General features: G+C 68.3%; 49 protein-coding genes. 24 read left to right on the top strand and 25 right to left on the bottom strand.

Going from position 1 to position 57,671, the window contains the following annotated elements:
* Positions 1–73: 73 nt before the first annotated feature.
* The 3 genes from IT306_16855 to IT306_16845 form a co-directional block, all read right to left on the bottom strand.
* Complete coding sequence (locus tag IT306_16855) at positions 74–517, bottom strand: DoxX family protein (GenBank protein ID MCC7370098.1); 444 nt, start codon at positions 515–517, stop codon at positions 74–76.
* A 254-nt stretch (positions 518–771) separates the two neighbouring features.
* Positions 772–1,926, bottom strand: a complete 1,155-nt coding sequence (locus tag IT306_16850; GenBank protein MCC7370097.1) for a glycosyltransferase — start codon at positions 1,924–1,926, stop codon at positions 772–774.
* A gap of 154 nt (positions 1,927–2,080) precedes the next feature.
* A complete protein-coding gene (locus IT306_16845; protein MCC7370096.1) occupies positions 2,081–2,647 on the bottom strand; it encodes a hypothetical protein in 567 nt (188 codons plus the stop codon).
* Positions 2,648–2,907: 260 nt separating this feature from the next.
* On the opposite strand from IT306_16845, the gene IT306_16840 reads away from it, so the two are divergent.
* The 3 genes from IT306_16840 (at position 2,908) to IT306_16830 (ending at position 5,666) form a co-directional block, all read left to right on the top strand.
* Positions 2,908–3,609 carry a response regulator transcription factor gene (locus tag IT306_16840; protein ID MCC7370095.1) on the top strand — a complete coding sequence of 234 codons (702 nt, stop codon included), beginning with the start codon at positions 2,908–2,910 and terminating at the stop codon, positions 3,607–3,609.
* Entirely contained in the window at positions 3,606–5,297 is a 1,692-nt protein-coding gene (locus tag IT306_16835) for a HAMP domain-containing histidine kinase (protein MCC7370094.1), read from the top strand. The genes IT306_16840 and IT306_16835 overlap by 4 nt, the downstream gene beginning before the upstream one ends.
* A 168-nt stretch (positions 5,298–5,465) precedes the next feature.
* A complete protein-coding gene (locus tag IT306_16830) occupies positions 5,466–5,666 on the top strand; it encodes a hypothetical protein (GenBank protein ID MCC7370093.1) in 201 nt (66 codons plus the stop codon).
* Positions 5,667–5,683: 17 nt separating this feature from the next.
* On the opposite strand, the gene IT306_16825 is transcribed toward IT306_16830, so the two are convergent.
* From IT306_16825 to IT306_16810, 4 genes are all read right to left on the bottom strand, one after another.
* Complete coding sequence (locus IT306_16825; protein ID MCC7370092.1) at positions 5,684–7,375, bottom strand: peptide ABC transporter substrate-binding protein; 1,692 nt, start codon at positions 7,373–7,375, stop codon at positions 5,684–5,686.
* A 70-nt stretch (positions 7,376–7,445) separates the two neighbouring features.
* Positions 7,446–7,670, bottom strand: a complete 225-nt coding sequence (gene secG, locus IT306_16820) for a preprotein translocase subunit SecG (GenBank protein ID MCC7370091.1) — start codon at positions 7,668–7,670, stop codon at positions 7,446–7,448.
* 96 nt (positions 7,671–7,766) lie between these two features.
* Complete coding sequence (locus IT306_16815) at positions 7,767–9,086, bottom strand: YvcK family protein (protein ID MCC7370090.1); 1,320 nt, start codon at positions 9,084–9,086, stop codon at positions 7,767–7,769.
* 40 nt (positions 9,087–9,126) lie between these two features.
* Complete coding sequence (locus IT306_16810; protein ID MCC7370089.1) at positions 9,127–9,501, bottom strand: phage holin family protein; 375 nt, start codon at positions 9,499–9,501, stop codon at positions 9,127–9,129.
* Between the two features lie 655 nt (positions 9,502–10,156).
* Here IT306_16810 and rpsB point away from each other — a divergent pair.
* From rpsB to IT306_16770, 8 genes are all read left to right on the top strand, one after another.
* Positions 10,157–11,074, top strand: a complete 918-nt coding sequence (rpsB, locus tag IT306_16805; GenBank protein MCC7370088.1) for a 30S ribosomal protein S2 — start codon at positions 10,157–10,159, stop codon at positions 11,072–11,074.
* 161 nt (positions 11,075–11,235) lie between these two features.
* A complete protein-coding gene (gene tsf, locus IT306_16800) occupies positions 11,236–11,736 on the top strand; it encodes a translation elongation factor Ts (protein ID MCC7370087.1) in 501 nt (166 codons plus the stop codon).
* Between the two features lie 30 nt (positions 11,737–11,766).
* Positions 11,767–12,516 carry a UMP kinase gene (locus IT306_16795; GenBank protein ID MCC7370086.1) on the top strand — a complete coding sequence of 250 codons (750 nt, stop codon included), beginning with the start codon at positions 11,767–11,769 and terminating at the stop codon, positions 12,514–12,516.
* 56 nt (positions 12,517–12,572) lie between these two features.
* Complete coding sequence (frr, locus tag IT306_16790) at positions 12,573–13,094, top strand: ribosome recycling factor (GenBank protein MCC7370085.1); 522 nt, start codon at positions 12,573–12,575, stop codon at positions 13,092–13,094.
* A complete protein-coding gene (locus IT306_16785; protein ID MCC7370084.1) occupies positions 13,094–13,858 on the top strand; it encodes an isoprenyl transferase in 765 nt (254 codons plus the stop codon). Before frr ends, IT306_16785 begins: the two co-directional genes overlap by 1 nt.
* Positions 13,859–13,930: 72 nt before the next feature.
* Positions 13,931–14,755 (top strand): phosphatidate cytidylyltransferase, encoded by an 825-nt coding sequence (locus tag IT306_16780; GenBank protein ID MCC7370083.1) that lies wholly within the window; start codon positions 13,931–13,933, stop codon positions 14,753–14,755.
* Positions 14,752–15,912 (top strand): 1-deoxy-D-xylulose-5-phosphate reductoisomerase, encoded by a 1,161-nt coding sequence (locus IT306_16775; protein MCC7370082.1) that lies wholly within the window; start codon positions 14,752–14,754, stop codon positions 15,910–15,912. The genes IT306_16780 and IT306_16775 overlap by 4 nt, the downstream gene beginning before the upstream one ends.
* 192 nt (positions 15,913–16,104) lie before the next feature.
* A complete protein-coding gene (locus IT306_16770; protein MCC7370081.1) occupies positions 16,105–17,172 on the top strand; it encodes a site-2 protease family protein in 1,068 nt (355 codons plus the stop codon).
* Between the two features lie 22 nt (positions 17,173–17,194).
* On the opposite strand, the gene IT306_16765 is transcribed toward IT306_16770, so the two are convergent.
* The 4 genes from IT306_16765 to IT306_16750 form a co-directional block, all read right to left on the bottom strand.
* Positions 17,195–18,172: an ABC transporter permease gene (locus tag IT306_16765; GenBank protein ID MCC7370080.1), complete on the bottom strand. Its 978-nt coding sequence runs from the start codon at positions 18,170–18,172 to the stop codon at positions 17,195–17,197.
* 94 nt (positions 18,173–18,266) lie between these two features.
* Complete coding sequence (locus tag IT306_16760) at positions 18,267–19,193, bottom strand: ABC transporter permease (protein ID MCC7370079.1); 927 nt, start codon at positions 19,191–19,193, stop codon at positions 18,267–18,269.
* Between the two features lie 22 nt (positions 19,194–19,215).
* Complete coding sequence (locus IT306_16755) at positions 19,216–20,910, bottom strand: hypothetical protein (GenBank protein ID MCC7370078.1); 1,695 nt, start codon at positions 20,908–20,910, stop codon at positions 19,216–19,218.
* Between the two features lie 176 nt (positions 20,911–21,086).
* Complete coding sequence (locus tag IT306_16750) at positions 21,087–22,547, bottom strand: MgtC/SapB family protein (GenBank protein ID MCC7370077.1); 1,461 nt, start codon at positions 22,545–22,547, stop codon at positions 21,087–21,089.
* Between the two features lie 195 nt (positions 22,548–22,742).
* Here IT306_16750 and nusA point away from each other — a divergent pair, with 195 nt between their 5' ends.
* The 6 genes from nusA (at position 22,743) to IT306_16720 (ending at position 28,616) form a co-directional block, all read left to right on the top strand.
* Positions 22,743–23,927, top strand: a complete 1,185-nt coding sequence (nusA, locus tag IT306_16745; GenBank protein MCC7370076.1) for a transcription termination/antitermination protein NusA — start codon at positions 22,743–22,745, stop codon at positions 23,925–23,927.
* A 12-nt stretch (positions 23,928–23,939) separates the two neighbouring features.
* On the top strand, positions 23,940–24,248 hold the full coding sequence (locus IT306_16740; GenBank protein MCC7370075.1) for a YlxR family protein: 309 nt from the start codon (positions 23,940–23,942) through the stop codon (positions 24,246–24,248).
* The gene (gene infB, locus IT306_16735) at positions 24,249–26,165 is read left to right on the top strand and encodes a translation initiation factor IF-2 (GenBank protein MCC7370074.1); all 1,917 of its coding nucleotides are present in this window, start codon (positions 24,249–24,251) and stop codon (positions 26,163–26,165) included.
* Positions 26,166–26,279: 114 nt separating this feature from the next.
* Positions 26,280–26,690 (top strand): 30S ribosome-binding factor RbfA, encoded by a 411-nt coding sequence (gene rbfA, locus IT306_16730; protein ID MCC7370073.1) that lies wholly within the window; start codon positions 26,280–26,282, stop codon positions 26,688–26,690.
* A gap of 34 nt (positions 26,691–26,724) precedes the next feature.
* Complete coding sequence (truB, locus tag IT306_16725; GenBank protein MCC7370072.1) at positions 26,725–27,687, top strand: tRNA pseudouridine(55) synthase TruB; 963 nt, start codon at positions 26,725–26,727, stop codon at positions 27,685–27,687.
* Positions 27,684–28,616: a bifunctional riboflavin kinase/FAD synthetase gene (locus tag IT306_16720; GenBank protein ID MCC7370071.1), complete on the top strand. Its 933-nt coding sequence runs from the start codon at positions 27,684–27,686 to the stop codon at positions 28,614–28,616. The genes truB and IT306_16720 overlap by 4 nt, the downstream gene beginning before the upstream one ends.
* 13 nt (positions 28,617–28,629) lie before the next feature.
* Here the strand turns inward: IT306_16720 and IT306_16715 are convergent, their stop codons facing one another.
* Positions 28,630–29,223: a Uma2 family endonuclease gene (locus IT306_16715; GenBank protein ID MCC7370070.1), complete on the bottom strand. Its 594-nt coding sequence runs from the start codon at positions 29,221–29,223 to the stop codon at positions 28,630–28,632.
* Between the two features lie 273 nt (positions 29,224–29,496).
* On the opposite strand from IT306_16715, the gene IT306_16710 reads away from it, so the two are divergent.
* Positions 29,497–30,360: a hypothetical protein gene (locus IT306_16710; GenBank protein MCC7370069.1), complete on the top strand. Its 864-nt coding sequence runs from the start codon at positions 29,497–29,499 to the stop codon at positions 30,358–30,360.
* Positions 30,361–30,408: 48 nt separating this feature from the next.
* Positions 30,409–32,403 (top strand): DNA topoisomerase (ATP-hydrolyzing) subunit B, encoded by a 1,995-nt coding sequence (gene gyrB, locus IT306_16705; protein MCC7370068.1) that lies wholly within the window; start codon positions 30,409–30,411, stop codon positions 32,401–32,403.
* Between the two features lie 177 nt (positions 32,404–32,580).
* On the opposite strand, the gene IT306_16700 is transcribed toward gyrB, so the two are convergent.
* From IT306_16700 to IT306_16660, 9 genes are all read right to left on the bottom strand, one after another.
* A complete protein-coding gene (locus IT306_16700; protein ID MCC7370067.1) occupies positions 32,581–35,358 on the bottom strand; it encodes an IS66 family transposase in 2,778 nt (925 codons plus the stop codon).
* Between the two features lie 14 nt (positions 35,359–35,372).
* A complete protein-coding gene (locus tag IT306_16695; GenBank protein MCC7370066.1) occupies positions 35,373–37,649 on the bottom strand; it encodes a TniQ family protein in 2,277 nt (758 codons plus the stop codon).
* Positions 37,650–37,652: 3 nt separating this feature from the next.
* Positions 37,653–38,708, bottom strand: coding sequence for a TniB family NTP-binding protein (locus IT306_16690; protein MCC7370065.1), 1,056 nt, complete (start codon positions 38,706–38,708; stop codon positions 37,653–37,655).
* Complete coding sequence (locus tag IT306_16685; protein MCC7370064.1) at positions 38,705–40,792, bottom strand: transposase; 2,088 nt, start codon at positions 40,790–40,792, stop codon at positions 38,705–38,707. The genes IT306_16690 and IT306_16685 overlap by 4 nt, the downstream gene beginning before the upstream one ends.
* A 9-nt stretch (positions 40,793–40,801) precedes the next feature.
* Positions 40,802–41,458: a TnsA endonuclease N-terminal domain-containing protein gene (locus tag IT306_16680; protein ID MCC7370063.1), complete on the bottom strand. Its 657-nt coding sequence runs from the start codon at positions 41,456–41,458 to the stop codon at positions 40,802–40,804.
* Between the two features lie 490 nt (positions 41,459–41,948).
* The gene (locus IT306_16675; protein ID MCC7370062.1) at positions 41,949–42,602 is read right to left on the bottom strand and encodes a DUF3105 domain-containing protein; all 654 of its coding nucleotides are present in this window, start codon (positions 42,600–42,602) and stop codon (positions 41,949–41,951) included.
* Positions 42,599–43,144, bottom strand: coding sequence for a BON domain-containing protein (locus IT306_16670; protein MCC7370061.1), 546 nt, complete (start codon positions 43,142–43,144; stop codon positions 42,599–42,601). Before IT306_16670 ends, IT306_16675 begins: the two co-directional genes overlap by 4 nt.
* Before the next feature lie 146 nt (positions 43,145–43,290).
* Positions 43,291–43,611, bottom strand: a complete 321-nt coding sequence (locus IT306_16665) for a helix-turn-helix transcriptional regulator (protein MCC7370060.1) — start codon at positions 43,609–43,611, stop codon at positions 43,291–43,293.
* 33 nt (positions 43,612–43,644) lie between these two features.
* Positions 43,645–44,625 (bottom strand): J domain-containing protein, encoded by a 981-nt coding sequence (locus IT306_16660; GenBank protein ID MCC7370059.1) that lies wholly within the window; start codon positions 44,623–44,625, stop codon positions 43,645–43,647.
* Between the two features lie 446 nt (positions 44,626–45,071).
* Between IT306_16660 and IT306_16655 the strand changes: the two genes are divergently transcribed.
* Positions 45,072–46,145, top strand: coding sequence for a hypothetical protein (locus tag IT306_16655; protein MCC7370058.1), 1,074 nt, complete (start codon positions 45,072–45,074; stop codon positions 46,143–46,145).
* 89 nt (positions 46,146–46,234) lie between these two features.
* Here the strand turns inward: IT306_16655 and IT306_16650 are convergent, their stop codons facing one another.
* Complete coding sequence (locus IT306_16650) at positions 46,235–47,779, bottom strand: glycosyltransferase family 39 protein (protein MCC7370057.1); 1,545 nt, start codon at positions 47,777–47,779, stop codon at positions 46,235–46,237.
* Between the two features lie 156 nt (positions 47,780–47,935).
* Between IT306_16650 and tatA the strand changes: the two genes are divergently transcribed.
* Positions 47,936–48,385 carry a twin-arginine translocase TatA/TatE family subunit gene (tatA, locus tag IT306_16645; protein MCC7370056.1) on the top strand — a complete coding sequence of 150 codons (450 nt, stop codon included), beginning with the start codon at positions 47,936–47,938 and terminating at the stop codon, positions 48,383–48,385.
* Between the two features lie 85 nt (positions 48,386–48,470).
* On the opposite strand, the gene IT306_16640 is transcribed toward tatA, so the two are convergent.
* A complete protein-coding gene (locus tag IT306_16640) occupies positions 48,471–49,688 on the bottom strand; it encodes an aminotransferase class V-fold PLP-dependent enzyme (GenBank protein MCC7370055.1) in 1,218 nt (405 codons plus the stop codon).
* Positions 49,689–50,105: 417 nt separating this feature from the next.
* Here IT306_16640 and IT306_16635 point away from each other — a divergent pair, with 417 nt between their 5' ends.
* The 3 genes from IT306_16635 to IT306_16625 all read left to right on the top strand — a co-directional run bounded on the left by IT306_16635 (position 50,106) and on the right by IT306_16625 (position 55,295).
* Complete coding sequence (locus tag IT306_16635; protein MCC7370054.1) at positions 50,106–52,160, top strand: hypothetical protein; 2,055 nt, start codon at positions 50,106–50,108, stop codon at positions 52,158–52,160.
* Positions 52,160–53,863, top strand: a complete 1,704-nt coding sequence (locus tag IT306_16630; GenBank protein MCC7370053.1) for a glycosyltransferase family 39 protein — start codon at positions 52,160–52,162, stop codon at positions 53,861–53,863. The genes IT306_16635 and IT306_16630 overlap by 1 nt, the downstream gene beginning before the upstream one ends.
* A gap of 85 nt (positions 53,864–53,948) precedes the next feature.
* Positions 53,949–55,295: a DUF2029 domain-containing protein gene (locus IT306_16625; protein ID MCC7370052.1), complete on the top strand. Its 1,347-nt coding sequence runs from the start codon at positions 53,949–53,951 to the stop codon at positions 55,293–55,295.
* A gap of 141 nt (positions 55,296–55,436) precedes the next feature.
* Here the strand turns inward: IT306_16625 and IT306_16620 are convergent, their stop codons facing one another.
* Entirely contained in the window at positions 55,437–55,814 is a 378-nt protein-coding gene (locus IT306_16620) for a hypothetical protein (protein MCC7370051.1), read from the bottom strand.
* Positions 55,815–55,917: 103 nt separating this feature from the next.
* The gene (locus tag IT306_16615; protein MCC7370050.1) at positions 55,918–57,243 is read right to left on the bottom strand and encodes an AGE family epimerase/isomerase; all 1,326 of its coding nucleotides are present in this window, start codon (positions 57,241–57,243) and stop codon (positions 55,918–55,920) included.
* Between the last annotated feature and the right edge of the window lie 428 nt (positions 57,244–57,671).

The following is a 57,671-nucleotide window of genomic DNA, read 5'->3' as shown; positions in this document are numbered from 1 at the left end:
TCTGCACGTCGCCGGCGGCCCCTGGCCCGGTCGATCCAGTCGCCGGTCCGGGCCGGCGCTCACGTCTTCTGCATCAGGCGAACGAGCGCACGCGCGGCTGTCCGCCGCTCTCGCGGCTCGCGAGCCACCGGTCAACCGATGGCAGGCCGGCGCCGGTCAGGAAGAACAGCGCGCCAGCCGCCGCCATGATGAAGTCGAGCCGGGCCGCGCCCCACCCCATCTGCGATGGCAAGCTGACCGCCAGCCCGGCCACCAGGAACTGCACCACCATCAGCGGCCCGACGATCCGCGTGAACGCGCCGGCGATCAGCAGCAGCCCGCCGACCGTCTCGAAGCCGATGACCAGCGGAGCCATCACGCCGGCCATCGGGATGCCGACGTTGGAGAAGAAACCGGCGATGCCGGCCACACCCGGACCCATCAGCTTCGAGTAGCCAGCCAGGAACAGCACGACGCCGACCATGATTCGGAGAACGGCGATGCCGTATCCAGGGTTCAACCGCTCAAGTCTCTGCACGAATCGTCTCCGCGCCCAGAGGTTCTCCAGCCAGGACCGTTGCGCCCGCGCAGGCGCGCCGGCACGTCATCGGTGTTGCCGCCGCGCTCGGCAGCCAGACCATCGCCGGTGGGCGCCCCGTAGGGTCGGCACTGTCCTGACTGCGCGGTCTCGACCGGGGTTCATCAGTGACTACGCACGGCCGGCCCGCACCGGATCTATTTGAACACTCAACTATAACGGTGAACTCGTGGCTTGGGACAGCACCAGGTTGGCTAGCTCGCGGGCAGCGCGGCGACGCCTCGGCAGCGGATCCGCTCGACGATCGCCTCGGCCGTTGCCAGTGCCGCGTCCGGCGTTGAGAGCCGCTGGCCGTTCTCCACGAGCGCGGCCAACCGATCTTGGCGCCAGCGCAGCTCCGTCGCGATCGTCGCGAGGTGGCTCGGCGACGACGCCAGCTCGGCCGCCCCGGCCTCGACGATGTAGCGTGCGTTGCCCTCTTCCTGGCCGGGCAGCGGATCGAAGCCGATGATGGGCAGGCCGGCGCTGAAGCCCTCCGCCAGGGTGACGCCGCCGGTCTTCGTGACCAGCAGGTCGGACGCGACCATCAAGTCGGCGATGTGCTCCACGAACCCGAGCGGCCGGATCCGGTTGGCGCCGCTCATCCGCTGGACCCGCCGAAACAGCCGCTGATTGCGGCCACACACGACCAGGATCTCGGCGTCGAGGGGGGTCCGCGCCAGCGCGTCGAGGTGGGCGTAGGCGGCCGGCGAGCCTTCCGCTCCGACCATCATCAGGATCAGGAAGCGGTCGCGCGGCAGGTCGAGCCGCGCCCGCGCCTGCTGCTTCGCCTGCGATCCGATATCCAACTGGGAGAACGGCTCGCGGACCAGGAACCCGTTGACATCCACCCACTCCGGCCGAATGCCGACCGACGCCAGGGTCTGGGCGGCGTTGTCTGTCGGCACGGTGTACTGCACTGGAAACGTCGAGGCCCAGCCGAGGTGGACGTCCGCCCAATCGGTGATCACGACCTCGATGTTCGCCGGCACGCCGCTGCGCATCACCGAGCGAGCCACGAAACCCGTCGTACCGGGGAGCACCGTCACGACGGCGTCTGGCCGCCGCTCCGAGATCACCTCTTTGAAGGCCGGCCCGCCCAGCACGTCGCCGATCCAGTTCAGGCGCGGCCCCGAGGGCGGCCGGTTGGTCACGTCGAAAATCGCCCGCCAGAGGCTGGGCGAGCGGCGCGTGATGGTGGCGTATGCCCACGGAAACCAGGACAGCGGAAACCGGCCGTACTGGACGTAGAGGTCATCGACCCAGACCTCGGCCTCGCCGTCAGTCACGGTCAGGAGTGCCTGTCGCAGCGCTTCGGCCACACTCTGGTGGCCGCCGCCGACCCGGGATGACGCGATCTGTATCCGCACCTCGCCATTGTACGGGGGATCATGACCAAAACCACCCGCTCCGGGGCGGCCGCTCACACCGGCGGGTGCATCCTGCATCCCCGGGATGCAGGCGACAGCCCCATCTCAATCGAGATGGGGCTGCGTGCCTTCGATCTGGCCCGTGCGGCGAGGCCTACCGCCCGCTGAACGGCCCGCCACCGCCGAACGGTCCCCGGAACGGACCACCGCCGGCCGGCGGCCCGAAGCCGTCGGTCCCGCCGCTCATCACGAAGCGCGCCAGCGTCTCGCCGTTCGTGGTGACGACCACCACGAGGTCGCCCTGCTTGAGGGTCGTCGCGGCCGGGCGATTCCCAGGCGTCGTGGTGTCGGGCTTGCCACGGATGACCGTCTTGTCATCCAGCGTGAACGTCTTGTTGCTGCCGTCGTTGCCGGCGATGGTCAGGCTCGTGCCGCTCACCGAGGTCACCGCCCCTGGCGTGGCGTTGATGGCGACCGGCTTGTTGTCCTTGTCGCGCAGGTTGATCTGTGCGCCGCTGAAGTGCTTGAAGCGCTCGGCCGGCGTCAGTTGCTCCAGCCCCTGAAACTCGGGCGGGATGGCGTGCGGCCCGAACGGGCCACCAAACGGCCCGAAGCCGTTGGCGAACGCCGTGCTGACCGCGAACGCGCCCACGGCTCCGAGTCCCAGCACCAGTGCCAGCGATGTGCCGAGGACTGCGAGCGCGAAGCGAAACCGAGTCATGATGCGTCCCCTTTCGTGGCAGGCGGCGATGGGGCTTGCCGCCTGTTCCTCTCAAGCGTAGGCCCCGCCGGTCACACCCTCATGGCCGTCCGGTCACGAAACGGTGAACGCTGGCGGCCTCCGCTCGTCGCCCGGGTGCGCAGTCCGCCGTTCACAGATTCGTGACCGGTTGGCGACCGATCAGGCACCGCACGGCGCTACCATCCATCATGAGACCACCACATCGCGCGCATATCGTGCGCGCGGCCAGTGAGGCGACCGTGGCAACCATCGTCGTGGCTGAGGACGAACGCGATCTGAACGCCCTGGTTCGCCGCCACCTGGAGGACGAGGGGCACCGGGTGGTCCAGGTGTACGACGGCGCGGATGCTGTCGCCGCCGTCCAGCGCGAACGACCTGACCTGCTCATCCTCGACTGGATGATGCCGAAGATGGACGGCCTGGAGGTCTGCCGGCGGGTCCGGCGCGACTCCATCGTCCCAATCCTGATGCTGACGGCGCGCTCAGAGGAGATCGACCGGGTGCTCGGGCTGGAGGTCGGCGCGGACGACTACCTGACCAAGCCGTTCGGCGTCCGCGAGCTGCTGGCCCGGGTCAAGGCGATGCTCCGGCGGGTTGAGTTGTTCCGCGAGGCCGCCACCGACGAGGCCCCGCCGATTCTCCGGGCCGGGGCACTGACCGTCGATCTGGGCCAGCACACCGTGACGGTGGATGGCGCGCCAGTAGATCTGACGCCGAAGGAGTTCGATCTGCTGGCTCTGCTGGTCAAGAACCCTGGCCGCGCGTTCGCCCGCGACTACCTGCTGGAACGGGTCTGGGGCTACGAGTACGGCGGCTTCGACCGTACGGTAGACACGCACGTGCTGCGGCTCCGGAAGAAGCTGGGGACGTGCGGCGACCAGATCGAGACGGTCTGGGGCGTCGGCTACCGGCTGGCCAGCCTCCCACACAGCGCGCCATGAGACGCCGCCTGCGCCGGCTGCGCTGGCAACTGACGCTCTCGCACCTCGTCGCCATCGTGGTGACGCTGGTCAGCATGATCGCGGCCATCTTCATCTTCGCCGGCTCGTGGATCGCTGTGCAGACGAGCCCGAACCGCGAGCCGGCGAACGATGCCCGCATCGTGGCGCGCTCCATCGGCGCCCTGGCCGAGTCGCCGACCGACCGCGACACGCTGAACCTGATCCTGCGGTCGCTGGTGCGGGGCACGCTCCGCCCGCAGATCGGACCGGGGCCGTTCGCACCGGAGCCGGCCTCGCGTATGGAGGGTATCGGGCCATCGTTGCGCGGCCTCAGCTACATCGCGGTGGTGGGGCCGAACGGCGAGGTGCTGGCCAGCTCAGACGGGGCCGGCGCGGCGTTTTCGCCGCCCGAGCGCTCCGAGTGGGACGCGCTCGTCAGGGCGGCTCGCTCCGGCGAGCGCAACACGGCCGATCTCACCCGCCGCCGAAGCGGTCCGGGGCCGGTCGCGCTCGGGGCGTATCCGGTTGTCGGGCTGATGGACGGCCCACCCTGGATGGCGAATGCGAACGCACCGTTGTCAACCGTGGTGATCGTGGCCAAGCGCGAGCTGACCGAGGCCACACCCGTCCGGGCGATGTTGCGCGGCATTCTGCTGTTCGGCGCAGCGACGCTGGCGATGCTCAGCTCGTCATTCCTGTTCGCGCTGGCATCGGCTGCCCTAGTCGGGTACGTGCTGGCCCGGACACTGGTGCGGCGGCTGGAACAGGTCGGGACGGCTGCCGAGTCGCTGGCGGCCGGCGCACTCGACACGCGCGTTGCCGAAGGCCCCGACGACGAGGTCGGACAGCTCGCCCGCCGTTTCAACGTGATGGCTGAGCGGCTGACCTCCACCGTCGCGCAGTTGGACTCGCGCACCCGCGAGGCTGAATCCGCGCTGGCGGCCAAGCGCGAGCTGGTCGCCAACGTCTCCCACGAGCTGCGGACGCCGCTGGCCTCGATCAGCGGCCACGCCGAGTCCCTGCTGATGCTCGGCGAGACGGCCACCTCTGCGCGGCGGGCCGAGTCGCTGACGGTGCTGCACCGCGAGGCGCAGCAGCTCAGCCGGCTGGTGGACGACCTGTTCCTGCTCTCGACTACCGAGTCTGGCGGGCTGCGCCTGGCGCTCCGCAGCATCGATCTGGGGGGCGTACTGGAGGAGGTCACGGCGACCTTCCGCCCGCTTGCCCGCCGTGAGGGGCATATCACCGTCCTCCTGGATGCTCCCGAGTCGCTGCCGGCCGTCCGCGCCGACCGCGAGCGGGTGATTCAGGTGCTCGGCAACCTCGTCCGCAACGCCCTGCGCCACACGCCAGAGGGCGGAATCGTCTCGTTGCAGGCAGCCGTCGTCGGAGACGCCGTTCAGGTGACCGTCGCCGACACCGGCGCAGGCATCCCGGCCGAGGAGCTGGACCGCATCTTCGAGCGTTTCGTGCGCGGCGACGACGCCCGTGACCGCGCCAGCGGCGGGGCCGGACTCGGACTCGCTATCGTGCGCGAGCTGGTCGAGGCGATGGCGGGCCAGGTCGCCGCCGAGAGCGTTGTCGGTGAGGGCAGTCGCTTCAGTTTCACGCTGCCCCGCTCGGCTGCGCCGCCCGATGTGCCGCCCGACGCGCAGCGAAACTCTGACGCCGGCCTCACGCACGCCTGACGCTGACCTGACCCAGCGCCATCACGACAACGGATTCGTCCCCGTTCTGACTGTTAGATCAGGAAAATCCGCCGATAGTAAGACTAACCGCAGGGATGCGGCGGACATCACGGAAGCTCTCGTAGGGAGGTGATCCCGCGGTCGAGGGCCAGCTAAAGGGAGGTAGCCATGAAGGCAGTCGGACGGTACGATTCAGCTCTACAAATGTTTGTCGAAGATACTCGTGAGCCGGACATGAATCGGCTGACGTTCCTTCGCTGGCTGATCGAGAACGACCGCCTGGAGCACGGTGTTGTTGGTCCCGCGAGCGGCGAGCTGGTCGTCGCGATGGCCAAGGCCGAGCTTGCAGAACTCCCGCTGGCGAGCTGACCGTCGATCGCCCTGAATCACCAACCCAGCATTCGCGAGGCCCGCGCCGTGACCACGGCGCGGGCCTCTTGCCATGCTGTCGGCGTGGCAACCCGACGCCAGTCGCCAACCCCGCGCAGCCTCGACGACGAATCGGGCAGCGGATCGGCGGCGACGCCCCAGACATCGCGCGCCACGGCGAACGTGAAGACCGGGTGGTACAGCGTCAAGGCCGGCTGCGCCTCGGCCCAGCGTGCCTGGAAGTGTAGGTAGGCGTTTCGGCGCAGCTCCCGGTCTGGCTCCTGCCGCCCGACCTCCAGCCACTTGTCGACGTCGGGATCGTTGAACCCGACGTAGTTGCCGCCAGACACGCCGATCTGGCTCGAATGCCACTGCGGGTAGACATCGGGGTCGCTGCCCATGTTCCACTGGCCGACGAGCGCCACCTCGAAGCGGCGTGGCTCCAGAAAATCGTCTACCAGCTCGTCGGGCGGCAACGGCCGCACCGCCAGCCGCACCCCGATGGTCGCCACCTGGGCGGCCAGTACGCGGGCCACCGCCAGCCGTTCAGGGGTGTCGGCCGTGAGCATGGTCAGCTGCAAGGGGACGCCGCCTCGCAGACGGATGCCATCCGGGCCGGGTTGCCAGCCGGCTTCGGTGAGCAGGGCGGCTGCCCCGGCCGGATCGTAGCTGGCGGCGGCTGGTGCACGCGCGTAGGCCCACGACTGCACCGGCAACGGCCCGTTGGCCGGCTCCCCCTGGCCGTCGAGCGCATCGCGGATGAGCGCCTCGCGGTCGAGCGCCAGCGCGAGCGCCCGCCGGACGGCTGTCTCCTTGAGGATAGCCTGATCGACGTTGAACAGGACAGTGGCCGTCTTGGCGCGCTCGGGAAAGGCGTAGAGCACCTGTCCCGGCCAGGCGGCGACTGCGCGGGCCTCATCAGGGCGCAGGCCGGCCAGCCCCTCGATCTCGCCGCTCAGCAACGCCTGGACGGCGGCCGGGCGCTCCGGATAGATCCGCAGCTCGATCTGCCCGAGGGTGGGCGCGGGGCCATGATAGTGTGCGTTCCGCACCAGCACCAGCCGGTCAGGGTCGAACGAGGCCACCCGATACGGGCCGCTCCCGACCGGCCGGCGATTGAACGGATCGAGCGGCAGGGTCGCAGCCGTCACGCCCTCAAAGGCGTGGCGTGGGAGCAATCCCAGCGTCAGGTGCTCCGGAAACGAGGCCAGCGGCGTGGGCAGGCGGAAGCGCACCGTACGTGGATCGACCACCTCAAGCCCGATCCCTCGCCACAACTCGGCAAGCTCCTGGCTGCCCTGGTGGTCGGGCGCTTGCACCAGCCGCACCGTGAACTGCACGTCGGCGGCGGTCAGCGGCTCGCCGTCATCCCAGAGCAGGCCATCACGCAGCCGCACGAGGTACGCCCGCCCGTCGTCCTCGACGTCCAGCCGCTCGGCAAGATCGAGCGTCACGTTGCCCACGGCATCCGTGCGCGTCAACGACGAGAAGACCAGGGGCAGCACATCCTGGCCGGCCAGCGAGTACGGCGCCAGGATCGGGTTGAGCAGCGGCGCCTCGCCGGCCACGCCCTCAACGTAGCGATCGGGCGCGACGGCTGGCGGCACCAGGATCAGCAGTCCGACCACGAAGAGGATCGGCAGCAGCACCAGCGCCGCGCCGACGCCGCCCACGATCCACGGCCACCGCCGGGGTCGCCGGGGCCACATCGAGACGGCCTGCACACGCCGTGCAGACCGCCGTTGCGTCGCTCCCGCCCGGAAGTACCGGGACAGCACGCTAGAAGGTGCTAAGCGCGACGCTCAGGATCGAGACCAGGACAAACAGCACGGCCAGCCCAATCGTGACGTTGAACAGCGTCTTCTCAACGCCGCGCCGGGTGCGGTAGATCGACGAGTCCGAGCTGAAGGTTGCCGAAAAGCCCGAGCCGCGCGCCTGGAGCAGCAGCACGCAGATCAGGACGACCGAGACCAGGATCTGCACGATATAGAGATAGGTATTCATCAGGACGTCCCTCCCAGCAGGCGCGCGACAGTAGTATACGGGTGCGCCAGCGCGCGGCGGCCACGACAGACCGCGTCGGCCGTTGCGCCAACAGCGTCAGATGCTCGACGCCGCTGCCGCCGAGCGCACCGCCCCGTTGCTGCTGCCGTTCATCCGACGCCGCTCGTACACCTGCTCGACCGCCGCCGCCAATCGCTCCGGGCTGTGGCGCAGCGCGTTGTGCGGATCGACCACGTCGTGCAACGCCACGTCGATGCCCATCTCCTCGATCGCGTCGATGTCCGCCACGACGTGCTGCACGTTCCACTCGGGCTTGATCGCGCCGGCGTGGTTGCTGTTCGCCAGCACCACGTCTATCGGCGTCCCTCGAAGATGCTTGAGCAGCGCCCGGACATGATCGCTGGCCCGGAACTCGTCCGTCTCGCCCGGCTGCGTCGCGACGTTACAGACGTACACCCGCAGCGCTTCTGTCGAGGCGACGGCCTTGGCGATGCCGTCCACCAGCAGGTTCGGCAGGATGCTGGTGTAGAGGCTGCCCGGCCCGACGATCACGATATCGGCGTCCAGAATGGCGCGGACGGCGTCCGGGAAGGCGGCCGGCCGCTCCGGCTGGAGGTAGACCCGCTTGATCGGCAAGTTGGCCGCCGAGATGTTGGACTCGCCAAGCACGTGGGCATCGTCCGCCAGCTCCGCGCCGAGCACGACGTTCTCCAGCGTGGACGGGATAATCTGCCCACGGACCGCCAGCACCCGGCTGGCCTCACGGATAGCCTCCTCGAAGTTGCCGGTGATGCCGCTCATCGCCACGATGAACAGGTTGCCGAAGCTGTGCCCTTCCAGGCCGCTCCCCTGGGCGAAGCGGTACTGGAACAGCCGCGACATCAACGGCTCGGCGTCGGCCAACGCCACGATACAGTTGCGGAAGTCGCCGGGCGGCAGCACGCCGAGGTCGCGACGCAGGCGACCGGAGCTGCCGCCATCGTCCGCCACCGTCACGATGGCCGTGATGTTGGCCGAGTAGTTCTTGAGGCCGCGCAGCATGGTCGAGAGGCCGGTGCCGCCGCCGATGGTGACGATCTTCGGTCCGCGCTCGCGCTGCCGATAGCCAACCAGCGTATCGACGATGCCCACGCCCGTCTGCTGGCGTGCCAGCGGCGCCGCGAGGTTTCGGTTCAGCTTCACGACGGCCAGCGCCGTCACCGCCACGCCCGCCAGCACAAACAGCAGGCCGCGCAGCCAGCGTGGCAAGAACTGCAGCGTCAGGTACGCTGCCTCGGACGGGAGCGGCACGTTCCGGTACAGCTCGACAAAGAGGTACGCGAAGCCGAGGGCCAGCACCACCAGCCCGACGAACGTCAGGCCGAGCCAGCGCTTGATGCGGTAGCCAGGTATCAGGAGCTTCAGCAGACGCATCATCGCGCCAGTTGCACCGTGATGCGGGACCGTGTAGTCAGGCTCATCGCTCCTCAAGATAGTTGTCGGCAGCGGCGACGCAGATGGTGACGGCCAGCGAGCCGATCAGCGCGCCGGTGAAACCTTGCACGCTCATGCCGTAGTCAGACAAGAGCCGGGCGGCCAGCCAGAAGACGAGCGCGTTCACCACGAAGGTGAAGAGGCCAAGGGTCACGAAGTTCAGCGGACAGGTGACCAGGAGGAGGATCGGACGGAGGATCGCGTTCAACAGACCCAGCACCACCGCGAACAGGAGCGCGACGGCCAGGCCAGACACCCGCACAACTTGCCACTCTGGCGGCGCGAACTGCTCCAGCAGCCATTGGACCAGCAACACCGCGCCCGCGCTGACGGCCAGACGAACAAGCAGCTTCGACATGCACCGCACCCTGCCTTGCGGACATCATCGCACCGCCGGCGGGCGGCGCACATACTGGCGCACGCACCGCCGAATCTGGCGCTTCTCTGCAGCAATACTGCCAGGGAGACAGAAGCCGCGCAAGAGGCGGGACGCTCCCCGGCCTCGTCCACACACGAACCACAACCGCCCCTCAACCACCTGACGACGGTGCGGCAAGCTCCAGCGGCGCCCGGTCAGGGCCATTGCCTGTTCGCTGGTGTACCCGAAGCATCATGGAACGGGCGGTCGGGGACTGAAGTCCCCGCCTACAGTCACGCCGTCGCTGCGCGACGGCCGCCGGGAATGCCAGGCACTGGTGCGACCGGGGCGTCGCGCAGCGACTGCAGGATCGTAGGCGGGGCTTTCAAGCCCCGACGCGGCGGCACGACGACATCAACATGCAATCGCCCTGGGCGCCCGGTCCTCTTTATTGTGGGGCCGTTTTTCGCGGTGCTATACTCGCAGGCTGCTGCTACGCAGCGATTCTGCACGCGCTCGGACCGAGCGGCACGTGCCCCGCAGTTGTTGCATCAGACCGTCGATGGTCTGTCACCACGCCTCGGGGTTCCCGCCGGGTTGAAGGGCGCGGAAGACGAAACGTACAGGAGAGTACCTCGTGGCCAGTCCCGTTCAGATGAAGACCCTGCTGGAAGCCGGCGTGCATTTCGGACATCAGACCCGCCGCTGGGATCCGAAGATGCGCCCGTTCATTTTCACGGAGCGCAACGGCATCCATATCATCGACCTCCAGCAGACGGTCCGGCGTCTCGAAGATGCCATGACCTGGGTGCGCGAGTTCGTGGCTGGCGGCGGCACGCTGATGTTCGTCGGCACCAAGAAGCAGGCCCAGGAGACGATCGAGGAAGAGGCGCGGCGCTGCAACATGCCGTTCGTCAATCGCCGCTGGATGGGCGGCATGCTGACGAACTTCCAGACCATCCTCAACCGCATCAAGCGCCTCGAACAGCTCAACCAGATGAGCGAGGAAGGCGAGCTCGACAAGCTGCCCAAGAAGGAAGCGATCAAGCTCATCGACGAGATGGAGCGGCTTGAGCGGCTGCTCGGCGGCATGAAGAAGCAGTACCGGACCCCGGGCGCGATCTTCGTCGTCGATCCGCACCGCGAGCAGATCGCCATCGCCGAAGCCCGCCGCAGCGAGATCGAGATCGTCGCGATGGTCGACACGAACTGCAACCCGGACCAGATCGACTACCCGATCCCGGCCAACGACGACGCGATCCGCGCGATTCGCCTGCTGACGGGCAAGATCGCGGATGCGGTGCTCGAAGGCGTGGCGCAGCGCGAGGCCGCCTCCGGAGCGCGCGATGCTGAGGCCGATTCGGCCGAGGGCGACGATCTGGACGCGAAGGCCGTGGGCGGCCTGGTCTTCACGCCGGATGATTTCGCGCCGGGCGAGTCGGCTGAGGTCAGCCCCGCTGCCGAGCCGGCCGCCGAGGCCACGCCAGCGGCTGAGGCACCGGCTCCGGCCGCTGTCGCGACGGCCGAGACTCCGGCCGAAGCCCCGGCCGCGGCGACCAACGCGGCTGAGTAGCCGGCCTGACCAGCATCACAATCTGTAGTGGCCCGACACTTCGGGCCACCATCCTACTGAGCAATGAGCGGCGGGGCGGGGGAAGCCCAACCGAGGGGAGTTCCTGACCGGCGCCGGACGACGGGCGACACGCGCCGCACGGGCGCGGACAGAGGTGGAACGTGGCGGTAGATACCAGCAAGATCAAGATGCTTCGGGACGAGACCGGTGCGCCGGTCATGGACTGCAAGCGGGCGCTCGAAGAGTCCGGCGGCAATATGGACAAGGCGCGCCAGTGGCTCCGCGAGCGCGGGGCGGCCATCGCCGAGAAGAAGGCGGGCCGGGTGGCCTCACAGGGGCTTGTCGAGTCGTACATCCACGGCGGCGGCCGCATCGGCGTCATCGTCGAGGTCAACTGCGAGACCGACTTCGTGGCGCGCAGCGACGACTTTAAGAAGCTGGCCCACGACATCGCGATGCAGATCGCTGCGACGAACCCCAAGTACGTCGGCACCGAGGAGGGCATCCCGGACGATCTGCTGCCCGACGAGCAGCCCCTACTTAAGCAGCCGTTCATCCGCGACCCTGGCCAGTCGATCCAACAGCTCGTCCACGAGGCCATCGGCAAGCTCGGCGAGAACATCGTCATTCGGCGGTTCTCGCGCTTCGAGCTTGGCGCCTGAGCCTGTGACGAGCAGTCTGTGAGCGCACTGGTGGACGCCAGCGACTCAGGTCCAGCGAGGCGGTCGGGACTCCAGTACCGACGCGTCATTCTGAAGCTCAGCGGCGAGGCCGTCCAGGGGGACGCGTCCTCGCCCATCGACCATGACGTGCTGGACTACATGGCTCGGCAGGTTGCGCAGATTGTGCGTCTCGGGGTACAGGTTGCCGTCGTCATCGGCGGCGGCAACATCTGGCGCGGCGGCGTCGCCAGCGAGCGTGGCATGGAGCGGGCCACCGCCGACTACATGGGGATGCTCGCCACGGTCATCAACGGCCTGGCGTTGCAGGCGAGCCTCGAACGGCACGGGCAGCACACGCGCGTGCAGAGCGCCATCACCATGTCTGAGGTCTGCGAGCCGTACATCCGCCGCCGTGCGATCCGCCACCTGGAGAAGGGGCGCGTCGTCATTTTCGCGGCGGGAACGGGGAACCCATACTTCAGCACCGACACGACGGCTGCCCTACGTGCCGCCGAGATCGGCGCGGATGTCATCCTGATGGCCAAGAACCGCGTGGACGGCGTCTACGATTCGGACCCGCGCACCAACCCCGAGGCGCAGCGGTTCAGCCGACTGCGCCACATGGAAGCGCTGGAGCGCGGCCTGCGTGTCATGGACACCACCGCGCTCTCGTTGTGCATGGAAAACCGCCTACCAATCGTCGTGTTCGACTTGATGAACGCATCAAACCTGGAGCGCATCGTTCTGGGCGACGAGAACGTCGGCACCGTCATCTCGTGACGTGGAGGTGAGCCGTGAGCGACAGTAGTGCCGTGATTGAGGACTGCGAGCGACGGATGGCGAAGACGCTCGAAGTGCTCCATGCGGACCTCGCAGCGATTCGCACCGGGCGGGCGACGCCCTCGCTCCTCGACAAGGTGCAGGTGGACGCCTGGGGCAGCGCCCAGCCGATTCAGTCCGTCGCCACCATCTCGGTGCCCGAGCCGCGCCTGCTGGTCATCCAGCCGTGGGACAAGAGCCTCATCAGCGCCATCGAGAAGGCGATCCAGAAGTCCGACCTGGGCCTGAACCCGAACAACGATGGCACGGTCATTCGGTTGGCGCTTCCGCAGCTCAACGAGCAGCGGCGCAACGACCTGGCAAAGCAGGTCAAGAAGCGCGCCGAGGAGTCGAAGGTCGCCGTCCGCAACGTCCGCCGCGACGCCGACAACGGCCTCAAGAAGCTGGAGAAGGACGGCAAGCTGTCGCAGGACGACCTGCGCCGCGCCCTCGACCGCGTGCAGAAGCTGACCGATGGCTCGATCAAGCAGGTCGACGAGGCGGCCGACCGCAAGGAGAAGGAGGTCAAGGAAGTTTGATGGCGACTCAGCCCCAGACCCTTGGCAGACCGGCCGAGCAGCTCGCGACCGTCCCGCACCATATCGCGATCATCATGGATGGCAACGGCCGCTGGGCACGCACGCGCGGCCAGGAGCGGCTGCTCGGACACCGCGCCGGCACCGACAACATCCGGACGATCATCGAAGGGTGCGTGGAGCTTGGTGTCAAGATCCTGACGCTCTACGCCTTCTCGACGGAGAACTGGCGCCGGCCGCAGGAGGAGGTCAACGGCCTCTTTCAGATCCTTGCCGACGTTATCGACCGCGAGACTGAGGACTTGCACCGCAACGGGGTCCAGTTGCGGCATCTGGGGAAGCTCGAGGGGCTGCCGGCGACGCTCCAGGAGCGCGTGCGTTACGCGGTCGACCTGACCCGGGACAACTCGCGGCTGATCGTCAACGTGGCGTTCAACTACGGCGGGCGAGATGAGATCATCGAGGCCGCCCGCCGCATGCTGCGCGAGGGCCTGAACCCCGACGACCTGGACGAGAAGACGTTCAGCTCGTACCTGTACACCAGCGGCATGCGCGATCCCGACCTGATCATCCGCACCGCTGGCGAGATGCGCCTGAGCAACTTCCTGATCTGGCAGGCGGCCTACGCCGAATACTGGTCAACGCCACTGTACTGGCCGGACTTCGGCAAGGAAGACCTCGAACGCGCGGTACACGAGTTCGGCGGGCGAGAGCGTCGCTTTGGCAGCCTGACCTCGGTGCGCGGGGGCCTCCTCGATACCGACTGACGGCCGGCCGTCAGGATCGCCCACAGCTGTCAGCGTGCGGAGGCCGTACTCGATGATGTCTGGCCCGGTTCGGTGCTCCGCTTACGCGTCCTAAGCGCCGTCATCGGCGTTCCGGTCCTGCTGTTCGTCGCCATCGCAGGCGGCTGGTGGTTCGTCGTCGCCGTGACGGCCGGCGCAACCGTCGCCATCTTCGAGATGTTCTCGATGCTGCGCGGCGCTGGCTACCGCCCGCTGATGCCGCTGGGCATCGGCCTGACGATGGCCCTGGTGCTCGACGCGCTGGCCCACGACGCCGCGATCATGCCGGCCATCCTGGTGGTCGGCGTGCTGATCGGCTTGTACCAGATGATGCTGCGACCGGACTCCTCGGGGGCGCTGGTGGACTGGGCGTTGACGCTCGCGCCGGCGATCTACGTCGGTGGCACCATGCACTACTTCATCCAGCTCCGGAATCTGCCGGACGGGCTGTTCTGGATGCTGACGGCGCTGATCGGCACCTGGATCTGCGACATCGCCGCCTTCTTCGTGGGGCGGCGCTGGGGCAAGGCCCGGCTGGCGCCCCGCATCAGCCCGGGCAAGTCGGTCGAGGGCGCTGTCGGCGGTCTGGTCGGCGCGGTCCTGGGTATCATGGCGCTCGGTCCGATGCTGGGCGGGGCGCTCGCAACGTTTGGCCTCGGCGGCCCGGCCGTCGTCGGACCGGTCCGGCTGGCCGGCCTCGGCCTGGTCATCGGCGTCTGCGCCATCGTCGGCGACCTGATGGAGTCGTTCATCAAGCGGCAGTGCGGTGCGAAGGATTCCAGCGGCCTCATTCCTGGACATGGCGGCGTCCTCGACCGCATCGACAGCGTCTTGCTGGCGGTGGTTGGGGCATACTTCTATGTGGTGACAACCTCATGAGCGAACGGAAGCGGATCGTCATCCTCGGATCGACCGGATCGATCGGCCGACAGACGCTCGACGTCGTCGCGTGGCACCCAGAGCAGTTCGAGGTCGTCGCGCTGGGCGCACGCAGCGACGCGCCGCTCTTCCGCGAGCAGGTCGCCGCCTTCCGCCCGAAGCTCGCCGCGCTCACGGCCGGCGTAGCCGCCGCCGATGACACCTGGACGCCGGATGGCACGCGCCTCTGCCTGGGAGACCAGTCCCTGGTCGAGCTGGCGACAGCCCCGGACGTGGATCTCGTCGTCGTCGCCACCAGCGGGACGGCCGGTCTCGCGCCGACGGTTGCCGCCCTGAAACTGGGACGCCCGGTCGCACTGGCCAACAAAGAAGTGCTCATCATGGCCGGCCATCTCGTGACGCTGCTGGCCCGCGAGCACAACGCGCCGCTGATCCCCGTCGACTCCGAGCACAGCGCCATCTGGCAGTGCATGCTGGGCGAGACCCGAAAGCGAGTTCAGCGGCTGATCCTGACCGCCTCCGGGGGTGCGTTCCGCGACTTGCCCCTGGCCGACCTGCCGAACGTCACGCCGGCCCAGGCGCTCAAGCACCCGAACTGGTCGATGGGGCCGAAGATCACCGTCGACTCGGCCACCATGATGAACAAGGGCCTTGAGGTGCTCGAAGCGTGCTGGCTGTTCGACATGCAGGTAGATGACGTCCACGTCGTCATGCACCGTGAGAGCATCATCCACTCGCTCATCGAGCTGGTGGACGGCAGTATGAAGGCGCAGATGTCGTTGCCGGACATGCGGCTGCCGATCCAGTTTGCGCTGACCTACCCCGACCGCTTGCCGGCCCCATACACGCCGCTCGATCTCGTGCAGCTCGGCTCGCTGTCGTTCGGCGACGTGGCGCAGGATCGCTTCAGGTGTCTGTACCTGGCCATCGAGGCCGGGCGGCTCGGGGACAGCTACCCGACCGTCATGAACGCTGCGAACGAGGTGGCGGTCGAGCTGTTCCTGGGCGGCGGACTCCGCTTCGACCGCATTCCGTGCATCGTCGAAGAGGTGATGCAGCGGCATGTGCCGATCCGCACGCCCAGCCTGGAGGAAGTCTGCGCCGCCGACGCCTGGGCGCGCGACGCTGGCCGCCGCGTCGCGCTCCAGCCGGCGTGAGCCGGGGTCCAGGATCGGACGGGCCGCCGCGCCCCGCAACCGGCACGATCTGGCCGCTCCACTCGTTATCGGAGAAAGTGTCTGAGGGCCGCGAAACCCCGTGCTATAGTGCTTCCTGGTGGGCAGCCGGCACGTCATGATGCGGCTGTCCGCCGATCTTCTCACTCGCCGTCTGGTCAGGTGACGCATCGCATGGATCTTCAGTGGGTAGCGATCATTCCGATTCTCAGCTTGCTGATGCTCGTCCACGAGCTCGGGCATTTCATCACCGCGCGGCGGGCCGGTATCGTCGTGCAGGAGTTCGGGTTCGGGCTGCCGCCGCGCATCTGGGGCTATGAGTACAAGGGCGTCATCTACTCGCTCAACTGGATCCCATTCGGCGCGTTCGTGAAGATGCTCGGGGAAGAGGATCCGACCTCCGAGGGCAGCTTCGCCAGCAAGAGCAAGCTGACCCGCTGCATCGTCTTGGCGGCCGGCTCGATCATGAATTTTCTGCTGGCCGTCGTCGTGTTCGCCCTGGCGTTCATGACCGGCTGGCCGACCCCGGTGGCTGTCGAGATCGCCGAGGTGGCGGCGGACTCACCGGCGCAGACGGCAGGACTCGTGGCCGGCGACGTCGTGGTGACCGTTGACGGTCAGAACGTCTCCAGGATCGAGGAGTTCCAGCGGCTGGTCCGCGAGCGCACCGGCGGCCAGATCGCCCTGCAATTGAAGCGCGGCGACCAGACGGTCCAGACGAACATGACGCCGCGCGTCGATCCGCCGCCCGGCCAGGGCGCCATCGGCGTGAAGATCGCGGCGCGGACGCAGCCGGTCGCCCACAATCCGCTGCTCTCCATCGGCTACGGCTTCCAGCGTGCCGTCACCGTGATCGGCTTCACGCTGGCCGCGCCCTGGATGGTCATTCAGGGCACGATGCAGGCCGAGATGCTGCGGCCCATCGGACTGCCTGGCATGGCCCAGGTGACCTCTCAGGCCGTGGAGGCGACGCGCCAGTCAGGCTACCTCTACCCGCTCCTGGTGATGACGGGGACGTTCAGCGCCGGCCTCGCCGTGGCGAACATGCTGCCGATCCCCGCGCTCGATGGCGGCCGGCTCTTCTTCATCATCATCGAGGCGATTCGTGGGCGGCGCATCAGTCCCGAGCGCGAGAGCCTCGTCCACTTCGTGGGGATCGTCGTGCTGATCGCGCTGATGATCCTGATCGCCGTGAACGACATCCAGAACCCGTTCGGCACGGTGGACTTCGGGATCAGATAACTCCGACTGGTCGCCCGCCGAGTCAGTCGATGTTCCGCAGGCGTGGGTCCAGGTAGTCGCGCAGCCAGTCGCCGATGACGTTGATCGAGAAGACGGTCAGCATGATCGCCACGCCCGGGAACGTCGCCAGCCACCACGCCGAGCTGACGTAGGCCCGCCCGTCGGCCAGCATGTTGCCCCAGGTCGGCGTCGGGGGCTGGATCCCGACGCCCAGGAACGAGAGCGTCGCCTCGCCGATGATCGCCGCCGCTACGCCGAACGTGGCGATGATGATGGCGGGCGTCACCACGTTCGGCAGGATGTGCCGGAAGAGGACCGTCCGATCCTGCGCGCCGATAGCGCGGGCCGCCAGCACGTACTCCTGGGACTTGGCCGAGAACACCTGCCCCCGAACGATGCGGGCATACGGCACCCACGACCCGATGCCGAGCACCAGGATCACGTTGAACAGGCCGCCGCCCAGCACCGCCACGATGGCGATGGCCAGCAGAATGAACGGGAACGCCAGCTGGATATCGGCGATCCGCATGATCAGGCTGTCGATGGAGCCGCCGTAGTAGCCGGAGAGCAGCCCCAGCACCACCCCGACCGTCCCGCCGATCACCACCGCCGTCACCCCCACAATCAGCGAGATCTGCGCGGCGTAGACGATCCGACTGAACACATCCCGTCCATTGGCGTCCGTGCCGAGCGGATACTTCATCGTGCCGACGGATGCCGTGGTGCGGGCGAACGAGCCGCCGAGGTTCGGACAGGTCGTGAAGGCCGGGCAGACGCGGCTGGCAGTCAGGTCGCCCTGAATCGGATCGTGCGGCGCGATGACCGGCGCGGCGACGGCTGCCACGGCGATCACCGCGAGCACCACCACGCCGATTAGGCCGAGGCGGGCACGCCGCAGCGTCCGCCACAGGTCGGTGCGCGCCCGACGCGTCGGCGTCCTCTGGGCCTCTTCAGGCTGCCCGTCCTGCTCGAACAGCACGGTCGCGGTTCGCTGTGCCATCAGCTGACTCCGTCCTGGTGACCACGTCCAGGTGTCCTAAGGAGAGCAGCGCCGCCGTGCTGCTCGACGCCGAGAAGCGAATGAAGCGCGCTGTCTAGACCAGGCGCACGCGCGGGTCCAGCCAGGTGTACGCAAGGTCCACCACGAGGTTGATCAGGACGAACGACACCGCCACCACGAACACGGCGGCCTGCACCACCGGGAAGTCGCGCCCGTTGATGGCGATGATCACCTCGAGGCCGACGCCCGGCCAGGCGAAGATCTGCTCGGTGACCACCGCCCCGCCAAGCAGCGCCCCCATGTCCAGGCCGATGACCGTCACCAGCGGAATCGCAGCGTTCTTGAGCGCGTGCCCGAAGACCACCCGACTCTCATGGAGTCCCTTGGCGCGGGCCGTCCGGATGTAGTCGTGCCCCAGGATGTCGAGCATGCCCGAGCGCACCAGGCGCGTCAGTCGGGCCAGGCCGGGGGCGGCCAGCGTCAGCATCGGCAGGATCAGGTAGCGGAGGCCGCCGTCCCCCGCTCCCTGCGAGGGCAACCAGCCGAACTGGACGGCCACGATCAACACGAGCATGATCCCGAGCCAGAAGTTCGGGACCGACTGGCCGATCAGCGCCAGGAACATCACGACGCTGTCGATCCAGGTGTACCGCTTAATGGCGGAGATCACGCCGAGAATCGTCGCCAGCAGCACCGAGGTGGCGAGGGCCAGGAACGCCAGCTTGATGGTGGCGGGATAGCGGCTCAGCACAATGGCCATGGCCGGCTGACCGCGCTGCCGTATCGACTCGCCGAAGTCGCCGCGCCCCGCTTTGACCAGGAAGCTGACGTACTGCTCGTAGATCGGGCGGTCCAGGCCCATCTGGCGCTTGACGTTCTGGATGTCCTCTTCCGAGGCGGTCTCGCCCAGCATGATCCTGACAGGATCACCCGTCAGTTGGAGGACGAAGAACACGACCGTCACGACGCCAAAGACGACGATGACGCTCTGCCACAACCGGCGGATCAGGTACGGGATCATCGCTGGCTCCTGACGCCTCGATTCAGCCGTTCCAGTCCATCTCGTGCGCCCACATCATCTCATCCTTGCGTGGCTCCCACTTGACCCAGTTGTCCACGCCGTAGATGTCGGTGAGCGTCCACATGAAGAGTGCGCCGGCGTCTTCGTACAAGATCGACTGCGCCTGCTTGTACAGGTCGAGTCGTTTCTTCTCGTCCAGTTCGACACGGGCCGCCTCCACCGCCTTGTCGAAGTCGGCGTTGCCGTATGGGAGGCCGCTGTCACCCTTGCCCCCGTTGATGGTGTCGCGCAGCGAGCTGTGCCAGCGGGCATAGAGGATATTGTCGGCGTCAAAGATCCAGTTGCCCCACGACGCGAAGATCAGCCCATCCTGCTTCATCGCCAGGCGATCCGCCGTGTCGGTGGCGGCGTCGCGCAGGACCGGCTTGGCCCGAATGCCGACCTTGTTCAGCTCTTGCGCGATGGCCTCCGCGACCTCCTTGTCCTTGAGGTAGCGGCCCTGGATGTAGTTGATGTTCAGGTCGAAGCCGCCCTCAACGCCGGCCTGCTTCATCAGCGCCTTCGCCTTGTCGGGATCGTAGGCGTACGGCTTGAGATCGGGGTTGAAGCCCACGTGCCACGGCGCGACGACGGTCGCCACGCGGTCGGCGTTGCCGTAGAGCACCGACTTGATGATGCCGTCGATGTTGGCGGCGTAGTTGACCGCCTGCCGCAGCTCCTTCTTGTCGAGCGGTGGCTTGCGCAGCTCCATCACGTAGTAGGGAATGCGGTTGCTGGGGGTCGTCTTCGCCATCGCCCGGCCGCTGGAGTTGATGGCGTCCATCTCCTCGACGGAGACATCCTTCGCCACGTGCACCTCGCCGGAGCGCAGCGCCGCCGTGCGAGTCGCCAGCTCGGGGATCGTCTTGATCCGCACCTTCTTGATCTTCGGCGCGCCGCCCCAGTACTGCTCGTTGGCGGCCATCGTCCAGTCTTTGAGCGGGTCTTCCCACTTGTCGAGCTTGTACGGGCCGGTCCCGTTGGCCTCTTTGTCGAAGACCTGGATGCCCTGGCCGGCCCACTTCGGCGCGACCATCACCATCGAGAAGCCGGTCATCCGCAGCAAGAGGGCCGGGTCAGGCTTGGCCGTCTTGACGTTGATGGTGTACTTGTCGACGACCTGCACGTCAGAGATGCCAGCATAGGTCGTGCGAGCGTTCGCCTTGTTGGCCGGGTCGAGCGGCCGCATGATGCTGAACTTCGCGGCCTCGCCGTCGAACTCCTCGCCGTTGTGGAACTTGACGCCCTGCCGCAGCTTGAACTGGAAGGTGAGGTCGTCGAGGCGCTTCCACTCGGTCGCCAGGACCGGCTTCACGGTCTGAAGGTCGCGGTCGATCATGACCAGCGGCTCGTACATGTGCCTGAGCTGGCTCTCGGCAATGGTGCCGACGTGGGTCTGTGGGTCGAGGCGCTTCTCCTGCAGCTGGAAGGTGCCCCAGGTCAGAATCAGCTCGTCAGGCTTGTTGCCAGTCGGCTTTCCCGCTGGCTTACCGGCCGGAGCCGGCGCGGCGGCGGCCGGTGCGGAGGTGGCGGCGGGGGCGGCCTGAGCAGGCGCAGCCGGCTTGGCGGCTTCGGCCGGCTTCGACGTCTCGGCAGGCTTCGCTGGCTCGGCGGGCTTCGCCGGCGCGGCGGGGGCAGCAGGCTGCCCGCAGGCGACAGCGAGGCCGAGCGTGGCCACTCCACCAATCAGACCAAGGAATCGTCGACGCGTCGTGCGCGCGGGTCGCCGGTCTCCCATGTCGCCTCCCAGCCGACGCACGTCACCAGGTCAGTCAGCGGTTGTCGGCCATGAATGTCGGCAGAGTACTCTCGTCACGTCAAACTGTCAACAATCAGCGAGCACAAATGTGATGGCTACCGGCTCGTCACGACTAACATGGCGTGCTCCAGCATCGGGGATACGTCGGTGAGCCAGACCGTGCTGATGCCCAGCAGGCCGACGACGGCGATGGCCGACATGGCCCCCAGGAGTCGTCGGGTGAGCGCAGGGTGCCCGCCGACCCGTGCCACCAGCGGCAGATTGATCATGGCGCTGGCGATGGATGCCAGCACGGCTCCGGTGCTCGCGGTGGCGGGCGTGATGCGCGCATGCTCGGCGAGCGACGCGGCGGACGCGACCGCCGAGGCGCTCGAGACAACGCCGCCGACGAGGCTGACGGCGTAGAAGCCCGCCTGCCCGAGCATCACCTGCGCCAGCGTCCCGACGACTTCCAGCGTCAGGAAGATCAGCCCGAACTTCAACGCCGCCCGCAGCGAGAACGGCGACTCAAGCTCGATCGCCGGTGCACCGGTCTTGTCGTGCCCGTCTATCGGCGCCAGCCACGCCAGCAGCAGCGCCGCCACCAGCATCAGCCCCAGCGGCAGGACGGCGGAGGCCAGGGCGGCCGGCGCCAGCATCGCGAGCAAGGCCACGTTTCGGACCACCATAGCCGTCGTCGAGAGCAGGACGCCTCGGTAGGCCATGCCGGTCAGCCGACCACCGGTGTCGCGGACGCGCCCTGCCAGCTCGGTGACGGTCACCGTGCTGTTGACCAGCCCGCCCAGGAACCCGGCCACCGCCACGCCGCGCGCGCCGTAGAGTTTGAGCAGGATGTAGTTCCCGAAGCCGAGCGCCGCGATCAGGATCACCGTCACCCAGGCCGCACGCGGCTCGACCATGCCCCACGGATCGACCGGCTCGGTGGGCAGCACCGGATAGACCACGAACGTCAGGATGGCGAGCAGAACGGCTGACCGCAGCTCGACCTCGCGCAGCCCGACGCTGAAGCCAGCCAGGTGCTCCTTCCAGGTGAGCAGCGCCGCCGTCAGGACGCCGACGGCCACCGGCGTGAAGGTGTGCCCCTGGCCGGCCGCCACCCCGGCGAAGCCGGTCACCAGCAGCGCCGCCGAGGTCGTCAGCTCGATGGCGCCGTTCGCGCGGATGGTCTGCCAGCAGAGGAGCGCCACCAGCACCCCCAGCAGTCCCATGCCCAACAGGGCGTACGCATCGCCCAGCAGGCCGCCCATGCATCCGAGCAGCGCCGCGAACGCGAACGTGCGGACGCCGGCCTCCTTGCCGCGTCGCTCCCGCTCAAGCCCCACGAACAGCCCGATCCCGAGCGCCAACCCGAGCCGAAAGAGGATTGGCACGTGGGGCCAGGGGATGGCGTTCGGGGCGACATCGGGCACGGATGACCTCACTCTCGCGCTGCTCGGATATCCCCTCGCACCCGCGTAAGATGGAGCGATCTTGCTGCAAGAATGGTGCCGGAGACCCAGACGACGGCCACCTTCAGAGATCGCGAACAGCGGCTGATCTGACCAGGCAGCTGTCATCACTTCTGTTGTGAGGCTCTCTGAACGGGTGCTATACTTCGCTCACAGCGCGCAAGCGACCAGTCTAACAGGGCCGTTTGAAGTGGGCATTCCCCACTTCTTTTGTTGTCAGGCCCGAGCGGACATCGATGTGAGCCGCGAGCGCACCGGAGCGTTGCAACATCACAACACCTGTCTGGGAGGCGTGAATAGCGTATGAAGTCCGAATTTCTTGCCGCGATCACGCAGCTCAGCAGCGAAAAGGGCGTTCCGAAGGAGATGGTCCTTGACGCGCTCAAGGCCGCCCTGGTGTCCGCCTACAAGCGCAACTTTGACGCTCCCGCCAACGACCTCGAGGCCGAGCTGAGGCCCGACGAGCCGCAAGAGCGGTCTATCGCCATCATGCGCCGCGCCCTGGTGGTCGAGGACTTGATCGAAGAGCAGCCCGACGGCGTCGCTGTCTGGGATCAGATCAAGCTGGCCGACGCCCAGGCGATCCCTGCCGACAAGATCGCCGAGGGCGAGCCGACCGTCGGCGGGTACATCCGCTACGACGTGACGCCGCCGGCTTTCGGGCGGATCGCCGCGCAGACGGCGAAGCAGGTGGTCCTGCAGAAGCTGCGGGACGCCGAGCGTCAGATGGTCTTCAACGAGTTCGCCGAGCGGAAGGACGAGATCGTGCACGGCGTGATCCAGCGGATCGAGGCCGGCACGGCGATTGTCGAGCTGGGGCGAGCCGAGGCGATCATGCCGCGCGCCGAGCAGGTGCCCACCGAGCGGTACTACCCGGGCCAGCGCATCCGCGTGTACGTGGCCGAGGTTCACGACACCCATCGCGGCCCGCAGATCGTGGTGTCGCGGGCACACCGCCTGATGCTGCGGCGTCTCTTCGAGCAGGAGGTGCCGGAGATCTTCGATGGCCGCGTGGAGATCAAGGCGATCGCCCGTGAGGCCGGGGCGCGCTCGAAAGTAGCGGTCCAGGCGCGGCAGCAGGGCATCGACCCGGTCGGCTCGTGCGTGGGTATGCGCGGCGTGCGGATTCAGAACGTCGTCAACGAGCTGAACGGCGAGAAGATCGACGTGGTCGAGTGGGCTGAAGACCCCTCCCGCTACGTCGCGAACGCGCTCAGCCCGGCCCAGGTGGTGCGGGTCAGCGTGGACGAAGACACCAAGACGGCCACGGTCGTCGTGCCCGAGCGCCAGTTGTCCCTGGCCATCGGCAAGGAAGGACAGAACGCGCGCCTCGCCGCCAAGCTCACCGGCTGGCGGATCGACATCAAGAGTGAGGCCGCGATGCGGGCAGCCGCCGAGCGTGCCCGCGAAGCAAGCGAAGCCGCGGGCGAGCCTGCGCTCGCCGAGGCCGGCGCGCAGACGCCCGGTGAGGTGCGAAGCGAGGGGTAGCGAGGAGGCCGGATGCCGCAACGTCACATTCCGCAACGGACGTGCGTCGCCTGCCGCTCTGAACGCCCCAAACGAGAAATGGTGCGGATCGTGCGGGCGCCAGACGGCGCTGTCAGCATCGATCCCACCGGCAAGCGGTCCGGTCGGGGCGCGTACCTCTGCCTGCGGGCTTCCTGCTGGCACACGGCGTTGAAGCGGCACGCGCTTGATAGAGCATTGAAGACCGAGCTGTCGGAGGCCGACCGAGCGGCCCTGACAGCTTTTGGCGCGTCCGAAGCCACCCTCGTGGCCGCCGACGATCGCCAGGAAAGGGGAGCCTGAATGCCCAGACCTTTTCGCCGTGGCGGCGGCCGAGGCCGCCCGCGGCCAGGCGGGAATCGTGGTGGTGGCCGCAACAGCAATCGACGGGGACCGTTCACCCCGGGCGGCTTCGAGCAGAACGGAAATGGCGTTGCCGTAGCGGCACGCGCCATCGAGTTGCCGCCCATAATGACGGTCGAGGAGCTGGCCGGCTTGCTCTCGCTGCCGCCGGCCGCCGTCATCTCCGGACTCATCAAGAACGGCATCTTCGCGACCATGAATCAGGTGATCGACTTCGATACGGCGGCGTCCGTGGCGAGCGATCTCGGGTTCGAGGCCAGCGAGCTGTCGTCTGGCGACGGCGATGACGACGAGGACGCCGCCGAGGAAGAGCTGTCGGCGGAAGAGCAGGCCCAGCTCGTGGCGCGACCGGCGGTGGTCACCGTGATGGGCCACGTCGACCACGGCAAGACGAGCCTGCTGGACCGCATCCGCCAGACGCGCGTGGCGCACGGCGAGGCGGGCGGCATCACCCAGCACATCGGCGCGTATCAGGTCGACGTGGACGTGGACGGCGAAGAGCGGAAGATCACCTTCCTCGACACCCCGGGCCACGAAGCGTTCACCGCGATGCGCGCACGCGGCGCCCAGGCCACGGACATCGCCGTGCTGGTCGTGGCCGCTGACGATGGCGTGATGCCGCAGACGGCTGAGGCCATCGACCACGCCCGCGCGGCCAGGGTGCCGATTGTCGTGGCGCTGAACAAGATGGACCGGCCGAACATCAACCCGGACCGGATCAAGCAGCAGCTTGCCGACAAGGACGTGTTGATCGAGGAGTACGGCGGCGATGTGCCGCTCGTGCCCGTGTCGGCGCGCACCGGCGACGGCATCGACAACCTGCTGGCCACCATCGCCATCGTCGCGGACGTGGCCGAGTTGAAGGCGAACCCGAACCGGGTGGCCGGCGGCCTCGTGGTCGAGGCGAAGCTCGACAAGTCTCGCGGCCCGGTCGCCACGGTCCTGGTGCAGCGGGGCACGCTCAACGCCGGCGATGTCGTGGTGATCGGCGGGATCACCGGCAAGCTGCGGGCGCTGCTGGACGACAAGGGCAAGCGGCTCAAGGCGGCTGGCCCGTCCACGCCGGTCGAGATCCTCGGCCTGTCGGGCGTGCCGAAGGCCGGCGACCGCCTGACGGTGGTGCCGGACGAGAAGACGGCGCGCCAGCAGGCCGCCATCTTCCAGCGCAACGCCGAGCGGGACGCGCAGCGCGGGGCCAGCGATGTCTCGCTGGAAGACATCTACACTCGCATGAAGGACGGCGAGGTCGGCGACCTCAACCTGGTGGTCAAGGCGGACGTCCAGGGCTCCATCGAGCCGCTGGTGACGTCGCTGCAGCGACTTCAGGAGGAGGGTCTGCGCGTCAAGGTCATCGGCTCTGGCACGGGTAACGTGACGGAGTCCGACGTGATGCTGGCGTCGGCATCCAAAGCGATCATCGTCGCCTTCAACGTGCGGGCCGAACCGGGCGCCCGCAGCGCCGCCGAGACGCAGCACGTCGATCTGCGCTACTACACGGTCATCTACAACGTGGTCGAAGATGTCCGGAAGGCGTTGGTGGGCATGCTCGGGCCGCGCTTCCAGGAAGTCGTGCACGGCCATGCCGAGATCCGCATGATCTTCCCGGTCCGCAAGGGCGGCGCGGCTGCCGGCTGCCTCGTCACCGACGGGCAGGTGCTCGCCGCCGACTCCGCTCGCGTCAAGCGCGGCGACCGTGCCCTCTGGGAGGGCAAGATCGCCTCGTTGCGGCGGATCAAGGACGAGGTCAAGGAGGTCGGTGCTGGCGTCGAGTGCGGCATCCTGCTCGACGGCTACAGCGAGTTCCGCGAGGGCGACATCATCGAGTCGTACGGGCAGCAGGAGATCATCGCGATCTAGTCCGCATCCCCGATTCGGCTCCCCCTCTCCCGCGCCCGGGAGAGGGGGCTTGGGGGTGAGGGGACCGATCGCCGTTCTGGCGTCTCGCCCACCGAGCATGCTCTGGGGGTCATCATGGCCGATAAGCGTCGGCAGCAACGCATCAATCAACTACTGCGGGACGAGATCAGCCGGCTGCTCCGCTATGAGACCGACGATCCGGCCCTCTCCACCATGATCAGCGTCACCGAGGTCCAGGTCACCCAGGACCTCCAGAAGGCAAAGGTCTTCGTCAGCACCCTCGACGAGGGGCCGGAGGCCGACGAGATCATGAAGCGCCTGCGGAAGGCCGCTCGCTTCTACCGGCGAGAGATCGCCCAGGCGATCAACCTGCGCCACACGCCGGAGCTGGAGTTCGTGCACGATCCGTCGATTGCACGAGGCGCGCGCGTTCTGGCGCTGCTGCGCGAGCACGCCCCGCCGCCCGAGACGCCGCCCGCCGAGTCTGAGGCTGCAACGGTCCCCACGTCGACCGGCGACGCGTGAGCCGACCACCCGGCGGGGCGGAGGTGCTCGTCCGATGAGCCGCCGCCGCAAAAACGACGCCGACGTTCACGGCCTGCTGAACGTCCGCAAGCCGAAGGGCTTCACCTCGCACGACGTCGTGGCCGTCGTGCGGCGAACACTCGGCACGCGGCGCGTCGGGCACGCCGGCACGCTCGACCCGATGGCCGAGGGCGTCCTGCCGCTCTGTGTTGGGCGGTACACCCGGCTGGTCGAGCTGATCGCCGACACCGAGAAGGGCTACCACGCCGAGATCGAGCTGGGCGCGCGCACGAGCACCGACGACGCCGAGGGCGACGTGCTGGAGCGTCGGCCCCTCCCCGACCTGACGGCCGAACAGCTCGACGCGGCCCTGGCGCCGTTTCGCGGGCGCATCTCCCAGACGCCGCCGGCCTTCTCCGCGATCAAGGTGGCCGGGCAGCGCGCCTACGACCTCGCACGGCGCGGCGACGCCCCGGAGCTGGCCGCTCGCGAGGTGACCGTTCACCGGCTGGAGCTTCTCGGCTGGCAGACGCCGCGTCTGACGGTGCGCGTTGCCTGCTCGAAAGGCACCTACATCCGCGCGCTGGCCCGCGACCTGGGTGCCTCGCTCGGGTGCGGAGCGCACCTGACACAGCTGGTACGGCTCTGGGTCGGAGACTTTCGCCTTGAAACCGCCGTCTCGCTGGACGAGATCGCGGCGGCCGTCGAACGCGACGACGTCGCCTCCGTGTTGCAGCCTGCCGACGACGCGCTGGCGGCGCTGCCGGCTATCGTGGTGGACCCGTCGCGGCTGATCGACATCGGGCACGGCCGGTCCTGGCCCGCCGCCCCGGACGTAGACCCCGCCCAGGCGACGGCCGGCCTCACCCGCGTGTACGATTCTGAGGGCCGGCTGCTGGCGCTGGCCGACTTCGACGCTCGGCGGCGCGCCTGGCAGCCACGGCTGGCACTGGCCAGCACGCCGTCAGATGGCGCAGCGACCGGGGAGCAGGGGTGAAAGAGGCGGTGGACGGAGCAGCAGCGGTACAGGGACCGGCGCGGCGACCGGTGGTTGCGACCATCGGGGCGTTCGACGGGATCCACCGGGGTCACCATGACCTGCTCGGTCAGGTCGTTGACCGGGCCAGATCGCTCGGTCTCGACAGCCTGTGCGTCACCTTCGATCCGCACCCCGATCTGGTGCTCTATCCGGAGCGCAAGCTCTCCTACCTGGCGGATCGTGCCGAGAAGGAGCGGGTGCTCCACCAGCTTGGCCTCGACCACGTCCAGGTGATCGAGTTCACCCTGGCCCTCTCGATGCTGTCACCCGAAGAGTTCCTGGGGCTGATCTCGGAAGAGCATCCGCTGGCCGAGCTGTGGGTCGGCAGCGACTTCGCACTCGGACGGGGCCGTTCCGGGACCATCGCCGCGCTGGCCGACCTCGGCCGGGTCCAGGAGTTCGCCCTGCACGTGGTGCCGCCCCGCAGGATGGACCGCGAGGTCATCTCCAGCACGTTTATCCGCAGCCTGCTGGCCCAGGGCAACGTTCGCCACGCCAACCGGCTGCTCGGGCGTCGCTACCGGATCGGCGGCATCGTCGAGGGCGGCATGCAGCGTGGACGAACGATCGGCTTTCCGACCGCCAATATCAAGCCGGACCCACGCCGTGCCCTGCCAGCCGACGGCGTCTACGCGGCGGTCGTTCCCTTCGACGGGGTCGAGTATCGGGCCGTCGTGAACCTCGGCTCGCGCCCGACCTTCAAGGAAGGCGAACGGCTGCTGGAGGTCCACCTGCTCGACGCGACGCTGGATCTCTACGGCAAGCAACTCGACGTCGATTTCGTGGACCGCTTGCGGGACACCCGCCGCTTCGACGGGATCGACGCCCTTCGCGCGCAGATCGGGCGCGACGCCAACGCAGCGCGAACGGTCGATCTCGCGCTCTAGCACGAAGGCAGCGTCAGACCAGCAGGTCGGCCACCGCGAAGTTGATCTCTGGGAACGCGAGCGGTCGCAGTGTGTCTCCTCGGCGAGCCACCTCGACGCTCCGATACGCGCCGTCCAGCGGCTCGCGGTAGATCTCGACCACCCGGCCTACCAGGTTGACGATCCACAGCTCGGGGATGCCCGCCCGTGCGTACATCGGCGCCTTCGTGTGGCGGTCGTAGGCGAGCGACGTGTCTGCCACCTCAACGACGAGCATGACGTCCGCATCCCTTGGGTGCCCGCGCCGGTAGTTGTCGTCGCGAACGGGGGCGATGGCGAGATCGGGCTGGGACTCCGCCTCATCGTAGAGCACAATAGGATTCTGCATACGCACGCGAAAACCAGCCGGCAACGTGGCCCGCATGCGATCCGCCAGATCCTCAAGAGTTCCTGCGTGTCCCGAGCCTATTGGCGGAACGGCAATGATCTCCCCGTCGATCAACTCGACCCGGTCATCCTCACGGAGAATGCCGACCTCGGCCATGCGGTGATATTCGTCCACCGTGAACCGATGATGGGGAAGGTGGATTGCCACGACCTGACCTCGTCGGGAGCGGTATGGAAACATTGTACGACTGCGGAGCACGACCCGGATGAACGCCGCGACCTCCGCCCAAACTGCGCCGGACTGAGCACGCGAGAACCTCAGGCAGGACCCGGCATTCACACGCGGTAGCGCGGCTGGTACAGACCTCTCACAACGCCTGCTCCAGAAGGGGACGATTACCTGAGGACGACCCAAATCTGGTAAAATCGGTGCGTGAGAGAATCCACTTCGACACGCGGACCGCTCCCCCGCGCCACCGGTGTCGTCGATAGTCTGACGGCCGGATTCGGAGTGGTGAACGGGCAGCCGTGGGTGGTGCTCCTCCCAGTCCTGCTCGACCTGTTTTTCCTCCTCGGGCCGCGCGTGTCGATTGCACCGGTGGTGAGCCAGCTCGTCACCACGCCGTCGGTCAGCCGCTCGCTGGGGGCTGAGTCGCCCGCGTCCGTCATCGCGTTCGCTGAGGACGCCAACCTGCTCGGCCTGCTCTCGCCGGGCGGCGTGACGCTGCCAACCATTGTTCCGGCGCTTCAGGTGGCGCGTGGGACGTTTGTCATGGTGGACGCCATCAGTTCGGCGTTCCTGATCGCGCTGGGCGCGCTGCTGTTCGGCGCGCTGCTCGGCAGCATCTATCAGGTCATCATCGCGCAGCAGGCCCGCGATGGTCAGGTTGAGCCGCTCAACACGCCGATCTTCTCCATCGTTGCGTGGCTGCGCCTCATCGCACTGGCGGTGCTGGTGGTCACCGGAGCGTTGCTCCTGACGATCCCATTCGGATTCCTGGCTGCCATCACGCGGCTGGCGGGCGTGGGCCTTGATGCCCTGGTACTGGCGGTCGTCGGCGCATTGGCGCTGGTAGCTCAGCTCTACCTCTACTTCGCATCTGATGCCATCTTGATTCGCCGGGTCGGTCCGCTCCAGGCGATCAAGGACAGCATCGCCGTCGTGCACTCTGGCGTCTGGGCGACGCTCCTGCTTGCCATCGTCGTCACGGCTTCGCTGATCGCCATGGCGCTTCTCTGGAACGCGCTGGCATCGGTTGCCCCGTGGGGGCTGGCGCTCGGCATCGTCGGAAACGCCTACATCGCGAGCGGCCTCGTGGCCGCCAAGATGCTCTTCTTTCAGGAGCGCATCGAGACATTGCTTGCCGAGCGGTCCTGATCGCGCTGCAAGTCGACCGGAAACATGGGGGGAAAGTTGGCGAGCTCGATGGGCAGCGCTGACGATCAGCTGCTAGCCAGTTCGGCGCCCGCCGGCGCGACGCGACGGTCGCGGTCGGCCGAGAGCGCCTCCAGCGGCGGGTACACCGCCGACAATATCCAGGTGCTCGAAGGGCTGGAAGCCGTCCGCCGACGCCCAGGCATGTACATCGGTACCACGGACATCCGTGGGCTGCACCACCTCGTCTACGAGGTGGTGGACAACAGCGTTGACGAGGCGCTGGCCGGCTACTGCGACACGATCACGGTGACCATCGACAAAGATAGCTGGGTGACGGTCAGGGACAATGGCCGTGGCATCCCTGTGGGCATCGTGAAGGCGACCGGCAAGTCCGCGCTGGAAACAGTGTTGACGGTGCTCCACGCCGGCGGGAAGTTCGGTGGCGGCGGCTACAAGGTCTCGGGCGGCCTGCATGGCGTCGGCGTGTCGGTCGTCAATGCGCTTTCAACGCACCTGCGCGCCGAGGTCTGCGTCGATGGTGGCCGGTACGTCCAGGAGTTCAAGCGGGGCGCTCCAACCGGTCGGATTCAGAAGGTAGGCACGTCCACGCCCGCGGAGCGCGGCACCTCCATCCGGTTCCTGGCCGACGACACGATCTTCGACAGCCTGCAGTACGACTTTGGAACGCTGGCGCAGCGGTTCCGTGAGATGTGCTACCTGACCAAGGGCCTCAAGATCCGCTTCGTGGATGAGCGCGAGGACCTGGAGTACACGTTCTACTTCGAGGGCGGCATCGTCTCGTTCGTGCGGCATCTGAACAAGAACCGCTCGACGGTCCACGCCAGGCCGATCTACGCCGAGCGCCAGATCAACGGCATCAACGTCGAAGTCGCCATGCAGTACTTCGACGGGCAGAACGAAGTCGCGTTCTTCTTCGCCAACAACATCAACACCATCGACGGCGGCTCGCACCAGACCGGCTTCCGTCAGGCGCTCACCCGTACCCTGAACGAGTACGCGCGCAAGGCCAGCATCCTGAAGGACAACGACGCCAACCTGACCGGCGAAGATGTCCGTGAGGGCCTGACGGCCATCGTCAGCGTGAAGCTGCCCGAGCCGCAGTTCGAGGGCCAGACCAAGACCCGCCTGGGCAACTCCGAGGTGACGCCGCTGGTGGCATCGGTGACCACCGAAGCGCTGGTGCAGTACCTCGAAGAGAACCCGTCCGACGCCCGACGGATCATCGAGCAGTGTCTGCGGGCCGCCCGCGCCCGCGAGGCCGCGCGGAAGGCGAAGGAGCTGGTCATCCGCAAGAGCGCCCTGGAGGGGATGGCCCTCCCCGGCAAGCTGGCGGACTGCACCGAGAAGAACCCCGAACTGTGCGAGATCTACCTGGTCGAGGGGATCTCGGCGGGCGGCTCGGCGAAGGGCGCGCGTGACCGCCGTTTCCAGGCCATCCTGCCGCTGCGCGGCAAGATCCTGAACGTCGAGCGCGCCCGCATGGACAAGATGCTGGGCAACGAAGAGATCCGCGCGATGATCACGGCGCTGGGCATCGGCATCGGCGATCAGATGGATGTCTCGAAGCTCCGCTACAACCGCATCATCATCATGAGTGACGCGGACGTGGACGGCAGCCACATCCGAACCCTGCTGCTGACGTTCTTCTTCCGCCATATGCCACAGCTGGTGACGTCCGGCCACCTCTACATCGCGCAGCCGCCGCTGTACGGCATCACGGCGGCCCGCAACGATACCCGTTACGCGTTCTCGGACGCCGAACGGGATCAGATCGTCGCGGAGATCCAGAAGCGGCGCAAGGGCGAGATCCGCATCCAGCGCTACAAGGGTCTCGGCGAGATGAACGCCCAGGAGCTCTGGGACACGACCATGGACCCGGCCAAGCGGACCATCCTGCGAGTCGATCTCCAGGATGCCGTGGTGGCGGACGAGATCTTCGACATGCTGATGGGCGAGATGGTTGCCCCGCGCAAGAAGTTCATCCAGACCCACGCCCGGAGCGTCCGCAACCTGGACGTCTAGCGGCGAGCAGGTGTAGGGTCTCAGGGTTATTGAGCCTGTCTCAGAGTTAGTGCTCCTGCGTCTCAGGATTCGTGAGACTCAAGGTGGATAGTGGCGGGGCCGGGGCTGCGTGGCAAGCCACGAGTTGCCAAGCAGCCCCGGCCGCTGAGACCCGCAGCATCTGATGCGGTGGTCGGGCTACGTCTCCACGTCGATGGTCCTAGCAGGTTTCCCAGCGGCAACGACCGAGCTTCGGACGCGCTTGGCCGCCTTGAACCTATCGATGTCGTTCTCACCAGAGAGCAGGAACTTCAGCACCGATTTGTCCTGGAACCGGCAGGTTTGGGCGAGCCCCAGGAGCAGCAGGTACTGCGGCGCGACCGAGGCAAAGAAGTGGCCCGAGATCTTTCGTTGTACGGCGAGGTGCCTGATGGCACGTTCGGCCATGTTGTTGTTCCAGGGGATGCCATCGTACTCGAGGAACGTGAACAAGCTCTGCCGGTACCGCTGGAGGCGCTTCTGGTAGGTCCGGACGAGCTCGGAGCGGTACGCTCTGTCAACAACGGTCTTGCGGTAGAAGCGATCGACCTGCTTCCTGAACTTGCCGAGGTGACGGGTCTTCAAGCCGTACTTCTGGGCGGCTTCGAGGATGGGGACCAGTAGGTCCCGCACGGCCTGGACGAAGACCTCGAGCTCGGTGTCGAACGGAGCACGCCAGAGATCCTCGTTCAAGTCACGGATCAGGTGGACCAGGCATCGCTGCTGGCGGCAGTTGACCGCGTCGTAGCCGGCATAGAAGTCGGCGATGAGGATGCCGGTGTAGCCCTTCAGCACCTCCTGCACGATCGTCGCCTCTCGGGTCACGGTCAACCGGAAGAGGACGTGCTTCCCATCGGTGAAGACCCAGACGTACTGGTCGGTGCCCTGGATGTTGATCTTGGTCTCGTCGGCGTGGATGAACGGGCTCTCGAGGAGCCGCTGCCGGCAGAGCTCCTCGGTCTCGGCATAGTAGTCGGCAAAGGATCGTAGAAAATTGGCGATGCTTGCTTCGCTGATGTGCTCTCTGAACTGCTCCTCCAGCACCTGGACGATGGCGTGGTAGGGCAAGCGTAGGACGAGACGCTGGTAGAGCACCCAGGCCTTCAGGCCGTGTCCGAAGACCCCAGAGCCGAGGGCGCGAATCTGGGTTGGCAAGTACTGATTCCCGCATTTGGGGCAGTACCCCCACGGACCCACGTACTTTGTGATCGTCTTTCTGCAGCCGCTGTTCGAGAAGGTCAGGTCTATGATCGTCTTCTCAGCCAGCTTCGTGGTTGGCCTCAGCGGGGCGTTTCCGCACATAGAGCACGTTTCGCGGGCAGGCACCTGAACGATCTTTCCAGCCTTGGGCACACGGCGGCTAAAGCCTCGATGCGCCGGTTGGGCCCCACGTGCCCGGCGCTCAACAGGCGCCGGGCTGCCGGTCCGACCGAGGCTGATCTTCGCGCCCTCGTAGCCGGCGTGTGCCGATCTGAGAATCGCCCCGAACTGGCTGTGGATCAGCTCGCCGGATTCGGTCGCGTAGCGCTTGGGCCGGGCGGCGAAGTCGATCGTCGGCTCGGTGGAGGCGGCGTCGCGCAGCCGCGTGAGCTCATTAGCCAGGGCCAGGAGCGCTTTGCAGTCTTCCTCGTTGTACGTCAGCAACCGCTGCTTGTCATCGGGCGCCCCGGTGTCCTCCCACCGTTGCCGCCAGACGAGGCTGAGGAGACCGGATGCCTCCGGTTCGGTCCAGGACGCGCCAAGGAAGCGGCCGATGTCTTTCAGGCGATTCGACCTGATCGGGAAGTAGATCTTGCCGTAGACGGACGCGTTCAGGTTGATGAGGCGTTGTTCAAGCCCCGTGTGATCGGTATGGTATCGCTTGGCCATCGTCGTCATCGCCTGCTGGTCGTACCGTCCGTAGTGGTAGATGGGCGCGTCGGGGAAGTCGTCGAGGGCTGCCAAGAGCTGGCGCCAACTCTGCTCCTCATCCTCCGGCGCGTCAGCCCAGAAGGCCCGGTAGGTGGTGGTCCCGGCCTGGTGCACCAGAAGCCCGAAGAGGTAGTACGCGCGCTGATCCGGGACGCCTTCGACGTCCAGGAACAGCTCAGTCTCGTGTCTGGTCAGTACGGGGAGCTCGTGCAGGTACGTCTTCCCGGTCCGAAGCGCGAGAGCCTGGAGCTCGGGCTGGTGCTGAACCGGTGCCTTCGGTGCGCGCTTCCCTCGTCGACGAGGCTTGTAGACGTAGGAGAGCTGGTTGACGGTGAAGATGCCGCGATTGTGGTAACGCTGCCGGGCCTTGGGCGTCATCCGGTCCAGCAGACTCAGGTCGTCATCGCGTTCGGCCTGGGCCAGGCACCCGACCCGGAACTGGCATTCGTGGCAATGCTGGTTCAAGATCACGGGTGGCGGGTCGGCCGACGGCGCTCGCTTCCAGGCGCGCAGAACCTCGACGATCGGGGCGATCTGCCCGTAGCGCTTCGCCAGCGGCACGCGGTGGGTCTGTTCGTCCAGGCCGACGATGGTGCCCGTCGGCGGCAACGCCCGCTGCAACCGCCCGAGCACGAAGCCAACAAACAGGAGCTCGAGCTGCTGTTGTTGGCTGATCGTGCGTGTGCCAACGACGATCGTCGGCTCATAGCGATGGGCTGGCATCGACGCAGCCCGCGTGACCGGCATGAGAGCGTCGCAAGGCGCTTCGAGATCCTGCACCCGGAGCGTAACCTCGGTAAGGATCTCCCGTCCGTTCCCGGGCAGCTTCCCGGCGTACGGCCTCGCGGCAGGGTGCTGCTGCTTGAGACGGCCGATGAAGCCGGCCCGGTTCTCGGCCTGCTGCCTCGCCAGCATGGATGCATAGGCGTGCGACGAGCCTTCCTCATCCGTACAGAGAAGTAAGAACGCCTTGCGGGGGCACTGACGGTGGGCGACGATCACGTCCGGGGTAATGGGCTTCGGCATGGCTCCTCCGGCGGTCAGCAGATCTGTTCGCACGTCTCCCCGTCTCGTGGATGGCATGCGCTCGGTGGGCGATCTTTCCGCAGACGGAGGAGATCCTCCCGGGCGAACCAGCGCTGCTTGCCGCCCATGTCCGCGAGCGGAGCGATCCGTCCGGTCGCGGCCCAGCGGGCCAGCGTTGATTTGGCCACGCCGAGCAGCGTCACGGCTTCGCCGAAGGGCAGGCGCTCCGCGCGCCACTGCACCAGAACCGAGCGATTGAAGACGTAGGCGTGCGCGTTATCGACCCCGGGGCCGCTGACGGCGGTGAGCCGACCGTGCCGCGTCCACCGCTGGATGACGTCCGGGCCGACGCCCAGCAGCGCCGCCGCCTCCTGGCTCGTCACGTGCTCGTCCCGGAACTGCTCGACCGTGCCCCGCTCGAAGAACTGAGCGTGCGAGTTGATCGGCACCGGGGTGAGCAGCCCACGAGTCACCAGCCGCTGGAGCGCAAGCTCGGTGACCCCGAGGCGACGGGCCGTCTCGACGCGATCGAGCCAGTCGTGCTCGGCTTTGACGCGGGCGGCGCAGGCTTGCACGTCGGCCGGGGAGAAGCGCAGGTCGCCGAGTCGCACGGGCGTGGTGGCCGGATGGTAGGCCGGGAGCCTGCCCTCGGCCACCTGCGCCAGGAGCGCCGCGGCGTTGAGCCCCAGCACTCCCAGCACCCGTGCCGCCCCGGCGAGCGTCAGGTACGCGGGTGCTTCGGCCGTCGCGGGGGTTGGCAGGGGCCTGACCTGCGCGGCGACCCGCGCATGGGCGGCCACGATCGCCGCGCGGTTGAAGCGCCAGCCCGGTCGGTCGTCGGCGAACTGATGGGGCGGTGGGAGGAAGCCGCCGGCGATCAGGTCGGTGACGACCCAGTAGGAGACGCCCAGGATGGCCGCGGCTTCCACGCGGGTCGGCTGGTCGCGCCACGCCTCGCGCCAGGCGAGCACCTCCGCTCGGCCCAGCAGGGTGGGCGGCCGCGCGCGTCCGGAATCGACCGCCGCGTACGGCGTGAGATGGCCGCCCTGGAGCAGGCGCTTGACCATCGCCACGTTGGTGCCGATCAGGCGGGCGGCCTGGCGAAGATTGGGGTACGGCAGCCGCGCGATCAGGTCGGGGTCGCGCCGGCAGCGGCTCAACTGGCTGATGGCATGGACCCGACCGTAGCGGTCCAGCAGGTACCGATCGAAGGCGTCGTGCAGGAAGCCGAAGCTCTCGTGTCGCCAGCGGTACCCGAGCCACGCGCTGTACAAGATGCCGAGTCTGGGCGCGAGGCCGACGGCCGGCGGGTCGGTCGTCGACCCGCGCTCGGTGTAGGCGTCGAGGAAGTCGTAGAACCCTTGTGGCCAGTCGAGGAGCGCCTTGAGCGCAGTCGCGTACAGGGCGTACGCCTGCTCGGGCGTCAGCGCGAACCCCGATGACGCACCGGCCGTCTCCGACCACGGCTGATGCAAGTGGGACCACCCCGGCCCGGCCCCTTGGGCAAGCAGGCGCAGCCCGTCGACCGCCCGGTAGGCGACGGTGATCGGCAGGTCCGGCAGCGGGAAGCGCGGGTCGCCCGTCGGCGACTCGCCCAGCAGCCAGGTCTGGACCACCCGTTGCGCGAAGAGCCCGAACCGATCCGCGGCGACCGACGCTCCGGAGCAGGAGGTAAGATCGGCACCGCACGAGGCGCAGGTCGTGGTGACGATGGCCGGCACGGTCAGTGCCGCCTCGCACCGCTGGCAGCGGTCGACGAGCAGGCACCGATGACGCAGGCAGGCCGCGGCGGCCTGTGCAGTCCAGATCAGCCGGTGGTAGGCGGCCTCGGCCAGGCAACGCGGGCAGAACGCCCCGGCGTCGGGCGGGCGCAGCCGCTTCTGCATCGATCCCATGCCCAGCAGTGGGACGACGACGCCGTCGGGCAGCGTGAGCGTCGGCGCAGTCTGCTCCGGCGGCGTCAGCGTCGGGGCGAAGCGGTGGGTCGTCGCCGCGTACACGTCGGCGACGCTCGCACCGGTCAGCGCCGCCAACCGTCGAAACGTCTCGGCACGGGCCGGATGCCCCGGACGATCGCGCAGCCGGTCGGGCGTGCGCTGCGGACCCAAGACCAGGCTCGCCAGCAGGCCCGGCGAGCCGTCGTAGCCGTTGGCGACGTCCAGACGCACCAGCCAGGAGGGCAGCGATTCGTCGAGTTGGAGCGGTGGCCGGCTGAGCAGGCGGCCGGGCAGCGTGGGTCCGCCAGCGTGCGCCCCGACCGGAGCGCAGGGGCCCGGATGGGCCTCGCCCACGCGTCAGCCCGGGCCGTGCGCGCGGCGGCGCGACCGCCGCGTCACCGCCTCGACCGGATCGGGCGCGCCCGGTGTGCCCCGCGGTTCAGATCTGGAGACGCTGGCGGACCGGGCAGGACCGTCACGTGATCCCGTGCCCCCGCTCGGAACGGCGAACGGGTTGGGCCGGGGCGCCAGGTGCTTCGCCAGCCGCTTCTCGAAGGTCAGCCGGAGATCGTCAAGCTCGACGGCGCTGCCGCCGCGCTCGAGGGCCAGGAGCTGGGCGTAGCGCAGCAGGTTCATAACGTTGGCGACGACGCCTCCGGTCGCGTCGTAGATCAGGCCGAGCAGCGCGGCCCGGCTGAGCGCCGTGGTCAGCGGCAGACCGATCGCCCGCTCGGCCAGGAGCACGAACCGCCCGAACTGGGCCACCGAGTCCGCATCGGCCGTGTCCCAGGTGAACGGCGCCAGCGTCTCCCGCGCCGCGAACAGCCGCGAGAGCTGGTCGTTCGCACGCAGGATCCGCTCGACCTGGCCGTCGATCCCCACCACCAGGAACGGCACGCCCGAGTTCTTGATCAGTACCTTCAACCAGTCGGAGACCAGCGCCAGGATCCGGTTGGTCTCACGTTCGATCACGTGATGGAAGTCGTCCAGGATCACCAGCTCGACTGCGCAGGCCCCAAGCAGCTTGACCAGGCGGGCGTTCATCGCGTCGAAGGTGCCCCGGTCGGCGGCCGGGTCGCCCAGCCGCTCGAGGATCGCTGAGGCGGCCCACTTCGGTCGGATCGGCGACGGCGTCTCGACGTAGAGCACCGGGATCCGGCTCCCGGTCGTCGTCTCGATCCTGGGGAAGGCGGCGGCGTAGTGCCGGATCAGGGTCGTCTTGCCGGTCCCGGTCGCGCCTTCGAGCGCCATGCACTGCGGCTCATTGGCCAGCCGTGAGAGCTGCTGGCAGCGGCTGATCTCCCGGTGCAGCGCATCGAGGCGCGGGTAGCTGATGAAGGCGCCGTACGCCCGCGTGATCGCGCCCGCCCCGTCGTGGCTGACGCGGTCGATGCCCAGGCTTGCCGTGCTCATGCCTCGACCTCCTCTCGTGGCCCACGCTCAGGCTCCTTGCCCGACGACGGGAAGCTGAGCCGCCAGCCCGCGTCCTCCGGGCTGAGCGTTGCCAGCAACGCCTCCAGCTCGTCGTCGGCTGGGCCGGTCTCGTCGGCGGGGTTCGAGGTGGTGCTCTCCTCGGGCGTCCGGCCGGCCCGCTCGCCCGACGCCGGTGGCTCAAGGTCGCGGAACGGCGCGCCGCCGGTCGTCCAGCGCGCCAGGCGGGCGTTCGTCCGCTTCCGGTCCCGGGCCTGCTCAACGATCTGCTGCATCGCGCGCTTGGCCCGGCCCAGCCCTGCCAGGTCGAGCCGCTCCTGTTCGGCTAGCACCTGCGCCCGCAGCACCCGGTGTTTCCAGAGCGAGAGGCCCTCGGTGTACTGCCGCGCCAGGGCGGGGATCTCGAGGTACCGCTCGGCATAGGGGTCGAGGACGTGGATCCGGCTCAGGTCGCCCGGGTGGTACTTCACCGTGACCTTCTGGCCGGGTTTCAGCCGGTCCCGGAGCGCTGCCAGCTCGGCGCCGTTGTACCGCAGCGCCTCGAGCTCGATCCCGTACGGCTGGACGGTCCGCTGCGTCACCCGACCGAGCAGCACCTTCAGGTCGTCGGCGCTGCCGGGCACGTACGGCAGGAAGGCGAACGGGTCGGCGCTGAGCGTCGCCCAGCGGTGGGCCGGCGTCTCGCCGCCGAGCCCGGCGTGCTGATCCATCGCGTAGCGATCGACGATGAACAGGTGGAGCAGCCGATCCAGGTCCCGCATCGAGAGGCAGGCCTCGTCGACGCTGTCGTAGTCGCCGCGCGCTCGTGGGTTGGCGAAGGTCGTCCCGGGTAGGGTGGTGAACAGCCCGGTGTCGAGGGTCGAGAAAGAGCGCTCGATGCTGCCCTTGAACTCCGGGGTTCGGACGGGCGTCTGCTGTAGCGTGATGCCCAGCGTCAGGCTAGCGTCGCGCAGGTCGCGCCCGATCAGCTCCCAGCCGTTGTCGGTCACCAGCACGGCCGGGACGCCGTAGGCCAGCCACTCCTGCTCGCAGCCGTAGCGCTCGCGGCTGCTCTCTTTCGGGCGGATCGCGTGGTAGAGGCACTCCATGACCGCGTAGTAGCTAAACGGCTCGAAGCCGAGGTAGTAGCCGAGCGGGTAGCGTGTGGCGACGTCGAGGCAGTAGGTCAGGACCGGGCGGCCGAGCGGCAGGTTATCGTGCTCGTCGATGACGATCACCGGGATGCGCGTGTGGTCGATCTCGACCCGCGCCAACGGGCGGTCCGGCTCCGTCGCTTCGCCCCACTGGGTGAAGTGGCGGCGTGCCGCGTGCTGGCCGTGCTTGGCGGTGAACGTCGCCTGTGCGTCGAGCGCCGCGACCCGCCGCCCGATGGTGGCCCGCGAGGGCACGCTGAGCCGCTCCGCCTCGGGCCGCTCGGCGTTCGTCTCCGCAATCCGGCGCGCGACCTCATGCAGGAGGTCGTCGATGGTCACCCGCTCGCGCTTGAAGTACAGATCGTTGATGACCGCGCTGACCAGGTCGTCGATGGCGGCAAGGCGCGAGCGGCCCGTGCCGCCGCGTCGCCGGGTGGCGGGGATCAGGGCGCGGACGTCGTTGCCGGCTGAGACGTACCGCTCACGCCAGCGGTAGACCGAGGCGACGCTGACCGTCCGGTGCAGCGTCCGGTTGGCCGGGGCAGCATCCCAACCGCGCTGTACCGTCCGCACCCGCTCCTCGACGAGGTGGCGCGGCCAGGCCTGTGGGCCCATGTTCAGCAACGGCTCCAGGACGGCCAGGCGATGCTCGGCGACCGCTCGCAAGGACGCCGGATACGCCTCCCAGGGCGAGAACCGCTCGATCGGAACACGGTCCCCATCAGATGGCTGTTGCCCGGGCCGGCTCGTGGGAACGAACGTCAGGTCGCCGGCGAAGAGCGCTCGCCGCAGTACGTCCTCGGCGACGGTCTGTTCCGCCCCATCTCCTACGGCGCGGAGGGTGACCATCCCGTGCGGCTGATGGTTGGTGACGGTGTAGACCCGGTCCTGCCAGGCCACGCAAGCCCCGGTGACGAAGCGATGCACGCCCATGGCACCCTCCTACTCCGTGGTCTGGGCGCTCTGCCGCGCCGGGCGCCAGACGGCGGTCTTGCCAGTGATCCTGGCGTCGTCGAGCGGAACGATCAGCTCGTGCTGGTAGGCGAGGTGCAGGATGGCCGGCACCATTGCGCTGGCCGGCTCATGCAGCGCCACCCCGTCGGCCAACTGACCGAGCGTCAGCGGCCCGTGCGTGGCGGACACCACCCCGAGGATGCGCGTCCGGACCGCCGGCTCGACCGGGTAGCGCGCGAACTGGGTTAGGAGCCGGACGTTCTCGACCCGGCACCCCTGACGGATCTCCCGCTCGGTGACGACCTGGAACTGGTGGCCGTGCTCGGCTGCCCACGCTTCCCCGGCGGCGAACTTGCGGCGATTCTCGTCGGTGCCCACCAGCGCCAGCGGCTTGCACTCGATCAGCAGCTCGTGTCCGCCCTGGCTGACCCGGAAATCGGGCGTGTAGCGATGGGTGCGCCCGGCGTGCTGGTAGGTGATGGTGAGCGGCTGCTCCTCGAACGCGGCCACCTCTTCGTCGAAATCGAGAAGGTAGAGGTAGTCGCACTCCAGCAGGCTCTCGTAGGCGATGCTCCGGCGCATCTTGTAGGAGGCAAACCAGCCGATGGTGTTGCCACCACGGTTGGACGGCGTGCGGACTGGCATCGCTCCCTCCCCTCGAGTGAGGTGAATGGAGCACTATCGGCCAGACCGAGGCCAGTCTCAAGAACTGTGAGACAGCACGCCGTGAGGCCGCCCGCGACGACCGCCCGGCGCACGATCTCTGAGACAAACGCCGCGTATCCGGCCGTCCAGCCTCACTATCTGCGAGACCCTACAGCTGTCAGTCGTCGGTCCTCAGCGATGAGAAAAGGGGCGGTCCGGAATCTCCGGACCGCCCCTTTTCTCATCGCTGAGGACTGATACCTGAAGACTGAGAACTCGCCTACTACTCCACCGCGCAGAAGGCGGCATCATACCAGTCAGCCCGAGCGGAGCGAGCGTGCGAGCGGAGTGGAGGGATCTTCCTCACGCCAAGAAGGAGAAGATCCCTCCACTCCGCTCGTGCCTCGCCGCGGTCGGGATGACGGAGGGGTGTGCTCGTGCCTCGCCGCGGTCGGGATGACACACCCGTCACATCCAGCATGGCAACGTACTACGGTGTCGGGCAGCGCAAGTTCTGGCACTCCGGCCCACGGTTGATGCGCTGGTCGTAGAACTTGAGGATCTGGTCCTTGTCGAGCTGATCCTGCTCGAGGATCCAGCCCCACGCCACCACCGCGATCCTGGTGTCCATGTCTGTATACGGCAGGATCACCGCCCGCGCCCCGCCACGCTGAGTGTTGGGCGCGAGCGGCAGCTCCGTGTACAGATCTTTCAACTGCTGTTCGAGGTCCGGGCAGGCAGACGCGCAGTTGTAGAGAATCGCCACGGCCCCATGCTCCAGGTTGTGAAGCCAGCTACCGGTTGGTGGGGCCGGGTCCATGAACCCGTAGCTCTGAAGCCAGGTGTTGTAGTGCGGCCCCGATGCTGGCGGGCGCGACTTGTAGACCGGCATCGTGCCGTCCGCGACATGATCGGCGCCCTCGAGCGCCACCGCCCGCCCAATCGGCGCGATAGACCCGCTCATCAGCCCGAACATCTGCGTGCTGACGCCAATCGCCACGACGCCGACCAGCAACACGGCGGCCACGACCAGCACCAGGATCTGGGTCATGCGTGCGCGCCGCTGAGCGAGGGCCGCCTGCGTCTTGCGCTGCTCGCGGGCAGCCAGGCGCTTCTCGCGCTTCGTCCCGACTTCTTGACTCATGCGGCGCCGGGCTCCTCCGGCGTCGCCACCGCCACCGAGCTGTTCGCCGCACCGTACGCGACGCCGTTGGTGGCCAGCACGGCCTTCGGGGGCAGTACGCGCAGGTGGCTGGTCACCGAGACCACATTCGGCACTGAGGCCGCCAGCTCGACGACGCGCTGCGCCGTCTCTTCAGACGGCATCTCGCCGGCCAGCACCGCCACGCCGTCGCGCGCCTCGATGATCGGGCAGGTCGGGCCAAGCTCCGAGTCGGCAGCGATCGCGTCGGCGACCGCTCGCACAACTTCGGGATCAGCGATCAGCTCGTTGCGGACAGCGCGAATCCCTGGCACGCGGAGCAACATGTACTCCGAGATCTCCTTGATCGCCAGGGTCCGCACCCGACCATTGAGCGTCACCAGCCCGTCGCGCACCGAGATGTCGAGCACGGGGCGCGTCGCACGGAGCGGCTCATAGTCCCAGAGGGTCTTGCGGATCGACGCATGCAGTTGACGCGCAGCCTCCGGCTGCTCGTCGTCAATTCGAAACATGTCGTGGGCCATAGTCGCTCCGACTCGGGGTCGCCCCGTCAAAGGTGGGGTGTCAGAGAGTCTACGCCCGGGCGGACCCGGACGGATCGCCGGACGCCGGAAGCGCCGGTCGCTGGCGTAAGGATACCAGGATCGGGGCCGCCGATCCTGGCACGTTGCTACCTGGCCGATTCGGCTGGCTTGCCGCGCATCCCCGCAGCACGGTCCGTTCGGAGCGCTTCGTTCTCGTGCTCCAGCTCGCGGATCCGCTCGGTGAGCTTCAGGATCACGTCGACGCCGGCCAGATTCACGCCGAGATCCTCGATCAGCCGCTTGATCTGCTGCGCTCGCTCGATGTCCCGCGCCGAGTACAGGCGAATGTTCCCACGCGAGCGAGACGGCTCGATCAGGCCGGCCCGCTCGTAGTAGCGGAGGGTCTGCGGGTGGACGTTGAGCAGCCGGGCCGCCACGCTGATGACGAAGCAGGCCATGTCGGCCATCTGCTCCTGTGCGCTGGTGCGTTCAGCCATGACCTAGCTCCCCCGCAACGCCGCCAGCTCGGTGAACAGCTCGCGCTCGCGCTCGGAGAGCCCCGTCGGCATCACGATCCTGATCTCGGCGTACAGATCGCCGCGCGAGCCGTCGAGCTTGTTCATGCCCTGGCCGGCGAGACGAATCCGCTGGCCATTGTTGGTCTCCGGCCCGATCTTCAACGCCAGCCGGCTGCCCTTCACGGTGGGGACCAGCACCTCACCGCCCAACACCGCCGTGTACAGCGGCACCTCCACCTTGACGGTCAGGTCGTCACCCTCGCGCACGAAGCGCGGGTGCGGCCTGATCGAGACGACCAGAAACAGGTCGCCGGACAGGCCACCAGCGATGCCCGGGCCACCCTTGCCGGCGATCCGCACGCGCGCGCCGTCTGCCACGCCAGCCGGAATCTTCGCCTCGATGGTCAGCGGTGCGCCGCTGGTCGGTGTGATCTGGATCAGGCGGGTGGTGCCGGCGTTCGCCTCTTCAAGGGTCAGGCTGACGGGATGGTCGTAGTCCTCGCCGCGCTGTGGTCCGCCCCGGCGGCCAGCCCCCCGACCCATCCCGCCGAGGATCTGGTCAAACAGTCCGCCCAGCATGTCGTCGTCGACGGTCGCGCCGCCGCCAGTCTGGGAGCCGCCGCCCCAGGTGAACGGACCGGAGCCGAAGCCGCCCGACCCCGCACCGAAGCCGCCAGACCCAAACGGCCCGGCCCCAGCCCCGGCCGAGCCAGCGCCCGACTTGCGAGCCTGCTCGATCTTCTCGAAATCGTGGCCCCAGCGGTCATACAGCTTGCGCTTCTCAGCATCGCCGATGACCTCGTAGGCCTGGCCGATCTCCTTGAACTTGGTCTCGGCCTCTTTGTTGTTCGGGTTCAGATCCGGATGGTACTGCCGGGCGAGCTTACGGTAGGCCGCACGGATGTCCTTCTCCGAGGCCGACCGAGACACACCCAGCACGTCGTAGTAGTCTCGCCTCGCCATGCCGGCTCACCATATCCCATCAGAAAGTGCGGGGCGGCCCACGCCTGGAGCCTCCCACGAGCCATTCTAGATCCTTGATAACGTTGTTGTCAATGCTTGGGCCAGCCTGGCCGTCTGCTCTTCTGTCACACTGGCTGCAGAGGTCGATATGTTTCCCGTGGACGCAGCCCGTCCTGGGCACGCATCGGTCGTTCCGGCGGCCCGGCCGCGCCCCTTTCGAGTGGCCGCCCGGCCGCGACGCGCCTGTGTCGGCCTAGTGGTCGGCCTGTGACGCCGCACGGCGCGCATGTCCGCCGAGCCGCACCTAGAATGGCCCAAACCTCGTGCCTCAGGCGGCAAATGCCGCGCCAGGACCGTCACGCCTCACCCCTGCGCCGCGACGTTCAGGCGCGCCGTCCGTCTACCGGAGGAACGCCGTTGCTGATGCCACCACCGGAGTGCTCGCCGTGAGACGCACACCAGTCTACGATCCGTTCGACGACCGCGACGACGATCTCCCAGCGGAGACGCCGGAGAACATTCGGCGCATCCCCACCACCCCTGGCTACGACCGCGTAGTCCGGCGAGCTGACGTCCGCCCCATTCGCACGGCCCGGCGACCGGCGCCGGGCCGGGGACCGGATCCCCGGGTCTGGTTCGTGCGGGGGGCGATTGGCGTGGCGGCGCTCGCTGGCCTGTGGCTCGGCCTTCAAGCGATGTTCCCCGTGACCGAGTCGCAGCTGACGCAGACCCCAGCAGCGACCGTCGTCGTGCCGGCTGACGCCAGCGCCGTCGGCGCGCCGGAGCCGCCGGCGGCGGCAGCGCAGCAGCCCGCACCCGAGGCGAACGCGGCGCCGGCCGCGCCACAGGCTGCCGCACCGGCCCCTCCCCCGGCGCAGCCAGCGGCGACCCAGCCGTCCGTCGAGATCGCGCCGGCCGTCGCGGACCGGCTGCCGGGTCTGCCGGCCTCAGGCGCGTCCCAGCCACCGGCAGCCGCCCCGGCGCAGCCGGCCGCCCAGGCCGCCGCAGCCGCGCAGACGGAGTCGCCGGCCCAGCAGCCAGTCGGCAAGCCGACCCTCGCACCGATCCCGCCGCCACCTTCGAGCAATGTGCAGCCGAACAGCCCAGCCCAGCAGGCTGCCGCGCAGGCCCAGCAGCAGGCGGCGGCCGCCGCGCCGAAGCCCCAGGCGCCGGCCCCGCCACCAGCGGCGCAGGCGACGGGTGGCCCGTTCGAGCTGGCCGCCAGCGCCTCACCGGTCAACCCGATCTCTGAGAACGCCGTCGTGACCATCAGCGTCAAGGCGACGCAGAACGGCGCGCCGCTGGCCGGCGCCTCCTGCATGGCGACCGTCTACTTCCGCACCAACACCATCAAGCAGCCGGACGGCGGCTTCCGCACCAACGGCAACGGCGTGGCATCGTTCACGCTCGACGCCAAGGGCTCGACCTACGGCCACTACGTCCCGGTCGACGTGACCTGCAGCGGTCGGGGCGGCGCGGTGACCGCGCGGACGGGCTTCACGCCGGTTCGCGGACGCTGACGACCGCCGCTCTGTCAGCCGTCAGCATCGAGAGGGTCCGAGGACTGGCAGTCCTCGGACCCTCTCGACGTTCAGCGGCCTCGTCGGACTCACCGTACCCGGCGTGGCGGGTCGAGTTGGTAGACCCGCGCATACAGGATGCCGTTGATCCAGACATCTTTCACGGGCGGCACGCCTGCGACCTCGGGTGGCGTATGCCCGCGCTGCGCGGCGTTCACGTAGTCCACTACGTGTGTCACCGGGCGTGGGTCGCCAAATTGCGTCACCGTCCCCTTGACCATCCCCTGAAAGTTCAGCTCCAGCGGGAAGTACACGGCGATCAACTGGCGCTCGGGGTTCGGCTGGGCGTTGAGGTAGTCGGCAACCTGGTCCAGCCCCTCGGCCCAGCCCACCAGGATCATCCGGCCGGCCGCCGGGCCGCCCCCGACCAGCGGGTTGTAGTAGGCCAGCGGGTACGGCGCGACCATGGCCAGCGGAATGGCCTGTCCGATGGTGAGCGCCACCAGCGCGCCTGCTGCCAGCAGGCTCCGCTGCGCAGCCGAGAGGCCGGCCCGCACGATGTACGGCGCGATCCACTCGCCCATCGTCCAGAGGCCGAGGCCGGCCAGCAGATCCAGTGAGGGGAAGATCGGCAGGGTGTACCGGTCGAGCTTCTTGCCGGCCAGCGAGATGAACAGGATGAAACCGATCCCTGTCAGCAGCAACAGGAGCGTCGGTCGGCGCTTTTCGGCGGGCGGCAGCAGGACGGCCAGCGCGATCATCCCCGCCAGCGCCAGCGGCGAGATCCGAAACATCACCGCCACCGGGTAGTACCACGGTCCCGGATCGGCCACCGGCTGCCCCAGGAAGAAGTTGCCCGGGCGATGCTCGGAGCTGGTCTCGAGGGTGAAGCGCACGAACCGCTCGACGGACGCCATCGGCGCAACCCACAGCGTCGGCCAGAGCAGGAAGACGACGGCCACACCGACAGCACCGGCCAGCAGAAGCATCCTGACGACACGTGGCCAGGGCCACGCCTCTCGGTCCACCAGCGGCGCGGAGAGCGCCACCGCTGGCACCAGAACGCCAAGCACAAGCGAGGGCGCCTTCGTGAGGACCGCCAGTCCAGCAGCGATACCGCACAGGATCAGGTAGCCGATGCCGCCGCGCGCCCACCAGTAGACACCGGCCGCGAGCATCGCCAGCGTCATGAAGCCAGCCGAGAGCCCGTCCACGTGCACCACCTGCCCGTGGGCCGCCAGAAAAGGGTCGAGTGCCAGAATCACGCCGCCGATCAGGGCTGGCCAGAGGCCGAGGAGGCGCGCTGCCAGCCCGACGATCCCGACCAGCAGCAGCGAGTTGACCAGGATCATCGCCAGCCGCGCCCGGACCAGCAGGTCCATGAAGCCGGGCGTTCGGGTGACCGGGTTGTCCTGGGTTGTGATGCCGGCCAGCCGCTCGGCGTCCGGTCCGATCCCCGCCCGCGCGATCCACATCGTGGTGACCCCAGGATGGCCGCTCTGGAAGGTGCGGGCGAGGTCGCCCTGGCGCAGCGCCTGGGCGAAGTTGCCGGTCCGGCGCATCCAGTTGTCTTCGTCCGGCGTCACAAAGAGCGACAGGCCGACGGTCCTGGCGCTGAATGTCAGGACAAACAAGACGAAGAGGGCGGCGGCGCTCAGAAATGGTACCTTCGGCCGCGCAGGACGCTCTATCCTCTGACTGAGGGGCGATACCACGTAGCCAGCGCCTCCGTTGAGTATGGTACCATAGCGTGCGTCCGGCCTTCGGCTGTGACAATTATCGGGAGGGACATGATGCCGACGCTGGGGGCCCCAGAGCTCATCATCATCCTCGTCATCATCGTTTTGATCTTTGGGGTTGGAAAGCTTCCCGAGGTCGGCCAGGCCCTCGGCAAGGGCATCCGGGAGTTCCGGGGCGCTGCTGATGGTTCGGTGGAAGACGAGACACCGCCAGCACCCGCGGCACCGGCTCGGCCGGCTGCTCCAGCCGCTCCGGCCGCTGTTGAGGCGCCGAAGACCGCACCGGCTCCGGCCGCTCCCGCGGCGGTGACGACGCCTGTCGCCACGCCGGCTTCGGTCAACTACACCGTTGAGGACGGTGACACGCCGACCAGCGTCGCCGCGAAGCACGGCGTGACCGTCGAGCAGCTGCTGGCCGCCAACGGCTGGAGCAAGGCTGACCGCGTGCTCTACGAGGGTGACAAGATCCAGGTGCCGGCCAACAACACGCCGGTCGCCTAGACTCTACGCCCGACGCCGAACCGTTCAAGCGCCCTGGCAGACTGCCAGGGCGCTTCGCGTTGCCCGCTGAATCCTGCCCGGTCGCTCAGCGTTCGGACGCGAGGATCTCGCCGACGGCGCGCGTCAGCCGCTCGATGTCGGCCTGCGTCGTGTAGCCCTGCGCCGATACCCGCACGAACCGCTGGCCCGCCCAGGCGACAATCGGTGCTTCGACCCGGTACTCGTCGTAGAGCCGGGCCTTGAACGCCTTCTCGTCACCCGGCGGCAGCGGGATCGCGCCCAACTGCGCGAACCAGGCCGGCGAGTCGGGCGTCAGCGGTGGCAGCCCGGTGATCTCCGCGATCTCCTCACGGGCCATCCGCACCAGCTGGTGGCACTCGGCGCGAACACGCGGCCAGTCGTTCGCCTGCAAGAACTCGATGGCTGCTGGCACCGTCAGGAACGCCGAGATGTCGCGCGTGCCCTGGTACTCCTGCTCGTCCACGAACCGCGAGCCGCTCGGGTCGCGGGCCTGCCAGCCCCAGCTGACGATCTGCGGTTCCAGCAGGTGCTGAACGTCCCTCTGGGCGTACAGAAAGCCGGCCCCCTTCGGCGCGCACAGCCACTTGTGGCAGTTGCCACCGTAGAAATCGGCCCCCAGCGCATGAAGGTCCAGGTCGACCTGGCCCGGGGCGTGCGCGCCGTCGATCACCGTCCAGATGCCGGCCGCCCTAACCCGCGCGATCAGCTCGGCAACCGGCAGGATCAGGGCCGTGGGCGAGGTGATGTGGCTGAGGAACAGCACTCGTGTGCGTGGCGTGACACCCGACCAGACCGCTTCGACGACATCGTGGGGATCGTCGAGTCGGCTCGGCAGCGGCTGGTTGACGTACCGTGCCCCCGTCTTCTGGCAGACGAACGTCCAGGTCCGGTCGAGCGCACCGTACTCGTGGTTGGTAGTCAGGATCTCGTCGCCCGCGCGCAGCGGCAGCGAGCGCGCCACGACGTTGAGGGCCGCCGTCACGTTCTGGAAGTAGACGACCTCGTCGGCGTCCGCGCCGAGGTACGCTGCGAGCGCGGCCCGAGCCTCGGCCATCAGCGCCGTCGCCCGCCGCCCGATGAACTCGACGGGCTGCTGTTCCAGCTCAAGTTGCCACGCCTGGTACCGCTCGAAGACCGAGCGCGGGCAGGCCCCGAACGAGCCGTGGTTCAGGAACGTGACGTCAGGCCGCAGCAGGAACTGGCCGCGCAGCTCCTGGTGACGGGCGTCGGCCGCGGCGTCATAGGCGAGGTCGGGCGGCAAGCGGCGTGGCGCGTCGGACATCGGAACTGGCCCCCGTTCGCAGGTCTGCGCCGCCAGCTAGCCCCCCGCCGAGTCGCGACGCAGCCCAGTGTAGCCCGGTTGCCTGACCGCCGTTCAGGCAGGCGGGCCGTATCTTGCCGCCGCAGCAGGGCGATTGCACGGTCACTGGCGTTCCCGAAGCGCGACGGTGTCGGGTAGGCGGGGCTTTCAAGCTCCGACGACGCTGCACGATGCGCTCATCATGCACGTGGCCTGGGCGCCGCGAGCGATTCGGTGGCTCGGCGGCCGGACCGTCTGATACAGTCACTCAGTCTTAAGAGGCTGGCGCAGAAGGCGCGCCTCCTGGTGAGCCCTACTCGTGGACAGAGCGACCCGACTGCCAGCATGAGCTTCGCCGAGCCACGCTCTGTCTCCTCGCCATCGGACGCGTTGCCGCGCGTGACGGCTCCCGCGGTCGCCAGCGGCGACGCTGTCGCTACGGGCGCTGACAGCTTCGTCCTCTCAACTCGCCGGACGCTCGCCTTGCTCGGGGCCATCGCCCTGGCGGCCCTCTTCATCCAGGGCGGCGTATTCGTCCACAAGACGTGGCTCTGGACCGGCGACACCATCTACCACCGCGCGGTGATGGCCGAGATCCAGTCGGGAGAGCTGCTGCCGGGTGGACCGTACGCCGGGCTCCCCGCCTTCTACTCGCCACTCTTTCACTACACGGCGGCGGCCATCGGTTCGCTGGCCCACATCGAGCTGACGGAGGCGATCCGCGTCATCTCGATCGTCTTCGCGCCGCTCACACCGCTGGCGGCCTACTGGCTGGCCCGCGTCCTTGGCCTGGACCGGCCGTCGGCGCTGGTTGGCGCGTTCTTCTCGACGTTTGCAGGGGCGATCAAGACTACCGAAGATCGGGTCTGGGTGGACGCGCTGTTCGTCGGACAGCACAACTTCTTCCCGGTCTTCCCGCGCGACATCGCCTTCCTGCTGCTGCCGCTCGGGCTGGGGTGCGTCTACCGAGGCGTCGTCGATGGCTGGCGGCCGGGCGGTGCGCTGGCTGGCCTCGCCTTCGGCCTGATGATCCTGGCCCACACCCAGACCGCCGTTTTCGCCGCGCCGCTCATCGCGATCTACTTTGTGCTGGTGCTGCTGCTGCGCCGCGACCTGTTCCGTCCGATGGTGAACGTGAGCATCGTCACGACCGCCGTGGCGCTCGGACTCTCAGCCTTCTGGTGGATCTGGCAGCTGGTCGAGCTGGCGCAGAGCGGCTCGTTCAGCGTCAACATGCCGGCCTATCGGGTGCCGGTCAAGCTGGCCCTCGAAGAGTTCCCGGCCGAATTCGGCGTCTTCCTGATCCTGGCGCCCATCGCCCTCTACTTCTTCGCGCAGCGGCTGGTGCGCGAGCGCTCGCTCGCGGCGCTGCTGCTGCTCACGTGGTTCCTGGTTCCCGTCGTGCTGGCGATCTTCCGCCCGACTGGCTTCCCGGGCGGCGACACGTTCTTTCCGCGCCGCCTCTGGCAGTTCGCATCGCAGCCGCTGATGCTGATGGCCGGTATGGCGCTGGTCGTCGGCATCCTTCGGCCGCTCAAACCGCGCACGACGCTGGCGGTCGGAATCCTGGTCGCGGTCGGCCTGGTGGCGTCGGTCCCGGGGTCCATCGGCACCGCCGAGCGGGTGGGCGAATTCTGGAACCAGCCCGAGTTCGCCGATCAGCGCTGGGAGCTGGACGGCAACTTCGCCTTCGGTCCATTCCTGGCCGCCGAAGCCCGCCGAGACGGCCCGCGCACCGTCCTCGCGCCGACCCCCGAGGCGACGCTCGTCTGGTACTACGCCGGCCAGAAGGTCGTGTACCTGCACCCGACCGCCGCCATCAAGCTCGCCTACGACGTGCAGCGCATGACCGGCTTCGGCGAGGCCGAGCGCTCGAACGATCTCGTCCGCGCCTACAACGGCGATCCGGCCACGCTCGTCAGCGTGGCCGAGAAGTACGCCGCGCGCTACGTGGTGCTCAAGCAGCTTGGCGACCGGCTGGCCGGCGTGGATGTGCCGGCCGATGGCCTCGTCTCGGCGGAAGGCGCGCGTGGGACTGGCCAGCTCGTCGAGACCAACCACTACGAGTACCTGCGCGTCTCTCCCGACAATCGCGTCGCGCTGGCGATCAGCAGCCCCACCGACCGCACCGCCACCCTGGTGCTGCGCGCCAAGCGCCGCAATCAGGCCCGTGCCGCCCTCGGCACGCTGACGGTGAACGGCGTCTCCACCACCATCGCGGACAGCGAGCTACCCCGGGATACCTGGGCTGACGTTCGGCGCGACGTCCAGCTGCGGGCTGGCCGCAACGAGATCCGTCTGGAGAGCGCGGCCACCCTTGAGCTGATCCGGGTGACCGCCTACTCGCTGTCTCTGGCTGACCTTCCGTCGAGCTGGAAGGTCGTGCACGACGACGGCTGGTACGTCGTCCTCGACACGCGGGGCGGCGCGGCCACGGCGGAGCGCGCCCGCTGATGGCGACCGCCACGACCGCCGGCGGCTCACACAGCATCCCGCCAGATCGGCTCAGCGCGCGTCTGCCGCGCGCCCTGACGGCGAATCCCGGCCGCGCGTTCGACCTTGCCGTCGTCGCGCTCATCGCACTGTACGTCGTGGTGCTGATGCCCGGCCTGACCCGCTGGCCGCCGCTCATCAACGACGAGGGCCGCGAGGCGAACCTGTTCTGGGCCGCCGCCCGCGTGGACCCCACCGCCGAACGGATGAACGCCCACCGGGGATTCTCGACCTGGGGCAATGGCGGCTTGCAGGGCGCGACCGCCGCGCTGATCTTCCGCCTGTTCGGCCTGGGTGTCTTCCAGCTGCGGCTGACCTCGCTGCTGTGGGGCGGCCTCGTCCTGCTGCTGATCTACTGGGTCGGCAGACGGTACTGGAATCGGCGCGTCGGGCTGGCAGCCGCCGCGCTGATGGCCATCTCGAACCCGTTCCTGGTCGCTACCCACACGCTGCGGCCGGACATCCAGGTGGTTGCCATCGTTCTCGGCGCGTTGCTGCTGGCCGAGCGTGCCCTGGACTCCGCTCGCCGCCGACCGCTGGTGTACGCGTTCCTGTCCGGCCTGCTGCTGGTGCTGGTCGTGGACACGCACCCGAACGGCATCGCGTTCTTTCCGCTGGTCGGGCTGGCCTTCCTGCTGCGCCTCGGCTGGCGGGATCTCTTGCGCCGGCCGGTGTTCTGGGCATTCTTCGGCGGCGGCGTGGCGGCGGTCGGCTACTACCTGCTGATCCGCTTCGTGCCTGACCCGGCCGGCTTCGTCGGCGGGCTGAGCTACTGGGTCGGCGTGGACAAAGCGCCGCCTGCCGCCCGCGCCACCGGCGGCATCGCAGCGAAGCTCGCGGCGATGGTGACCAACGAGATCGCCCGCTACCAGGACTACTTCGGCGAGGAGCCGTTGGAGCTGGCCGTCGTGCTGGTCGGCCTGGCCGGCGGCCTGTGGATGGCCGTTCGCGGCTCCTACCCGGCCCGCTTGATCTGGCTCGGGTTGCTGTTCGCCGGCGCGTTCTTCATCGTGGCCGTCAGCACGAAGTCGAAGTACTACATGCTGCTGACCTATCCGCTGTACATGCTGCTGCTGGCGCGGGTACTGGAGCGGGCGGCGGTCTGGATCGTGGGTCGCACGTCGCTGGCGCAGCCACATGAGGCGGTGTCGCCGGCGCCCACTGCCGGCACGCCTGTGGTCGCGGCCTCATGGTTGCCGGCCGCTGCCAGCGCCGCCCTGCTCGCGCTGCTGGTCGGCGGCGTGGCGATCTGGCCGATGAAGCTGGAAGACCGGGCCTGGGACAACTACATCCAGGCCCGCCGCTACCGGGCCGGTCAGGAGTACACCCAGCTCACCAGTCAGCTCAAGGAGCTGGCCGGGCCGGGTGCGCGCATCCTCGCCCCGCCGCTCTACTGGGTCGGCATGTCGGAGCACCCGTTCGTCGATGTCTACGTCTACGAGCGGCTGGAGCGAACCGACGGCATGTCCGCCGCCCAGTTCCTGGACGAGGTGCGGCCCGACTTCGTCATCACGGATGCGAAGATCGCCACGGATCGGCGCATCGAACGGCTGCTCTACAACGAGTTGGACCGCCGCGCCACCTACGAGCTGGTGGTCCGTCACAAGAACTACGGCGACGTGGCGATCTACCGGCTCCGTCAGCAGACGCCGGCCGGCCGGTGACCCTGTACGCAGCACCTGCCGCCCCAACGGCTCGTGTATGCATGCGAACACTCGGCTGTGGAGGAGCATCCGGGCGCGGGGGAGCATGGTGCTGCGCATAGTGACGCCGCGAGTCCTTTGGCGGGTTGACGCCGCCGTCGCGCTGGGTGGGCTGCTGCTCGTGGCTGGCCTTGCCTGGATCGTTCGGCTCTGGGCGGGGACGCCACCCGACGGAGTCTGGGTCGACTACGACCTGTACGCGCACGCGGCGTTGACGCTCGTGGCGGGCGGCGATCCGTATGCCTTCCAGGTTCCCGGCGAAGACGGCGCCGTGCTCTACGGATACGTGTACCCGCCAGCCGTGGCCTGGATGGTCGCGCCGCTGGCCCTGGCGCTGCCGGGTCGGAGCGGACACCTCGTGTGGTCGCTGTTCTGCCTGGTCAGCTTCCTGGCCAGCCTCGTGCTGCTGCTGCGTGCGTTTCGGCAGCCCGTCCCCTGGCCCATCGTCGGGCTTGTGGCGGGTGCTGCGACGCTGGCATACGCCGTGCGCGACAACGTCTATCACGGACAGCTTGACCTGCTGCTCGTCCTGCTGGGCAGCGGCGGCCTGGTGCTCCTGGCCAGGGGCCGGCCTGTCGCCGCCGGACTGCTGCTCGGGCTAACGGCGTCAGGGAAACCGTTCCTGGCCGTGCTGCTCCTCCTCCTGTGCTGGCGGCAGCAGTGGCGCGCCACGGTCAGCATGTGCATGACAGGCGCCCTGATCCTCGTGGCGTCCTTCTTGCCGAGCCTCGGCAGCGGACTGACGCTCGTCGACGCCTGGGCAGGTGCATCGCGGTACGCAGCGTCGCCTGCCTTCGCTGCGTTCCCCTACAATCACGCGCTCTCGGGCCTGTGGCTGCGCCTGTTCACGGACACGCCGTTCGCCACACCCTGGGTCGTCAGTCCGTTGCTGGCGTCCTTGGCGAACGCCGCGATTGCCGTCGTCGTCGGCGGTGTCTGGCGCTGGTCGATGCCATTCGGTCCGCTGGCTGCTGGCCCAGACGAGGCTGCCTCGGATCTGGTCGAGCAGCCGGGCCTCGTCCTGCTCGCCGAGAGCGGACTGCTGCTGAGCCTGCTCTTCGTGTTCGGCCCCCTCTCAGAGCTGAACCACTTCTTCATGCTGTTGCCCGGCCTGGTTGCGGCCTTGCGGCTGGCGCTCTGCTCGCCGAGCCGCTCAGTCCGACGACGCTGGCTGCCGGCCGCCGTGGCCTGGAGCGTGTTCCTGCTCCTGCTGGCCGGCCCGCTGCGCGTCCTGAGCTGGGGTCACCCCATCGAGGCGCACCTGAGTGGGCCGGCCGTGTTGCTGACCGGCCGCGTCGGATTCCTGCTCCTCGCGGTCGCCATCACCGTCGCGTGGTGTCGCTGGAGCCAGCGAGCGGCAGAACGCGCGCGGCTCGGTGAGTCCCCTCCGTGAGCATCAGCACGTGAGACGAACCGCATTCTGTCGAAATGTCAATTCTGTCAGAGAGGGAATCCCGCGCCAGTCGCTCTGCCTCGTCTGGCCAAGGCCACGTTCAGCGCGCCTGACCGCTCGCGGCACCGAGGCGACGGCGCACTACGCGTCTTCGACGCGCTCCACTTTGACCCGCGTACCCGAGCGGAAGCTGTCGAACTCCTTCGGGTTGCCGTCGAGCTTTCCGAACACCGTCACTGGATTGGCCGGTCGGATCTCGTTGCCCCGGCTCATCGGAGTCGGCCCCCAGAACAGGCAGAACGCGTTGCCCGGCTCCCAGTAGGCGAGGTCGCCCGCGCCGACGGTCGCCTGTCCCTTCTCGGTGCCGGTGTGGACGGGGATCGAGAAGTAGATCTCGTCACCCCAGCGGCTGCCCGAGATGTCGAACGGGAGGGCATCCCAGACCAGTTCGGCCGTCTGCGTGTCGTTCAGGGTCGCCGTCTGCACGACGTTCCCCACCGAGATGCGAATCTTCCTCATGTCACCCCTTCTTCTGGTCGCACTGGTCCGCGACGATCTGACCTTCTCTGGTACTGTGCAGCGGGCCGCCGACACGTGCCGCTGTGCTCGGCTACGTTCGCGGTCACGACGCGGCGGCGAGCAACGCAGCCACGCGCTGCATCATCGCCTGTGACAGCGTGTAGATGTTCCGGTCGAGTCCGTACTGCTCGCCGGGCCGACACAGCACGGCGAACTCGTCGCGACACGGGAACAGACGGTAATAGTAGCCGCCGTCCGAGCCGACGCGAAATCGCGCTTCGAGCGTGTCGTAGTTTGCGCGCGCCCGATCCAGCCAGAGCCGGTCGCCGTCGGCCTGATACAGCTCGATCAACGCCTCGGAGATCCAGACGCTGTACGACGGGTACTGGTCGGGCACGTCGGCTTCGAGAGTGTAGCCGCCAAGCTCCGGCTGCCAGAACAGGCGATCGGTCGCCCGGGCGATCTGCCGGGCGCGGGCCAGATAGGTCGTGCCCTCCGGCTCGATGCGGTGCAGCGCCAGCAACGCCTGAATGACAATCGCCTGGTCGTAGCCGAAGTAGCGGTCCGTCTTAACGATCTGTCCCGGGTTCCGCCGCGAGTAGCGCACGCTGTACGCGTACAGCTGGTGGTGCTCGCTCCAGAGGTACCGGTCCAGCCACGCCAGCGAGTCGAGCGCATGCTGGCGGTAGACCGGGTCGCCGGTCTCGGCGTACAGCTCGGCCATGACATAGGCCAACAGCGCCGTCGACTGAGCCGGTTTGCCCTCCCCAAGGCCGTCGCGCTGGTTTGTCCACCAGAGGCCGCCGCCGAACTCGCCGTCCCAGAGGCCGGCCGTCAGCGGGAACTTCGCGGCGCGGACCGCGCCCTGCATGGCCCGCGCACGGATACGAGGATCCTTCGTGACCCGCGCGATGTCGAGGAAGGCCAGCCCGATAACGGCGTTGTCGTCGGCGTAGACATCCTGGAGCGTCGGATTCGCGCCGTCGAGGTCGGCGCGCGGCGCATAGCCCGAATGAGACGGACTCCACAGCCACTCCATCCAGGGCAAGGCCTTCTCGACCTGACAGCGGTACGCGTCGTCGCCGCCGGCGACCAGCGCGGCGTCCGCCCGCACCTGGAGCGCGACGTACCAATGGTCGGCGATCAAGTTGTTGAGGAGATCGCGGCGATAGGTCAGGTACGGGGCCTGTTCGCAGGACTGCGTGCCGCCCGCGTAGGCAAGGTGTCGCCAGGTGTAGGCCTGCGTCTGCAGGGCCAGGCCTCGATAGTAGACACGGGCATCGGCAGCCCGGGACGTGACGAGCGGCGCGGCCGCATACGCCATCAATGCGATGCCCACGACGAGGAAGCCGATGCCGAGCCAGCGTCCGCGCGCCATTGCGCCGAACTCTACCAGGATGCCTCGGCCCCGCGAAAGCCATGCGATCATCTCACGTGCAATCGCCCTGCTCGCCGGTCACGGCCGGCGGCCACGGCCGGCGAGCAGGGCGATTGCATGTTCATTGGTGTACCCGAAGCATCATGGGACGGGCGGTCGGGGACTGAAGTCCCCGCCTACAGTCATTCAGTCGCTGCGCGACGGCCGCCGGGAACGGCAGGCACTGGTGCGACTGGAGCGTCGCGCAGCGACTGCATGCGTGTAGGCGGGGCTTTCAAGCCCCGACGCGGCGGCACGACGACATCGACATGCAATCGCTCCGGTTCGTGACTCAGGGCGATTGCATGTTCATTGGTGTACCCGAAGCATCATGGAACGGGCGGTCGGGGACTGAAGTCCCCGCCTACAGTCACGCCGTCGCTGCGCGACGGCCGTCGGGAACGGCAGGCACTGGTGCGACTGGAGCGTCGCGCAGCGAC

The sequence above is a fragment of the Chloroflexota bacterium genome (assembly GCA_020850535.1).
Taxonomy (GTDB): domain Bacteria; phylum Chloroflexota; class UBA6077; order UBA6077; family JACCZL01; genus JADZEM01.
Note: the sequence above shows the minus strand (reverse complement) of the source record. Positions and strands in the feature narration are given on the sequence as shown.

What these genes read in the sequence shown, in the direction of transcription:
- IT306_16700 (MCC7370067.1), bottom strand. Translation starts at nt 35,358, where the DNA reads ATGCCGAAGCCCATTACCCCGGACGTGATCGTCGCCCACCGTCAGTGC.
- IT306_16760 (MCC7370079.1), bottom strand. Translation starts at nt 19,193, where the DNA reads ATGATCCCGTACCTGATCCGCCGGTTGTGGCAGAGCGTCATCGTCGTC.
- IT306_16845 (MCC7370096.1), bottom strand. Translation starts at nt 2,647, where the DNA reads ATGACTCGGTTTCGCTTCGCGCTCGCAGTCCTCGGCACATCGCTGGCA.
- IT306_16750 (MCC7370077.1), bottom strand. Translation starts at nt 22,547, where the DNA reads ATGACAGCTGCCTGGTCAGATCAGCCGCTGTTCGCGATCTCTGAAGGT.
- IT306_16680 (MCC7370063.1), bottom strand. Translation starts at nt 41,458, where the DNA reads ATGCCAGTCCGCACGCCGTCCAACCGTGGTGGCAACACCATCGGCTGG.
- tatA (MCC7370056.1), top strand. Translation starts at nt 47,936, where the DNA reads ATGATGCCGACGCTGGGGGCCCCAGAGCTCATCATCATCCTCGTCATC.
- IT306_16830 (MCC7370093.1), top strand. Translation starts at nt 5,466, where the DNA reads ATGAAGGCAGTCGGACGGTACGATTCAGCTCTACAAATGTTTGTCGAA.
- IT306_16810 (MCC7370089.1), bottom strand. Translation starts at nt 9,501, where the DNA reads ATGTCGAAGCTGCTTGTTCGTCTGGCCGTCAGCGCGGGCGCGGTGTTG.
- IT306_16765 (MCC7370080.1), bottom strand. Translation starts at nt 18,172, where the DNA reads ATGGCACAGCGAACCGCGACCGTGCTGTTCGAGCAGGACGGGCAGCCT.
- IT306_16785 (MCC7370084.1), top strand. Translation starts at nt 13,094, where the DNA reads ATGGCGACTCAGCCCCAGACCCTTGGCAGACCGGCCGAGCAGCTCGCG.
- nusA (MCC7370076.1), top strand. Translation starts at nt 22,743, where the DNA reads ATGAAGTCCGAATTTCTTGCCGCGATCACGCAGCTCAGCAGCGAAAAG.
- IT306_16630 (MCC7370053.1), top strand. Translation starts at nt 52,160, where the DNA reads ATGGCGACCGCCACGACCGCCGGCGGCTCACACAGCATCCCGCCAGAT.
- IT306_16715 (MCC7370070.1), bottom strand. Translation starts at nt 29,223, where the DNA reads ATGTTTCCATACCGCTCCCGACGAGGTCAGGTCGTGGCAATCCACCTT.
- IT306_16690 (MCC7370065.1), bottom strand. Translation starts at nt 38,708, where the DNA reads ATGAGCACGGCAAGCCTGGGCATCGACCGCGTCAGCCACGACGGGGCG.
- IT306_16615 (MCC7370050.1), bottom strand. Translation starts at nt 57,243, where the DNA reads ATGATCGCATGGCTTTCGCGGGGCCGAGGCATCCTGGTAGAGTTCGGC.
- IT306_16815 (MCC7370090.1), bottom strand. Translation starts at nt 9,086, where the DNA reads ATGATGCGTCTGCTGAAGCTCCTGATACCTGGCTACCGCATCAAGCGC.
- IT306_16770 (MCC7370081.1), top strand. Translation starts at nt 16,105, where the DNA reads ATGGATCTTCAGTGGGTAGCGATCATTCCGATTCTCAGCTTGCTGATG.
- rbfA (MCC7370073.1), top strand. Translation starts at nt 26,280, where the DNA reads ATGGCCGATAAGCGTCGGCAGCAACGCATCAATCAACTACTGCGGGAC.
- IT306_16625 (MCC7370052.1), top strand. Translation starts at nt 53,949, where the DNA reads ATGGTGCTGCGCATAGTGACGCCGCGAGTCCTTTGGCGGGTTGACGCC.
- secG (MCC7370091.1), bottom strand. Translation starts at nt 7,670, where the DNA reads ATGAATACCTATCTCTATATCGTGCAGATCCTGGTCTCGGTCGTCCTG.
- IT306_16775 (MCC7370082.1), top strand. Translation starts at nt 14,752, where the DNA reads ATGAGCGAACGGAAGCGGATCGTCATCCTCGGATCGACCGGATCGATC.
- truB (MCC7370072.1), top strand. Translation starts at nt 26,725, where the DNA reads ATGAGCCGCCGCCGCAAAAACGACGCCGACGTTCACGGCCTGCTGAAC.
- rpsB (MCC7370088.1), top strand. Translation starts at nt 10,157, where the DNA reads ATGAAGACCCTGCTGGAAGCCGGCGTGCATTTCGGACATCAGACCCGC.
- IT306_16685 (MCC7370064.1), bottom strand. Translation starts at nt 40,792, where the DNA reads ATGGGCGTGCATCGCTTCGTCACCGGGGCTTGCGTGGCCTGGCAGGAC.
- IT306_16675 (MCC7370062.1), bottom strand. Translation starts at nt 42,602, where the DNA reads ATGAGTCAAGAAGTCGGGACGAAGCGCGAGAAGCGCCTGGCTGCCCGC.
- IT306_16740 (MCC7370075.1), top strand. Translation starts at nt 23,940, where the DNA reads ATGCCGCAACGTCACATTCCGCAACGGACGTGCGTCGCCTGCCGCTCT.
- IT306_16640 (MCC7370055.1), bottom strand. Translation starts at nt 49,688, where the DNA reads ATGTCCGACGCGCCACGCCGCTTGCCGCCCGACCTCGCCTATGACGCC.
- IT306_16835 (MCC7370094.1), top strand. Translation starts at nt 3,606, where the DNA reads ATGAGACGCCGCCTGCGCCGGCTGCGCTGGCAACTGACGCTCTCGCAC.
- gyrB (MCC7370068.1), top strand. Translation starts at nt 30,409, where the DNA reads ATGGGCAGCGCTGACGATCAGCTGCTAGCCAGTTCGGCGCCCGCCGGC.
- frr (MCC7370085.1), top strand. Translation starts at nt 12,573, where the DNA reads ATGGCGAAGACGCTCGAAGTGCTCCATGCGGACCTCGCAGCGATTCGC.
- IT306_16620 (MCC7370051.1), bottom strand. Translation starts at nt 55,814, where the DNA reads ATGAGGAAGATTCGCATCTCGGTGGGGAACGTCGTGCAGACGGCGACC.
- infB (MCC7370074.1), top strand. Translation starts at nt 24,249, where the DNA reads ATGCCCAGACCTTTTCGCCGTGGCGGCGGCCGAGGCCGCCCGCGGCCA.
- IT306_16825 (MCC7370092.1), bottom strand. Translation starts at nt 7,375, where the DNA reads ATGTGGCCCCGGCGACCCCGGCGGTGGCCGTGGATCGTGGGCGGCGTC.
- IT306_16670 (MCC7370061.1), bottom strand. Translation starts at nt 43,144, where the DNA reads ATGGCCCACGACATGTTTCGAATTGACGACGAGCAGCCGGAGGCTGCG.
- IT306_16660 (MCC7370059.1), bottom strand. Translation starts at nt 44,625, where the DNA reads ATGGCGAGGCGAGACTACTACGACGTGCTGGGTGTGTCTCGGTCGGCC.
- IT306_16665 (MCC7370060.1), bottom strand. Translation starts at nt 43,611, where the DNA reads ATGGCCGACATGGCCTGCTTCGTCATCAGCGTGGCGGCCCGGCTGCTC.